The organism is Pseudomonas sp. EU05-FHT14B02 (assembly GCF_058791055.1).
Map to the genome: position 1 here is coordinate 1 of NZ_JBYTDD010000020.1, position 55,828 is coordinate 55,828.

Sequence of the window (55,828 nt, forward strand, 5' to 3'; positions counted from 1 at the left end):
ATGTGTTTGCTCGCACGAACATCATCAAACAAATCGGCGTTCTTGTTTCTGTGTTTCCCAGGATTCCGTGAAGAACCCAAAAAAAGCCCCGCCCGGTATTGCACCGGGCGGGGCTTTTACATTTTCAAGACGGGTTCACCCCCGTAATCCCGCCTTGAACGTCCCTCTTTGCAGCAACTCAAGGCCTTCTCGAACCTTGGGGGCGATGTTCGGCCGGTTGTGCGGGGTACGTCCAGTGAATAGATATTTAATATTTCTTTATGATCTAAATAAATCGATATTTATTCTTTTTAATAGATAAAAAACACAGGCACAGTTGAACCCATCAAGCACTCACAAGGAGCAGCACCATGGGTCTCAGACTTGGCGATATCGCCCCCGATTTCGAACAGAACTCCAGCGCCGGCACCATCCGTTTCCATCAGTGGCTGGGCGATAGTTGGGGCGTGCTGTTTTCCCATCCGGCGGATTTCACGCCAGTGTGCACCACCGAACTGGGTTTCACCGCCAGGCTCAAGGATGAATTCGCGGCGCGCGGCGTCAAGGCTATCGCGCTGTCCGTAGACCCCGTCGAGTCGCACCACAGGTGGATCGAGGACATCAATGAGACCCAGGACACCGTGGTCAATTTTCCGATCCTCGATGACGCCGACCGCAAGGTCTCGGACCTCTACGACCTGATCCATCCCAACGCCAACGACACCCTGACCGTGCGTTCTCTGTTCGTGATCGACCCGAACAAAAAGGTCCGGCTGACGATTACCTACCCGGCGAGCACCGGCCGCAACTTCAATGAAATCCTGCGGGTGATCGACTCGCTGCAACTCACCGACAACTTCAAGGTGGCCACACCGGCCAACTGGCAAGACGGTGATGAGGTGGTGATCGTGCCGTCGCTTAAAGATGAGGATGAAATCAAACAGCGCTTTCCCAAGGGCTATCGAGTGGTTAAGCCTTACTTGCGCCTGACGCCGCAGCCTAATCGATGAGTCATCAATATTTACGGGCTTGCTCGCGAAGGCGTCGGGTCAGACACCACAGGTTTCACAGTTAACAGCATCCACAAAGCAGGGGATTTCAGGCCGTTTCGACGGCCTGTTTTTTTGCCCGGAAGAAGTGAACTCCTATATCTCTCAAATGCATAACCAAATGAATAAATATGATTTATGGATATATAAAACAGCTGTTAAGGTCACTCCATCGAAGCGAGATCGCAAACCGCGAATCGCCAACACCGTGCAAGGAATCGTCTGAATGTTGGTTGTCTCACTCGGTGGCAGTCCCAGTCAGCGCTCTCGATCCGGGGTGCTGCTGGATCGCTCCCAGCGTTGGTTACAGGGGCAGGGCGTGGAAGTGGTGAGTTATCAGGTACGGGACTTCCCGGCCGAGGACTTGCTGCACGCACGCTTCGACAGCCCCAAGGTGATCGACTTGTTGCAACAAATTGAAAACGCCGATGGCCTGCTGATCGCCACACCGGTTTACAAGGCATCGTTTTCCGGAGCACTGAAGGTCGTGCTGGATTTGCTGCCTGAACGCGCCTTGAGCCACAAGGTGGTTCTGCCGATGGCCACTGGCGGAAGCATCGCCCACATGCTGGCGGTGGATTACGCGCTCAAGCCAGTGCTGTCGGCATTGAAGGCCCAGGAAATGCTGCAAGGCATTTTCGCCGTCGACAGCCAGATCGCCTACGGCGAAGGCAGCGCCCAGGCGCAGTTGGCGCCGGAGCTGGAACAACGACTGAATGAATCGCTTGAGCTGTTTTTCAGCGCCATGGCGCGACGGCCCAAGCCGCTCGATCCGAACCTGTTGAATGATCGTTTGTTGAGTGCTCGCTGGAGCATTTAAGCCTCACCGAAAAATTGAAGTACTGGCCTTACTCGCCCGCCAACGGGCAAGCAGGTGCAGCCAAAACCCAACTGCAAAAAGGAGAGCGCCATGCGCCCTGTCATTTTGCGTCGTGGTCTGGTCGCTCTGTTTGCTGCGGCTGTCACCTTCGGCGCCATTACTCAAGCTCAGGCCGAGACTTTACGAATCGGCTATCAGAAATACGGCACCCTGGTGCTGCTCAAAGCCAAAGGCACCCTGGAAAAACGCCTCGCCGCCCAAGGCGTGGACGTGCAATGGACGGAATTCCCCGGTGGCCCGCAACTGCTTGAAGGCTTGAACGTCGGCTCCATCGACTTCGGCGTCACCGGTGAGACGCCGCCCGTGTTCGCTCAAGCGGCCGGCGCCGATTTGCTCTATGTCGCCTATGAACCGCCAGCGCCGCACAGTGAGGCGATCCTGGTGCCGAAGGACTCGGCAATCAAATCGGTGGCAGAGCTCAAGGGCAAGAAAGTCGTCCTCAACAAAGGCTCCAACGTGCATTACCTGCTGGTGCGTGCGCTGGAAGACGCCGGCCTCAAATACACCGACATCCAGACCGTATTCCTGCCGCCGGCCGATGCCCGCGCCGCGTTCGAGCGTGGCAGTGTCGATGCCTGGGTGATCTGGGACCCCTACCAGGCCGCCGCCGAACAACAGTTGCAAGCGCGCACCCTGCGCGATGGCCAGGGCATCGTCGACAACCATCAGTTCTACCTGGCGACCAAACCTTATGCGCAGAAAAATCCCGAGGTGATCAAGACCCTGGTGGAAGAAGTGCGCGCGGTGGGCGAGTGGTCCAAGGCTAACCCGCAAGAGGTGACCCAACAGGTTTCACCGCTGCTCGGCCTGCCAGCCGACATCACCCTGACCTCGGTGAAACGCCAGGGCTATGGCGCGTTGTTCCTGACTCCGGAAGTGGTCGCGGCGCAGCAGAAAATTGCCGACAGCTTCTACCAGCTCAAGCTGATTCCCAAGCCGCTGAGCATCAAAGACGTGATCTGGACGCCGTCGGCCGCCGTTGCCAAAGCCCAATAAATCGATTCCCCAAGGAGACCACTCCATGAGCCTCAATATTTTCTGGTTCCTGCCTACCCACGGCGACGGCCATTACCTTGGCACCGCCGAAGGCGCCCGCGCCGTTGATCACGGTTACCTGCAACAAGTCGCGCAAGCCGCTGACCGCCTGGGTTTTGGCGGGGTACTGATTCCGACCGGACGCTCCTGCGAAGACTCTTGGTTGGTGGCGGCATCGCTGATTCCTGTGACCCAGCGTTTGAAGTTCCTTGTCGCCCTGCGCCCTGGGATCATTTCCCCGACGGTAGCGGCGCGTCAGGCCGCGACCCTTGATCGACTGTCTGGCGGGCGGGCGTTGTTCAACCTGGTGACGGGCGGTGATCCGGAAGAGTTGGCGGGCGATGGTCTGTTCCTTAGCCACGAAGAGCGCTACCAGGCCTCTGTGGAGTTCACCCGCATCTGGCGCCGCGTGCTGGAAGGCGAAACCGTCGATTACGACGGCCAGCATATCAGCGTGAAGGGCGCGAAGTTGCTCTATCCGCCGATCCAGCAGCCGCGTCCGCCGCTGTATTTCGGCGGCTCCTCGGAAGCCGCGCAAGACCTGGCCGCCGAGCAGGTGGAAATGGTTCTGACCTGGGGCGAGCCACCGGCCGCCGTCGCGGAAAAAATCGAACAGGTCCGAGCCAAGGCCGCCAAGCTCGGACGCACCGTGCGCTTCGGCATTCGTCTGCATGTAATCGTGCGCGAAACCAACGATGAAGCCTGGAAAGCCGCGGATCGGCTGATCTCCCATCTCGACAACGAGACCATCGCTCGTGCCCAGGCTTCGCTGGCGCGTTTCGATTCGGTCGGTCAGCAACGCATGGCCGCATTGCACGGCGGCAATCGCGACAACCTGGAGGTCAGCCCTAACCTGTGGGCCGGCGTTGGTCTGGTGCGCGGCGGTGCCGGTACGGCGCTGGTGGGCGATGGTCCGACCGTGGCCGCCCGCGTGAAGGAGTACGCGGACTTGGGCATCGATACCTTCATCTTCTCCGGTTATCCACACCTGGAAGAGTCGTACCGGGTGGCCGAGTTGCTGTTCCCGCACCTCGATGTCGAGCGTCCTGAACTGCCGAAGAGCGCCGGTTACGTCAGCCCGTTTGGCGAGATGGTCGCCAACGACATTCTTCCCAAAGCCGCGTCCCAGAGCTGAGGCGCGGTCATGAAGAAAATCATCCACAGCCTGGCGCCCTGGGCGTTGCCGGTGTTGCTGCTGGCGGTATGGCAGTTGAGTGTATCGGCGGGTTGGTTGTCGACACGGATCCTGCCGGCACCCATCGCCGTCATCGAGGCCGGTGTAAGTCTGGTGCGCAGTGGCGAAATCTGGACACACCTGGCGATCAGTGGCTGGCGTGCCGCGCTGGGCTTCACCATCGGTGGTGGTATCGGCCTGACGCTCGGCTTCATCACCGGCCTGTCGAAGTGGGGCGAACGCCTGCTCGACAGTTCGGTGCAGATGATCCGCAATGTGCCGCACCTGGCGCTGATTCCACTGGTGATCCTGTGGTTCGGCATCGACGAGTCGGCGAAGATTTTCCTGGTGGCGCTGGGCACGTTGTTCCCGATCTACCTCAACACCTATCACGGCATCCGCAACGTCGACCCGGCGTTGGTGGAGATGGCGCGTAGCTATGGCCTGAGCGGTTTCAGCCTGTTCTGGCAGGTGATTCTGCCGGGGGCGCTGCCTTCGATTCTGGTTGGCGTGCGCTTCGCCCTGGGTTTCATGTGGCTGACGTTGATTGTGGCGGAAACCATTTCCGCGAGCTCCGGCATCGGCTATCTGGCCATGAACGCCCGGGAGTTCTTGCAGACCGACGTGGTGGTGCTGGCGATTTTGCTGTACGCGGTGCTCGGCAAACTGGCCGACCTCGCGGCCCGTGGACTGGAACGTGTCTGGCTGCGTTGGCACCCGGCCTATCAGGTTGCCAAGGGAGGTGCGGCATGATTGCGGAGCAACCTCCACGCCTGCTGCGCGGCATTCCGCTGGCGGTGCGCAAGCTGCAAAAAACCTTCGGCACGCGGCAGGTGCTGCGCGAGATCGACCTGCACATTCCGGCGGGCCAGTTTGTTGCCGTGGTCGGTCGCAGTGGCTGCGGCAAAAGTACCTTGCTGCGCTTGCTCGCCGGTCTTGATCAACCAACCGGCGGTGAGTTGCTCGCCGGTGCCGCGCCATTGAGCGACGCGCGGGAGGACACGCGGCTGATGTTCCAGGAAGCGCGCTTGCTGCCCTGGAAAAAGATCATCGACAACGTCGGTCTGGGCCTCAAGGGCAACTGGCGGCCGCAAGCGCTTGCAGCTTTGGAAGCGGTGGGCCTGGCCGATCGCGCCCACGAGTGGCCGGCAGCGCTGTCCGGTGGACAGAAACAACGCGTGGCGTTGGCCCGTGCGTTGATTCATCAGCCGCGCCTGCTGCTGCTCGACGAGCCCTTGGGTGCGCTGGATGCCCTGACCCGAATTGAAATGCAGCAACTGATCGAACGGCTCTGGCAGCAGCACGGTTTCACGGTATTGCTGGTGACCCATGACGTCAGTGAAGCCGTGGCGATTGCCGATCGGGTGATCCTGATCGAAGACGGCGAAGTCGGCCTCGACCTGCATGTGGAACTGCCGCGCCCTCGGGTTCGTGGCTCCCATCGGCTGGCGGCACTGGAAACCGAAGTCCTCAATCGCGTGCTGGCGCTGCCCGGCCAACCGCCGGAACCGGAACCTGTTTCACCCTTGCCTACGCAATTGCGCTGGGCTCAATAACTCAAGTCTTACCCAACGACAGGAATCAACATCATGACTATCAAGGCCATCAACGTTCGCAACCAGTTCAAAGGCTCCATCAAGGAAATCGTCCTCGGCGACGTGCTTTCGGAAATCGACGTGCAGACCGCGTCCGGCATTGTCACTTCGGTGATCACCACACGTTCGGTGAAAGAGCTGGAACTGGCGGTCGGCAGTGAAGTGATCGCGTTTGTGAAATCCACCGAGGTGTCGATCGCCAAGTTGTAAGCCACATGCGTAAACAACAACCCCGAAGGGTTTGAGCCCTTCGGGGTTTTTCATGTGTGTTTGTCTTGAGCTGAGCGGTGCGGCCATCGCGAGCAAGCTCGCTCCCACAGGATTATTTGTCGTTCACAGAATCTGAATTCACTGAAGATCCTTGTGGGAGCGAGCTTGCTCGCGATGAGGTCAGTGAGCGCACTAGAGGTTCCGCTTGGGCAGATACGGTGGCAAATACAACCCCACATAAGCATCAAACACCCGCATCCCTTCCTCGGCCATGCGCGGCGTAATCTGCCCGTGCTGCTGCACCGAGCGCGCATACACCCGGTCGCCCAGCTCCATGGCCAGGGCGAACACATCGACATCACTCGGCAAGGTCGGCAGCTCGAAGTGATGGTCGAACAGCTTGTGCATCAGGTCGCCCAGTTCGATGTCGTGCTGGCGGTCGGCCTGGGTGACTTCGGTCAGGCCGTGCTGGGCCAGAATGAGTTGGCGGGCGGCGGCGTCCTCTGCATAGATGTCGAGCATGCGTTGTTCCACCAGTCGCGATAGATCGCGCCAGCCATTCAAGGCGTGGTGGTCAATAGGGGCTTGCAGGCAGGCGCGGAAGGCCGCATGGACGTCTGCGGTCAAGGCTTCGAGCAGCGCCGGCACGCTGGCGAAGAAGTGGTAGACCGAGGAGGGCGGTATCTCCGCGCGCTCGGCGACGCTGTAGATCGACAGGCTGGCCACGCCCTCGGCAGCCAGCAGCGTGCGAGCCGCATCGAGTATCGAGTCGATCCGGGCCTGGCTGCGTGCGCGGGGTTTGCGGGGGGTGGCTACGCGTGTCATTGGAGTCTCCTGCGGGGCTGCGGGCATTGTACGAGCAGGCAACTCGGTCCGGCTGAATAAAACACATAAAAAACGCCGCCGGCCTTATCAGCCGGCGGCGTTCCTTTTTTACTGCAACCGCTTACACGGTATGCAGGTACCAGTTGTACTCGAGGTCGGAGATGGAGTGTTCGAACTCCTCCAGCTCGCTCTCTTTACAGGCCACGAAGATATCGATGTATTTCGGATCGATGTACTTGGCCATGACTTCGCTGTCGTCCAGCTCGCGCAGTGCATCGCGCAGGTTGTTCGGCAGGCTCTGCTCGTTCTGCTCGTAGCTGTTGCCTTCGACCGGGGCGCCAGGCTCGATTTTGTTGGTCAGGCCGTGGTGCACGCCTGCCAGGACCGAAGCCATCAGCAGGTACGGGTTGGCATCGGCGCCGGCTACACGATGTTCGATGCGCACGGCGTCGGCGGAGCCGGTCGGTACGCGAATCGCCACGGTGCGGTTATCCAGACCCCAGCACGGTGAGTTCGGCACGTAGAACTGTGCGCCGAAACGACGGTAGGAGTTAACGTTCGGGCAGAGGAAAGCCATCTGCGCCGGTAGGGTCTCGAGCACACCGCCGATCGCGTGACGCAGTGCGGCGTTCTGCTCGGGATCCTCACTGGCAAAAATGTTCTTGCCGTCTTTGTCGAGAATCGAGATGTGGACGTGCAAACCATTACCCGCCTGGCCTGGATAAGGCTTGGCCATGAAGGTGGTGTCCATTTCATGGTCGTAGGCGATGTTCTTGATCAGGCGCTTGAGCAGGACCGCGTAGTCGCAGGCCTTGATCGGGTCGGCCACGTGGTGCAGGTTGACTTCGAACTGCGCCGGGGCACTTTCCTTGACGATGGCGTCGGCCGGAATGCCTTGCTCTTTGGCACCTTCCAGAATGTCCTGGAGGCAGTCGACGTATTCGTCGAGGTCGTCGATCAGGTAGACCTGAGTCGAGTGCGGACGTTTGCCGGAAACCGGCGAGCGCGGCGGTTGCGGACGACCGTTCACGTTCTCCTGGTCGATCAGGTAGAACTCCAGTTCGAACGCGGCGCAGATGGTCAGGCCCATTTCGTCGAACTTGCGCACCACATTGGCCAGCACTTCACGCGGGTCGGCGAAGAATGGTTCGCCTTCGAGTTCGTGCATGGTCATCAACAGTTGCGCGGTCGGGCGCTTCTGCCATGGCTCGTTGCATAGGGTATCGGGGATTGGATAGCAGATTCGGTCAGCATCGCCGATGTCCAGGCCCAAGCCGGTGCTTTCCACCGTCGAGCCATTGATATCCAGAGCAAATAGAGAGGCCGGCAGGTTGATGCCTTTCTCGTAAACCTTGTGGAGGCTGGTGCGTTCGATGCGCTTGCCGCGCACCACACCATTCATATCCGCAATCAGAAGGTCAACGTACAGAACCTCAGGATGTTCCTTAAGGAACGCGTTCGCTTCGTTAAGCTGAACGGCACGCGGGGGTACCGACATGATGCAACACCTTTGTTGTTAAAAATATCAATCATTGATCTTTTCAGATTCCAGTCAACCCGAACGGCATGCCGAAGTCAAGCGAGGCCTTTTTTGCCCTAAAAAAGCGCCCGTGTGGCTTTTTTGAGGCGCTTTGGGGCGTTTTTATGCCCTTGGCCTCTATGGCGCCCGCAGGCTTGAGCGGGCCGTGTTGTATTTTTTACGGGGGTGTTGTGTAAAAAAATGAACAAGGCTAAGCTCGAATCAAACCCATAACAGCAATAATACCGGGGTGCTTCATGTCTCGCCTGCCGATAATCGGCGTCACCGACTGCTCAAGACAGGTCGGTCGGCATGCTTATCACATCAGTGATGACATGTCCGTCCGTTCCGTGGCCCCGGCGGTTCTGGTGATCCTCCCATCCGTGACGGTTCAACCGTCCCCGTCCGATATTCTGGACGGTCGCGATGGCACCCCCATTACGGTTACTCCATTCAATATAGAACCGATTCACAATAGCGGCCTGACCATTGTTCAGGGCACCGCTCGCGATTCTGCACGCCCGGCCTCTGCAGCCGTGTTGCCAGGCACGATAATCTGCCGCGCAAACGCTCTACAACGCGACGCCGATGCGTCAAACAACGCCTGACCTCAAAAGGGTCAGACAACTCAAGCCTAGAGGCATTTATGAGTAACAACCTCGACCAGCTCACCGATTGGTTGAAAAACCACAAGATCACAGAAGTCGAATGCATGATCGCCGACTTGACCGGTATTACCCGGGGCAAGATTTCGCCGACCAACAAATTCATCGCCGAAAAAGGCATGCGCCTGCCAGAAAGCGTTCTGTTGCAGACAGTGACCGGCGATTACGTCGAAGACGACATCTATTACGAACTGCTCGACCCGGCGGACATCGACATGATCTGCCGCCCCGACCAGAGCGCGGTGTACCTGGTGCCGTGGGCCATTGAGCCGACCGCCATCGTCATCCACGATACCTACGACAAGCAAGGCAACCCGATCGAACTGTCGCCGCGCAACGTGCTCAAGAAAGTCCTGAAACTCTATACCGACAAAGGCTGGCAGCCGATCGTGGCGCCGGAAATGGAGTTTTACCTGACCAAGCGCAGTGACGACCCGGACTACCCGCTGCAACCGCCAATCGGCCGCTCCGGCCGCCCGGAAACCGGTCGCCAGTCGTTCTCCATTGAAGCAGCGAACGAATTCGATCCGTTGTTCGAAGACGTCTACGACTGGTGCGAATTGCAGGACCTGGACCTCGATACGCTGATCCACGAGGACGGCACGGCGCAGATGGAAATCAACTTCCGTCACGGCGATGCCCTGTCCCTGGCCGACCAGATCCTGGTGTTCAAGCGCACCATGCGCGAAGCCGCGCTCAAGCACGATGTGGCCGCGACCTTCATGGCCAAGCCGATGACCGGCGAGCCGGGCAGTGCAATGCACTTGCACCAGAGCGTCATCGACATCGAGACCGGCAAGAACATCTTCTCCAATGAAGACGGGACCATGAGCCAGTTGTTCCTGCACCACATCGGTGGTCTGCAGAAACTCATTCCCGAACTCTTGCCGCTGTTCGCACCCAACGTCAACTCGTTCCGTCGCTTCCTGCCGGATACCTCGGCGCCGGTGAACGTGGAGTGGGGCGAAGAGAACCGCACCGTGGGCCTGCGGGTGCCGGATGCGGGGCCGCAAAACCGTCGGGTGGAAAACCGTCTGCCGGGCGCCGATGCCAACCCGTACCTGGCGATTGCCGCGAGCTTGCTCTGCGGTTACATCGGCATGGTCGAAGGCCTGAACCCGAGTGCGCCGGTAGTGGGGCGCGGCTATGAACGCCGCAACCTGCGTCTGCCGCTGACCATCGAAGACGCGCTGGAACGCATGGAAAACAGCGCGACCATCGAGCGTTACCTGGGCAAAAATTTCATCACTGGCTACGTTGCAGTCAAGCGGGCCGAGCATGAAAACTTCAAGCGCGTGATCAGTTCGTGGGAAAGGGAATTCCTGCTCTTTGCCGTCTGATACGCCGGGCGCCGCCGCTGTCTGGCGGCTCCTTCACGTGATTTTTTTAGGAGATTCGTATGACCAGCAACAATCCGCAAACCCGTGAATGGCAAACCCTGAGCAATGATCACCACCTGGCTCCGTTCAGCGATTTCAAGCAGCTGAAAGAGAAAGGCCCGCGGATCATCACCAACGCCAAGGGCGTTTACCTCTGGGACAGCGAAGGTAACAAGATCCTCGATGGCATGGCCGGCCTGTGGTGTGTCGCAATTGGTTATGGTCGCGATGAACTGGCCGATGCCGCCAGTAAACAGATGCGCGAACTGCCTTACTACAACCTGTTCTTCCAGACTGCGCATCCGCCGGTACTGGAACTGGCCAAGGCTATCGCCGACATTGCGCCTGAAGGCATGAACCACGTGTTCTTCACCGGTTCCGGCTCCGAAGGCAACGACACCATGCTGCGTATGGTTCGTCACTACTGGGCGATCAAGGGTCAGCCGAACAAGAAAGTCATCATCAGCCGCAAGAACGGCTATCACGGTTCCACCGTGGCCGGCGCGAGCCTGGGCGGTATGACGTACATGCACGAACAGGGCGACTTGCCGATCCCGGGCATCGTTCACATTGCCCAGCCGTACTGGTTCGCCGAAGGCGGCGAAATGACTCCGGAAGAGTTCGGTGTGTGGGCGGCCAATCAGCTGGAAGAAAAGATTCTGGAAGTCGGCGTCGACAACGTCGGTGCCTTTATTGCCGAGCCGATCCAGGGTGCCGGTGGCGTGATCATTCCGCCAGAGACCTACTGGCCGCGCATCAAGGAAATCCTCGCCAAGTACGACATTCTGTTCGTGGCTGACGAAGTGATTTGCGGTTTCGGTCGTACCGGCGAGTGGTTCGGCAGCGATTTCTACGACCTCAAGCCAGACATGATGACCATCGCCAAGGGTCTGACCTCGGGCTACATCCCGATGGGTGGTCTGATTGTGCGTGACGAAGTGGTGGACGTGCTCAATGAGGGCGGCGACTTCAACCACGGTTTCACCTATTCCGGGCACCCGGTGGCGGCGGCTGTGGGGCTGGAAAACATCCGCATCCTGCGCGACGAAAAAATTGTCGAGCGCGTGAAGTCCGAAACGGCACCGTATTTGCAAAAGCGTCTGCGGGAACTGAACGATCACCCGTTGGTGGGTGAAGTTCGTGGGGTGGGTCTGTTGGGGGCCATCGAACTGGTCCAGGACAAGGCCACACGCAAGCGTTTCGAAGGCAAGGGCGTCGGCATGATCTGCCGTCAGTTCTGCTTCGATAACGGCCTGATCATGCGCGCCGTCGGCGACACCATGATCATCGCTCCGCCACTGGTGATTACACCGGCGGAAATCGATGAATTGGTGACCAAGGCTCGCAAGTGTCTTGACCTGACCCTGAGTGCATTGCAGGGCTAAGTGCTAGGCTCTGAGCGGAGGTCCAAAGTTCTACATATGAAGTAGGAACTTTCGCTCAGAACTGTCAGAAAGCGTGGCCGTTTCCTTGAAAGACCGATGTGGATCTTGCCAGACTAGCCGCGGTTCCAGTTGCCCGGGTTCGGTCGCTGAACAAGTGGTTCAAAAAAGAAAAATTTGGAGCATTACGCATGAAGGCACTAGGTAAAAAGCTCGCTGGCAAGACTCTGCTTGCCATGTCTGTAATGGGTTTGATGGCCGGCGCGGTTCACGCCGATGACAAAGTACTGCACGTGTACAACTGGTCCGACTACATCGCACCTGACACCGTCAAGAAGTTTGAAGACGAGTCGGGCATCAAGGTTGTCTATGACGTCTTCGACAGCAACGAAACCCTTGAAGCCAAGTTGCTGGCAGGCAAGTCCGGTTACGACATCGTTGTACCGTCGAACAACTTCCTGGCCAAGCAGATCAAGGCTGGCGTCTACCAGAAGCTGGACAAGTCCAAACTGCCTAACTGGAAGAACCTGAATACCGACCTGCTCAAGGCCGTTTCCGTGAGCGACCCGGGTAACGAGCACGCCTTCCCGTACATGTGGGGTTCGATCGGTATCGGCTTCAACCCCGAGAAGGTCAAGGCTGCACTGGGTGCCGACGCGCCGACCAACTCCTGGGACCTGCTGTTCAAACCTGAAAACGCCGCGAAGTTGAAGTCGTGCGGTATCAGTTTCCTCGATTCGCCAACCGAGATGATTCCGGTGGCGTTGCACTACCTGGGCTATCCAACCGACAGCCAGGACAAGAAACAACTGGCCGAAGCCGAAGCGCTGTTCCTGAAAATTCGTCCTTCGGTAGGTTACTTCCACTCGTCCAAGTACATCTCCGACCTGGCCAACGGCAACATCTGCGTGGCCGTGGGTTACTCGGGTGACATTTACCAGGCCAAGTCCCGCGCGGAAGAAGCCGGTGGCAAGGTGAAAGTCAGCTACAACATTCCCAAAGAAGGTGCCGGCAGCTTCTACGACATGGTCGCTATCCCTAAAGATGCCGAAAACGTCGAAGGCGCCTACAAGTTCATGACCTTCCTGCAGAAGCCGGAAATCATGGCTGAAATCACCAACGCCGTGCGTTTCCCGAACGGTAACGCGGCTGCAACTGCGTTGGTCGATAAAGACATCACCAGTGACCCGGGCGTTTACCCGCCAGCGGACGTGCTGGCCAAGCTGTACGCGATTGCCGACTTGCCGGCCGCGACCCAGCGAATCATGACCCGCAGCTGGACCAAGATCAAATCCGGTAAATAAGCCGGTTTGATGCGACAACCTGTTGTCGTCACCCGCGCGGTGGCGGCAGCAGGTGTAATTAAATGACAGAAAGTTTTGCTGGAACGGTTTTTCGAGGGTAAGTTGCGCGCCGGTTTTGTTGCCGGGCAACCACGGTTGTCATGTAGCGCGGGGCAACTTGGGCCCAACTAATTTCAGAGGACCTCCACTTGCCTATTTTTTCTATGTTGCGCAATGCCATGCTGGTGGGTGCCGGGTTGACAGTTGCTGTCAGTGTCCAGGCCGCCGGTACCGTGCATATTTATAACTGGTCCGACTATATCGGCGAGACCACCCTGGCCGATTTCCAGAAAGAGACCGGTATCAAGCCGGTTTATGACGTCTTCGATTCCAACGAAACCCTGGAAGGTAAATTGCTGGCCGGGCGTACCGGCTACGACGTGGTCGTGCCGTCGAACCACTTCCTGGGCAAGCAGATCAAGGCCGGGGCATTCCAGAAGCTCGACAAGTCGCAGCTGCCGAACTATTCGAACCTCGATCCGGTGCTGCTCAAGCGCCTGGAACAGAACGATCCGGGCAACCTGTACGCCGTGCCGTACCTGTGGGGCACCAACGGCATCGGTTACAACGTCGACAAGGTCAAGGCTGTGCTGGGCATCGATACGATTGATTCGTGGGGCGTGCTGTTCGAGCCGCAGAACATCAAGAAACTGCAAAGCTGTGGCGTCGCATTCCTTGACTCCGCCGATGAAATGATGCCGACAGTGCTCAATTACATGGGCCTGAACGCTAACAGCACTGATCCCAAGGACTACGAAAAGGCCACCGCCAAGTTGCTTGCAGTGCGGCCTTACGTAACCTACTTCCATTCCTCCAAGTACATCGCGGATCTGGCCAACGGCGATATCTGCGTGGCGATCGGTTTCTCCGGCGACATCTTCCAGGCCAAGAACCGCGCCGAAGAAGCCAAGAAAGGCGTGAACATCGCCTACTCGATTCCGAAAGAGGGTGGTGCGCTCTGGTTCGACATGCTGGCGATTCCGAAGGACTCGGCCAACGTCAAGCAGGCCCACGTCTTCATCAACTATTTGCTCAAGCCTGAGGTGATTGCCCAGGTCAGCGATTACGTCGGCTATGCCAACCCTAACCCGGGGTCGGACAAACTGATGGAACAGTCCATTCGCACTGACGAAGCGGTTTATCCACCGCAAGAGGTGCTCGACAAGACCTACGTGTCGGTCGAGTTACCGCCGAATATTCAACGTTTGATGACCCGCAGCTGGACCAAGGTCAAGTCGGGTAAATAGTTTCAAGGCTCAAACTATCCAAGGTTGGCTCACCTTGAGCGAACTGCACTCTTTTTTTCGGGAGTTTCGTAAATGGCAGTTGCCTCCGGCGCCTATAAGAAAGCCCTCGAGGGCGACCAGTCACCTAAACAGGTGCTGGTCAAAATCGACCGGGTCACGAAGAAGTTCGACGAGACGATTGCCGTGGACGATGTGTCCCTGGAAATCAAGAAAGGCGAGATTTTCGCCCTGCTCGGCGGTTCGGGATCGGGCAAATCCACTTTGCTGCGCATGCTCGCAGGTTTTGAACGGCCCACGGAGGGGCGCATTTTCCTCGATGGCGTAGACATCACTGATATGCCGCCATACGAGCGGCCGATCAACATGATGTTCCAGTCCTACGCCTTGTTCCCGCACATGACCGTGGCGCAGAACATCGCCTTTGGCCTCAAGCAGGACAAACTGCCGGCGTCAGAGATCGACGCCCGTGTGGCCGACATGCTCAAGCTGGTACAGATGAGCCAGTACGCCAAGCGCAAACCGCATCAGTTGTCCGGTGGTCAGCGTCAGCGTGTAGCCCTGGCCCGTTCCCTGGCCAAGCGTCCGAAGCTGCTGCTGCTCGACGAACCGATGGGCGCACTGGATAAAAAACTGCGTTCGCAAATGCAGTTGGAGCTGGTGGAGATCATCGAGCGCGTCGGCGTAACCTGCGTGATGGTGACCCACGATCAGGAAGAGGCCATGACCATGGCTGAGCGTATCGCGATCATGCACTTGGGCTGGATCGCCCAGATTGGCAGCCCGATCGACATCTACGAAACCCCGACCAGTCGCCTGGTCTGCGAATTTATCGGTAACGTGAACATCTTCGAAGGCGAAGTGATCGACGACGCCGAAGGTCACGCGATCATTACCTGCAAAGACCTGGATCGTCAGATCTACGTGGGCCACGGCATCAGCACTTCGGTGCAGGACAAGTCGGTCACCTACGCGATCCGTCCGGAAAAACTGCTGGTCACCGCCGACATGCCGACCTGCCAGTACAACTGGTCCAGCGGCAAGGTGCACGATATCGCCTACCTGGGTGGGCATTCGGTGTTCTACGTCGAATTGCCAAGCGGCAAGCTGGTGCAGTCATTCGTGGCCAACGCCGAGCGTCGCGGGCAGCGTCCGACCTGGGGTGATCAGGTCTACGTGTACTGGGAAGACGACAGCGGCGTGGTGTTGCGCTCATGAACATGCGCAAATTCAAGCGTCGACTCAATCGAATAATTCCCGGTGGCCGTCAGATGGTCATCGGGGTTCCCTTCATCTGGCTGTTCCTGTTCTTCATGCTGCCGTTCTTCATCGTACTGAAGATCAGCTTCGCCGAAGCGGACGTGGCCATTCCGCCATACACCGAGATCTACAGCTACGCCGAGCAGAAGTTGCAGTTGCTGCTTAACCTGGGCAACTACGCGATGCTGGCCGGTGACGAGCTGTACATCGCCGCTTACCTCGGCTCGTTGAAGATGGCGTTTTTCAGCACCATCCTCTGCCTGCTGATCGGCTACCCGATGGCCTACGGCATCTCCGTTGCCCGCAAGGAAGTGCAAACGGTGCTGGTGCTGCTGATCATGATGCCGACCTGGACCGCGATCCTGATCCGCGTTTACGCGTGGATGGGCATCCTCAGCAATAACGGCCTGCTCAACGGGTTCCTGATGAGCATGGGCTGGATCGACGAGCCGCTGCAGATCCTCAACACCAACCTGGCGGTCTACATCGGCGTGGTTTATTCCTACCTGCCGTTCATGATCCTGCCGCTGTACGCCAACCTGGTGAAGCACGACCAGAGCCTGCTGGAAGCTGCGTCGGACCTGGGTTCGAGCACGTTCAACAGCTTCTGGAAAATCACCGTGCCGCTGTCGAAAAACGGCATCATCGCCGGCTGCATGCTGGTGTTCATCCCGGTGGTGGGTGAGTTCGTGATCCCGGAACTGCTCGGTGGTCCGGAAACCCTGATGATCGGTAAAGTGCTCTGGCAAGAGTTCTTCAACAACCGTGACTGGCCGGTGGCGTCTGCCCTGGCGGTAGTGATGCTGGCGATCCTGATTGTGCCGATCATTCTGTTCAACCGCAGTCAGGCCAAGGAAATGGAGGGTAAAGAATGAAGCGCTTCCGTTTCTCCAGCCTGATGCTGGTACTGGGTCTGTTGTTCATCTACCTGCCGATGCTGATCCTGGTGATCTACTCGTTCAACGCCTCGAAACTGGTGACGGTGTGGGGTGGCTGGTCGATCAAGTGGTACGTTGGCCTGCTCGACAACAGCCAACTGATGGGCTCGGTGGTGCGCTCGCTGGAAATTGCCTGCTACACGGCAGTGGCGGCGGTGGCTCTGGGTACATTGGCGGCGTTCGTCCTGACGCGCATTACGCGCTTCAAGGGCCGTACCCTGTTCGGTGGCCTGGTGACTGCACCGCTGGTAATGCCTGAGGTGATCACCGGCCTGTCGCTGTTGCTGCTGTTCGTGGCCATGGCGCAGATGATCGGCTGGCCGCAGGAACGCGGCATCGTCACCATCTGGATCGCCCACACCACGTTCTGCGCGGCTTATGTGGCGGTGGTGGTCTCGGCACGCTTGCGTGAGCTGGACCTGTCCATCGAAGAAGCGGCCATGGACCTCGGTGCACGGCCGTGGAAGGTGTTCTTCCTGATCACCATCCCGATGATCGCACCATCGCTGGCAGCGGGCGGCATGATGTCGTTCGCCCTGTCGCTGGATGACCTGGTGCTGGCGAGTTTCGTGTCCGGCCCGGGCTCCACGACCCTGCCGATGGAAGTGTTCTCGGCGGTACGTCTGGGGGTCAAACCCGAGATCAACGCCGTGGCCAGCCTGATCCTGCTGGCGGTGTCGATCGTGACCTTCATGGTCTGGTTCTTCAGCCGTCGTGCCGAAGAGAGCCGCAAGCGTGCGATCCAGCAAGCGATCGAGGAAGCGGCAGCCGATTCGTGGAAGCAACCGGACGTGCGTCGCACACAGGCACCGGAAGCGGCTTGATCCCGAATTGGGTAGACCACATTTGAGTGGTCTACCCAATTCCAATGTGGGAGCGAGCTTGCTCGCGATAGCGGACTGACATTCAACATCGATGTTGACTGTGATGCCCTCATCGCGAGCAAGCTCGCTCCCACAGGTTCTTCTGCGGTCAGGAAATCCAAGGGGATTTGCGGATGGCCTCGACGAAGTTCATCGGCTTGAACCCCGGCTCCTGATCCACCAGCACATCAGTCTTCACATTGCCGAACGTGGTCTGCGGACGATGGCGCAAGCCGTCGGCAAACGCGCAGATGATGCACTCCTTGAATCCCTCGCCCCGTGGATGCGCATGCACCACCGCTTCGCGCTGCACGCTGGAAAACGCCGCGTAGTCCATGCCCAGTACGTCCATCTCGACGCCAGCGGTTACCAGCGCCACAGTTGGCCGCAAGTGTTGCGGTACGCCCGGTGTGGTGTGCAGCGCAATCGACAGCCAGACCTGTTCGATATCGTCATCACTCAACCCGAAAGGCTTGAGGAATGCCGCTGCGGCGTTGGCCCCATCGACTTCGAAGCGCTCGTTGTCACTGCGATGACCTTCAACCAGTCCCAGGTCATGGAACATTGCCCCGATGTACAGCAACTCCGGGTTGTAGGCCAGTTGCTTGCGCTCACCGCTCAGTGCGCCGAACAGGAATACCCGGCGCGAGTGGTGGTAGAGCAAGTCCGATTCGATGTCGCGGATGTATTCGGTGGTGGCCCTGGCCAATGCACTGTCGGGGATCTTGATGCCGGCGATGGCGGTGCTCATGGAGTTTTCCTCGTCGTGAACGCCTTGGCGGCGCTGAGAGTTTCAGTCTGTTCCGGCCCCGGAAACCGGACAATCGATCCATGGCTGCGATCCCGGCCAATGAGCGTGCATATCGTGCCAACCTCGCTTGTTGGGCGTGGATTGGCTAGGTTGCATGCAGACCCTGTAGGAGCGAGCTTGCTCGCGATGCACGTGAGGGCACCGCGTACATCCAGCCAGCTCCCGTCATCGTTGACGTCCATCGCGAGCAGGCTCGCTCCTACAGGTGAGCGTTGCAATCGGTGCCATGAGAGGCTCTTCGAACCATGAGTAAAACCGTAGCCATCGTGGTGTTCGCCGGCGTTCAGTCGCTGGATGTCACCGGCCCCATGGATGTGTTTTCCGAGGCCAATCGTTTCCTCGCGCCCGAGGATCACTATCGGCTGGAGGTAGTTGGCGTGGAACGCGGGGTGATGGTTTGTTCCAACGGTCTGGCGCTGAACGCCCATCGGCATTTCAGCGAAGCGTTACAGGTCTATGACCTGTTGCTGGTGGCGGGCGGGCCGCAGTTGCCGTTCATGGATTTCGGCATGGCATTCGACGGCTGGTTGCGTGATGCCTGCGTGCGGGCCAAGCGCTTCGGCTCGATCTGCAACGGCGCGTTCATGCTCGCCCGGGCCGGATTGCTGGAGGGGCGCACGGTCACTACGCATTGGCAGGACGCATCGGATCTGGCTGCGCTGTGTCCCTCCTCCCGGGTGGAAGCGGATCGACTGTATGTTGAGGACGGCGAGCTGTTCACCTCGGCCGGGGTCACAGCGGGGATCGATCTGTCGTTGTATCTATTGGGTCGGGATCACGGGCCGGAAGTTGCACTGAGCGTCGCCAAGCGGCTGGTGGTGTTCACCCAGCGTTCGGGCGGGCAGTCGCAATTCAGCCCGTTCCTCACACCTCACGCCGAAGCGGATTCGGCGGTAGCGATGGTGCAGCATTACGTGCTGGCCAACCTGACGGGCGACCTGGCCATCGCCGACCTGGCCAATGCCGCCAACATGAGTGCGCGCAACTTCTCCCGGGTGTTTGCCAGGGAAGCGAAAATCACCCCGGCCGAGTTCGTCGAGCGAGCGAGGGTCGATGCGGCGCGCACGCTGCTGGAAAGCACCCGCGCGCCGCTCAAGACCGTGGCCTATCAATGCGGTTTTCGCGATGCCCAGCACATGCGCAGTGTGTTCAATCGCAGGTTGGGGGTGACGCCGCAGCAGTTCCGGCTGAACTTTGCGGCGATGGTTTGAGCTGAATTTTCAGGCGCCGATCAGGGCCCCATCGCGAGCAAGCTCGCTCCCACAGGTTTCTCTGGTGTTCACATAATTTGTATTCGACACAGATCCTTGTGGGAGCGAGCTTGCTCGCGATGAGGCCATCCCGGCCAGCAAAAATCTATGGTACAGCCCGCGCCGGCAACAGCTTCAACGTACTGCGGGTATTGGCCGTGACCTCTTCATCATTGAGATGCGCCTGGAAGTACATCCCCTCGACGTAGGCCTCGGCCTGATCATCATAGTGGCTGTCGAACAAGACTCCGCTCTGGCCGACCGGGTTGATGGTCAGGCTGTGGGCCGGGTCGGAGAAGTCGATCAGGCGCCGGGTCGAAGGGCCGTAGGTGACGGGCCAGGGTGCCGGTCCGATTTTCGCCGAGAGGTTGTTCGGCACTTCATGACTGCCAGGTGCGGCGAAGGGGCCGACATTGAAGAACAGGTCCAGCGGCTTCTGCTGCCCGAGCGGATGGCCATGGGTCAATGTGTGCGCGCTGCCCCACTGCCATTGCGAGGCGTCTGCGCCGAGGGTGCTCTTGAGGTGCGCGAGGCTGGCTTGCCAGGCGGCCTTCACCGTGTCGGCACGGGTTTCCTTGTCGAGGGTGCTGCGGTTGTCCCACCACGGCGAATCGGCACTGGCGGCCAGGCGGGGGAGCGCGGCGTCGATCACCCGGGTCGAGAGCAGCGTTTCGAAGAAGTCGTTACCCAGTTCATCGCGCATCGTCGCGTCAGTCAGGTTGAACAGGAACTGGTTGAACAGCGTGGCACTGGTCGAGTCGATCGGGTAATCGCCTTTCCACTGGGCCAGTTGCTCCACCAGTTTGAGTTCGGCGGGATCGTTCACCACTTCGCGCAACACCGGCAACAGCGGTGCCAACAGGCGCGGGCCGTAGGCGGTAGTGGTGCCCAGTTGCAGTTTCTGGCTGTTTTCCAGGTCCCATTTGATCGCTTTGTCGCTCAGTTGGCGATTGAGTTGTTGGCCGCGATCGGCAAGGTTGTAGTAGCCGGGAATCTCCATGCCGCTTGGCGACACCGGCTGGAAGTTGGCCGAGACGATGTAACCCCGAGCCGGGTTTTCTTCCTGAGGGTTGGCGCTGAACGGGTAGAAGCCATCCTTGTCCGCCTCGGCGGTGCTGCCATCGAGGATGAACCACGGGCGCACACCTGCCGGACGTTTAGGCAATTGCGCCGCCGCCCACCAGCCGATATCTCCCTTGGCATTGGCCCAGACAACGTTCAGGCCCGGGGCCTGGATTTTTGCCGCGGCACCACGGGCCTTGGCCAGGGTGTCGGCGCGATTGAGCTGGTAGAAACCCTCCAGGATCGGGTTCTGGCTTTCGAGAAATGCCCACCACATGGCAATCGGGGTTTTACCGACGCTGCTGCCCAAGGCATCGTTGACGATCGGGCCGTGGGGCGACTGACGCAACACCAGGGTGACTGGCGCCTGGCCCTTGACTGCGATCTGCTGCTCGCTGGTCGTCATGTCCACCCACTTGCCGCGATACCAGACCTGATTGGGGTTGTCCGGGTTGACCTTCTCGGCGATCAGGTCGAGGTCGTCATTCTGGAACATGGTGATGCTCCAGCCGAAGTCGTGGTTCATGCCCAGCGACGCAAACGGCATCAAGGCCTGATAGTGGCCGTAGAGTTCGAAGCCGGGCGCCGAGAGCTGCGCTTCGTACCACACTGACGGCGCGGAAAAACGGATATGCGGATCACCCGCCAGCAGCGGCTTGCCGCTTTGGGTCCGGCTGCCCGCGACGACCCAGGCGTTGCTGCCCTCGAACTGTGGCAGGCCGTTGTCAGCCAGGGCTTGTTCGCTCAAGCGGGCGAGGGCGTTGAGGTCTTTCCAGTCGGCGCTGCCCAAGGTGGTGTCGGTCCCGTTGAGCACGCCCTTGGGCTGCCAGTCGAGATCGAAGATGTTCAGGTATTGGGGCCCCAGTTGATCGCGCACGAATGTCAGCAAGGGTTCGGTACGAAATGCCGCAGCAAAACTGTAGGCCATGTAGCCGGCGATGCTGATGGTGTCCTGGGCCGTGAACGGGCGTTTTGGAATGCCCAACACATCGAACTCGACGGGTTTGGCATGGCTGTCCTGATACTGGTTGATGCCGTCCAGGTAGGCTTGCATGGCGATGAAGGAGGGCGACTGCTTGTCGAGGTTCGCCAGGTAAGTTTCGGCTCGTTCGCGAATGCGCAGGCTGCGCATCAGTTTGTCGGTGTCGAGCAGCTTCGGCCCGAGCACTTCAGCCAGCTCGCCACGGGCCAGGCGGCGCAGGACTTCCATCTGGAACAGGCGGTCCTGGGCATGCACGTAGCCGAGTGCGCGGTATAGGTCGGTTTCGTTGTCGGCGCGGATGTGCGGGATGCCACGCTCGTCGTAGCGCACGGTGACGGAGCCTTGCAGGTGTTGCAGTTCCACCATGCCCTGGCGTGACGGCTGCTTGCTGTAGAGGTACCAGCCGGCTCCGGAGGCCAGCACGACGATCAACAGAGCGAGAGCGGTCAGGCTGCGTTTCATAAGAGTCCTTGTTGTTATTGTGATTCCTGATGTCACTGTGTAACACGGGGTGCCGATTTGGCGCATCGCCCGTAGGAGGGATTCGTATTACCTCGTCTTTCCCTATTTAGTTGGATCGACAGGCCACGGGCAGTAACACCCCACCGCCAGTGTGTGTGTGGCACTCACCGCACGGCCTTCATCCAGCGCTTGCAGGATCGGCTCGATAAAGCTGTTGCTCGAGTTGCAGGTCAGGCCTTCGCTGTAGGGGCCGAAGTACGCCAGTTTGCCGCTGCGATCCCAGATCGCCACGGCCGGGCTGGCGGGGATCTGTTCGGAGCCGGGCAGGATGTCGATGGTTTTGAGGCTGCTCAAGGTGCTCGGCAATTGGCCGTGGCTACCGGGTTTTTGCACGGCATAGAATTCCACGCCATGGGGTAGGTAGCGCTCGACCAGCTCGGTCAGGTGTTGTTGATTGCCGACATTGCACGGGCAGGCTGGGTCCCAGAAATGCACAAGGCGGATGGCGCCAGGGCCGGCGAGGGATTCGGGAAGGCGTAGCGGATCACCGGAAAACATCGCGGTGTGCTCGCTGAACGCCCGCAGGTAACGCCCCTGAAACCAGTCGTAGGCCGCCCACAATACGCCAGCACACACCACGGCGAGCAGGCTGGCAAACAGGGGGGCGCGAAGGGGCGAGCGCATCGGTTCAATCCTCGAAGGGTGGCTAGCTTGCCATGCTTGCCGCGACAGATGAATATCGCAGGCCTATAAAGTCCGTTTCACGTTCTGGAATCGTCCATGCCGGCTACTTTCGACCCTGATCTTCTACGTGCAAGCCTGCTGCCATTGGCTGCCGGGCAGGCGTTGTCGGCGCAGGCGCAGGCTTACCAGCAATTCTACGGGCTGGATTTTGCCTCGCGTCAGGTGCGCAGCGGCCTTGGGCGATTCGAGGTCGACGGTTATGAGCTGGTCAGCCAGTTCTGGTGGCCCGAGCGAGCCAAAGCGACGCTGTTTGTCATCCACGGTTTCTACGACCACACCGGGCTCTATCGGCATGTGATCGAGTGGGCGCTGGACCAGGGCTTTGCGGTGATTGCCTGCGACTTGCCGGGGCATGGCCTGTCCAGTGGCGAACGGGCGAGCATCAAGGATTTCGCCGAGTATCAGGACGCATTGCAAGGGTTGTTCCGCGAAGCGCAATCCCTCGACTTGCCGCAGCCCTGGCACTTGTGCGGACAGAGCACCGGCGGGGCGATCGTGGTCGATCATGTTTTGAATGCGGGGGCGAGCAGCCCGGCCCAGGGCCAGGTGATTTTGCTGTCGCCGTTGGTGCGGCCACGAGCGTGGGGTTGGTCGCAATTGAGTTACTACCTGCTCAAGCCTTTCGTCAAAGCCATCGCCCGGCGTTTCAGCGAGAACTCCAACGATCCGGCCTTTCTGCCATTTTTGCAGGCCGATCCGTTACAGCCATTGCGCCTGCCGACAGCCTGGGTGGGTGCGTTAGCGCGCTGGATCAAACGCATCGAGGCCGCCCCCATCAGTCCCCGACGGCCGCTGATCGTGCAGGGGCAGGCCGACATGACGGTGGATTGGGAGCACAACCTGGAAGTGTTGCGCGGCAAGTTTGATCGGCCGCAGGTGCTGATGCTGCCCGAGGCACGGCATCATCTGGCGAATGAGACGCTGGTGATGCGGCAGGAGTATTTCGGGTTTTTGACCAGGCGGATCAAGGGTCGCAATCCCTAGTGCCTGTTCCGGCCCCATCGCGAGCTTGCTCGCGATAGCAATCTGTCAGGCGCCGAAAATCACTGGGTCAGGTTCGAATTGCTCTGCCCCACCGCCAACCCCGCCCGAATCGCCGCCAGCGCCGCTTGATAATAAGCCTGGCCTTCCGCCGATTCGGCAAAGGTCGCGAACTCTTCCAGTTCGTTGTCCGACAGGTCGCGATAGACATACAGCAGTGTGTTGTTAAGGTCGCTACCGATCTGCTCCATCAGGCGCTGGCGCTGGCCGTTGAGCATGCCCTGGGCCTGACCGGCACCGAGCAATCCCGGGATCATCGAGCTCAGGCTGTCGGCGGCAACCCCGGCAATCGCCAGGCTGACTTCCGCGCCGGCCTCGCGTGCGGGCAGGGCTTGTGCCAAATGGCCGATGATCAACATGCGGCTGTCGCTGGCCTGCATCTTCGGCAGACCCTTGGCGTTTTTTGCCAGTTGGTCGCGACGGGTCGCCAGCAACTCAGCGGCGACGATTTTCCTGCCCAGGGGCGATTGGAAAAACGTCAGCGCGGGTTTGGGGTCGGCGAGGTTCTTGCGCAATTGCGCTTCGGCGCGCTGGTCCACGGCCTTGGCGGAAAATCGCTGATTGCTGTTGCTGACCAGTGCCTGAAACACCGCCGGAGGCAGGCTGCCCTGGTAGCGTTGCTGAGCAGCCGAGAGGGCATCGCTGAAATGCGCGCGTTGTTCCGGCCAGCCGGCGACCTTGTACAACTGATCGTGGCCGTCTGCCCAGGCGGGCAAAACGCAGAACATCAGCAGGGATAAAAGCAAACGGCGCATAGGGACTCCAGTCAGCAGGCGACTATTCTCCGTGTGGCACCCCTGCTTGTCGAGAATTCGTATCAACCCGCTGCGCGGCTCTGTCGGATTTCCGGGCACAGGAATACTATGCGCGCCATGCAAATATCCTCTGATCACCCGCTGCTGCTACGAATCGTCGACGACCTGGCCGAGCACGGCTGGTCGCAGCAGAATATTTTCCTGCCTCAGGACTTGACCCGAGAGCTGGCGGCCGAGTGTCGCAAACGTGCTGCCGAGGGTCAGCTGGCCCCGGCCGCCGTGGGCCGTGGGCCGTCATCGGAGATCCGCGAAGGGATTCGTGGCGACCATATCCAGTGGATCGACCCCGGCCAGGCCGAGGCGTGCGACAGCTATCTGAGTTTGATGGGCAGCCTGCGCGAGGCGATCAATCGCGGTCTGTTTCTCGGCCTGGAGGATTTTGAAAGCCATTTTGCGATGTACCCGCCCGGCGCCTTCTACCTGAAGCACGTCGACCGCTTTCGCGATGACGACCGGCGCATGGTTTCGGCGGTGGTTTACCTCAATGACGCCTGGCTTCCCGAACACGGCGGCCAGTTGCGCATGTACCTCGACAATGATCGCGTCCACGACGTGCAGCCTACCGGCGGCTGCCTGGTGGTGTTTCTCTCCGGCGAGGTTCCCCACGAAGTCCTGCCCGCGACTCGGGATCGCCTGTCGTTGACCGGCTGGTTCCGTCGGCGCGGCAACGAGCCGTTCTGATCATGCAGAAAATTCTCGTCAGCCGATGCCTGTTGGGCCACCGCGTCCGTTACGACGGCGGGGCCAGCGGGCCGTTCGATCAGCTTCAGCAGTGGCTTGATGAGGGTCGGGTCGTGCCGCTGTGCCCGGAGGTGGCAGGTGGATTGCCAACACCTCGGGCGGCGGCGGAAATTCCAGGCGGGCAGGGCACGCAAGTCCTCGATGGTCAGGCGTTGGTGATCACTACTGAAGGCGAGGACGTCAGTGCGGCGTTTTTGTCGGGGGCGTATCAGGCGCTGGAGCTGGTGCAAAAGCATGGCATCCGCATCGCCGTCCTCAAGGCCAACAGCCCGTCCTGCGGCAATTTGCTGACCTATGACGGGACGTTCAGCGGCCTGAAAGTCAGCGGCGAGGGTGTGACGGCGGCGCTACTCCAGCGTCACGGGGTGCAGGTGTTCAGCGAGCTGGAGTTGCCGCAGGCGGCGCAGGCATTGGCAATGCTCAATTAACGAGCGACACAAGACCCTGTGGGAGATTCTATGGTTGAGGGGAAGCCCCCAACCACTTCTGCTCCAGCACTTGCAGGCGCCCATCATCCTTGATCCGCCGCAATGCGTTTTCCAGGCTGGCATGGAACGCCGGATTACCCTTCTGAAACGGAATCGCCAGGCTCACGGCCGGGTTGGCTTTGGGTTTCTCTTCCGTCAGCGACTGCACCAGCAGAATCGAGCGCGGCTCTTCTTTCTGCGCGATCAATTGCGCATTGGTTTGAATGTAAGGTTCGCTGAAGTCGAAACGATCCTTGAGATCCGGGGTCACTGCTATGTGGTTGATAGCGATGTCGTATTTGCCGCTTTCGACGCCGGTCAGCAGATCGCTGCCGTCGGTGACGACGAAGTCGGCCCGGACATCGAGTTCACCTGCGAGCAGTTGGCCCAACTCGATTTCGAAGCCGGTGAGCTTGTCGTCATCCTTGAAATTAAAAGGGGGGGTGTTGGCTTCAACGGCAATGCGCAATTCGCCCCGGTCGTTGATGTCATCAATCAGTTCGGCATGAGCCAAAGGGCTCAGAAGGGGTAGCAGGCAGATCAGGCCAGGCAGAAAGCGCATGGTCACTCCTTTGAATTTATTATCGCGACCCTCTGATTCAGGCTCGCTTTGCTATGGTTGTCGAGTGCCTTCGACAACGAATGGCCATGAAGTTGTCATGGTCACGCGAATTTTACGGAAAAACTGGAGAAGAGAATGAAAACCTTTATGTCACGTGCTGCTTTGGCTGGCCTGTTGATGGGTGTTTCGGTGCTGGCCAGTGCTGCAACGCCGGCTCCGAAAGGCGCCGAAGTATCCATCGTGTCTCCCAAGGATGGCGCGACGATTCCACAGACGGTCATCGTCAAGTTCGCTGTCGAGAACGTTGCCCTGGCACCGGCGGGCAATACCACCAAGAACACCGGTCATCACCACTTGCTGATCGACGTCGATGAACTGCCAGCCGCCGGTGCGCCGATTCCCAAAGATGCCAACCACCAGCATTTCGGCAACGCGCAGACCCAGGCTGAAGTAACGCTCACGCCGGGCAAACACACCTTGCAGCTTGAACTGGGCGATAGCAACCACATGCCGTTCGATCCACCGATCGTTTCCGAGAAGATCACCGTCAATGTGAAATAAAAAAGGGAGCCCCTTCGGAGGGGCTCCCTTTTTTACAGTTGCAAGCAAGCTTCAAGCTATAAGCTTCAAGTCAAAGCAAGAGCGAACTCAACTTGCCGCTTGAAGCTTGCCGCTTGTAGCTGCTTTTAGAACAACACACGGCTACGGATGGTGCCCTTGACGTGTTGCAGCTTCTCTTGCGCCAGGTCCGAGTACTCTGCGTCGACGTCGATCACCACGTAGCCAACCTTCTCGTTGGTCTGCAGGAACTGACCGGAGATGTTGATGCCGTTTTCGGCGAAGACTTTGTTGATCTCGCTGAGCACGCCCGGAATGTTTTCGTGGATGTGCAGCAAGCGGTGCTTGCCAGGGTGAGCCGGCAGGGCCACTTCCGGGAAGTTCACGGACGATACCGAAGTACCGTTGTCGCTGTACTTGACCAGTTTTTCCGCCACTTCCAGGCCGATGTTGGCTTGGGCTTCAGCGGTGGAACCACCGATGTGCGGGGTCAGGATCACGTTGTCCAGGCCACGCAGCGGGCTTTCGAACTCTTCATCGTTGGAGCGTGGCTCTACCGGGAATACGTCGATGGCCGCGCCGATCAGGTGCTTGTCCTTGATGGCAGCCGCCAGGTGGTCCAGTTCGACCACGGTGCCGCGGGCGGCGTTGATCAGGATGCCGCCTTTCTTGATGGCGCGGATTTCCTTCTCGCCCATCATCCACTGGGTGGCGGCGGTTTCCGGTACGTGCAGCGAAACGATGTCGGACATCGCCAGCAGCTCGTGCAGGTTGCCTACCTGAGTGGCGTTACCCAGTGGCAGCTTGGTGATGGTGTCGTAGAAGTACACCTGCATGCCCAAGCCTTCCGCCAGGACCGACAGTTGAGTACCGATCGAGCCGTAACCGACGATACCCAGCTTCTTGCCGCGGATCTCGAAAGAGTTGGCTGCGCTCTTGATCCAGCCGCCACGGTGGCAGGAAGCGTTCTTCTCAGGGATGCCGCGCAGCAGCAGGATCGCTTCGGCCAGCACCAGCTCCGCTACGGAACGGGTGTTGGAGTACGGTGCGTTGAACACCGCGATGCCGCGTTCGCGGGCCGCGTCCAGGTCGACCTGGTTGGTGCCGATGCAGAAACACCCTACAGCCACGAGCTTCTTCGCGTGATCGAAGATCTCTTCGGTCAGTTGAGTGCGGGAGCGAATGCCGATGAAGTGAGCATCGGCGATCTTTTCCTTGAGCTGGGCTTCCGGCAGAGAACCAGTGAGGTACTCGATGCTGGTGTAGCCCGCCGCCTTGAGGACGTCGACAGCCGATTGGTGGACGCCTTCGAGAAGAAGGAACTTGATCTTGCTCTTATCGAGAGAAGTCTTGCTCATCTGCGTAAACCTGTATCCCGGAGAAAAATGGCAGGAAATGGTCAACAGATGCTGACCCGGACGGCAACTAAACCGTCACCGCAGAACAGCCCTTGGGCACTATCCTGCGGGGTCGTTATGCTAGCATATGCACCCCGCTAAACACTCATTCCTGCGACGTGAAGCGTTCTCAGGATGACCATGAATTGTTCGAGAGTTCTGTCGATGACCAATCCTGCCCTGATTGAAGAGCTGAAGACCCTGGTTGAGCCTGGCAAGGTGCTGACCGATGCCGACTCCCTGAATGCTTACGGAAAGGATTGGACCAAGCATTTCGCCCCGGCCCCGACCGCCATCGTGTTCCCAAAGACCACCGAGCAGGTCCAGGCCATTGTCCTGTGGGCCAACAAACACAAGGTGGCGCTGGTGCCATCCGGCGGTCGTACCGGGCTGTCCGCCGCTGCCGTGGCGGCCAACGGCGAAGTGGTCGTGTCGTTCGACTACATGAACCAGATCCTCGACGTGAACCTCACTGACCGCACGGCCGTTTGCCAGCCGGGCGTGGTCACCGAGCACCTGCAGAACGTGGCCGAAGAAAACGGCCTGTACTACCCGGTGGACTTCGCTTCGGCAGGTTCGAGCCAGATTGGCGGCAATATCGGCACCAATGCCGGCGGGATCAAGGTGATCCGCTACGGCATGACCCGTAACTGGGTTGCCGGCATGAAAGTCGTCACCGGCAAGGGCGACGTGCTGGAACTGAACCGCGACCTGATCAAGAACGCCACCGGCTACGACATGCGTCAGCTGTTCATCGGCGCCGAAGGCACCCTCGGGTTCGTGGTCGAAGCGACCATGCGCCTGGACCGCGCGCCGAAAAACCTCACTGCGATGGTCCTCGGCACCGCCGATTTCGACTCGATCATGCCGGTGCTGCACGCGTTCCAGAGCAAGCTCGACCTGACCGCCTTCGAATTCTTCTCCGACAAAGCCCTGGCCAAAGTCATGGCCCGTGGCGATGTGCCGGCGCCGTTCGAATCCGACTGCCCGTTCTATGCGCTGCTGGAATTCGAAGCGACCACCGAAGAAGTGGCCAACCACGCCCTGGAAACCTTCGAGCACTGCGTCGAGCAGGGCTGGGTACTGGACGGCGTGATGAGCCAGAGCGAAACACAGTTGCAGAACCTGTGGAAGCTGCGCGAATACATCTCCGAAACCATTTCCCACTGGACGCCGTACAAGAACGACATTTCGGTCACCGTATCGAAAGTTCCGGCATTCCTGAAGGAAATCGACGCGATCGTCGGTGAACACTACCCGGACTTCGAAATCGTCTGGTTCGGCCACATCGGCGACGGCAACCTGCACTTGAACATCCTCAAGCCGGATAACCTGAGCAAGGATGAGTTCTTCGCCAAGTGCGCCACCGTCAACAAGTGGGTGTTCGAAACCGTCGAGAAGTACAACGGTTCGATCTCCGCCGAGCACGGCGTGGGCATGACCAAGCGTGACTACCTGACCTACAGCCGCTCGCCGGTCGAGATCGAGTACATGAAAGCGGTCAAGGCGGTGTTCGACCCGAACGGCATCATGAACCCGGGCAAGATTTTCGCTGTTTGATTTTCGAACTTTAAGAGCCAACGAAGCAGGAGTCGGTAATGAGCTATCAGCACCAGTATGTCGACGGTACGCGCATTCACTTCCCGTTGGGGAAAGTGGTGTGCATCGGCCGTAACTACGCCGAACACGCCAAGGAACTGGACAATCCGGTGCCGACCGAGCCACTGTTGTTCATCAAACCCGGCAGTTGCGTTGTGCCGCTGGAAGGTGGTTTCAGCATTCCGACCGAACGCGGTTCGGTGCATTACGAAGCGGAAATCGCGGTATTGATCGGCAAGCCGTTGTCGACCAAGCCGAGCCGCGAAGAAGTGCTCGACGCCATCTCTGGTTTCGCTCCAGCCCTGGACCTGACCCTGCGCGACAAGCAGGCCGAGCTGAAATCCAAGGGCCTGCCTTGGGAAATCGCCAAGTCCTTCGACGGCGCGGCAGTGCTTGCTCCGTTCGTGTCCGGCAGCACGTTTGCCGACCTGACCGACATCGGTATCCGCCTGACCATCAACGGTGAAGTGCGCCAGGACGGCAACAGCAGCGCGATGCTCAACCCGATCGTGCCGATGATCCAACACATGGCCGGCTGCTTCTCGTTGCAGGCCGGGGACGTGATCCTCACCGGCACGCCAGTGGGCGTTGGCCCGCTGAATGTCGGTGACGAGATCGTTCTGGAATTGCCGGGCGCCAGCAGTTTCACCAGCAGCGTTCGCTAGTCCAGGCACCGCCAAACCCTGTGGGAGCGGGCTTGCTCGCGAAGAGGGCGTGACAGTCGACTAAGTGTTGCCTGGCACACCGCTTTCGCGAGCAAGCCCGCTCCCACATTGGTTTTGTGGTGGCCTATAAATGACTCGCCCTGTCATTTCCCGTTTTTTTCACATCCTGTCTGGATAATTTCAGGGCTTTCGGCCTCTGAGCCGGCCCCAAACTGTGCTATTACCCCTAGCCTGAATTTCTGGAACGCATTCCCCGATGGCCACTTCTCCGCTTTCCACGCTTGAACCTGTCCGCCGCTCGCGCTTCGCCCTGCGTTGGCACACCTGGCTGCTGCTGGTGGCTGTTGTCGCCTATGGCGTTGCATTCGCCATGCACTGGGATTCGCGGGGCGTGCTCTGGGTGAAGGAACAATTCAAGAGCCCGGCCGAGCGTCAAGCGAGCATCTGGCTGCCGGACTATCGTGCGGTGATCGATGCCAAGCCGTTGCCGGGCATGGAGAAGGATGAAGCATCGGACATGGTCTACGACCCTCAGACCAAGACTCTGTTTTCGGTCATGGGCAAGAACCCGTTCCTGGTCGAATTGAACCTGCAGGGCGATGTGCTGCGCAAAATGCCGCTGGTGGGCTGGAGCAACCCTGAGGGCGTCACCGTGCTGGGCGACGGCCGGCTGGCCATTGTCGATGAGCGCGAGCATCTGATCTCTATCGTCAAGGTCGATGCCGATACCCGCGAATTGAATATGGCCGATTTCCCGAAATACGACCTCGGGCCTTCCAGCGACCAGAACAAGGCGTTCGAGGGTGTCACCTGGGACCCGAGCAATCAGCAACTGCTGCTGGGCGAAGAGCGCCCGCCGGCATTGTTTGCCTGGAAAGGTGACGGTAAGGTCCTGACCGGCGACAAGCTGAAGCTGGCCAGCCATGCGCTGGACATGCGCAACCTGTCTGCCTTGGCCGTCGACCCGCGGACTGGCCACATGCTGGTGTTGTCCGCCGACTCGCACCTGTTGCTGGAGCTGGACAAGAAGGGTGAGCAGGTCAGTTTCATCACGCTGCTGCGTGGCTTCAATGGCCTGAAAAATACCATTCCCCGTGCCGAAGGCGTGACCATGGATGAAGCGGGCACGCTGTACATGGTGAGTGAGCCGAACCTGTTTTATCGCTTCGAAAAACAGAAGTAACAAACGCCTGCGCTGATTGCCTGTACGTAAAAGGCCAGCGGCCATTAAGCTTCAGTTCAGACGGGCGTGATATTTCATCCGCCTGTTTTGACCCCGAGCCCACCCGAATGCGTCGATTTGCCCGCCCCAAATCCCTGATCCTGATCCTGTCGGTGATCTTGCTGATCGCATTGATCGCGATCGCCCAGTACATGCGCCTGTTCGAGCGTACCTGGTTCAATCTGCATACGCTGTGGCAGCCGGTGAGTTCCCGGTCCATGGGCCTGGACCAATACCAGGTCGTGACCGAGGCGCAGGTGATCGATGGCCTGGCCGACAACGTTTCAGCGCTGACTTACGACCCGGTACGCAAAAGCCTGTTCACCGTCACCAACAAACGAAGCGAGCTGATCGAGTTGTCCCTCGACGGCAGGATCTTGCGTCGTGTGGCGCTGGTCGGTTTCGGCGATCCGGAGGCGGTGGAGTTCATCAGCGAAGACATCTACGTGGTCACTGACGAAAGTCAGCAGCGGCTGATCAAGATTCGTCTGGAGCAGGACACCACCTTCGTTGATGCGGCAGATGCCGAGCAGATGACCATTGGCGTTCACATGGGCGGCAACAAGGGCTTCGAGGGCCTGGCTTACGATTCAGTGGGCAAGCGCCTGTTCGTCGCCAAGGAGCGCAACCCGATGCTGATCTACGAGGTGCACGGTTTTCCGCGCTTCAATCCTGAAGAATCCTACTCGGTGCACGTGATAAACGACCCCAAGCGTGATGCCGGGATGTTCGTGCGGGATCTGTCGAGCCTGCAATACGATGAGCGCAGCGGGCATTTGCTGGCGCTGTCGGATGAGTCGCGATTGATTCTGGAGCTGGATGTGGATGGGCGGCCGCTGAGCACTATGTCATTGAGCAAGGGACGCCATGGCCTGCAAAAAACCGTGCCGCAAGCGGAGGGGATCGCCGTGGACGACGACGGTACGCTGTATATCGTCAGCGAGCCGAACCTGTTCTACGTGTTCAAGAAACCCACGCAACTCTAATCAAAACCACAAAACACTGTGGGAGCGAGCTTGCTTGCTCCCACAGGTTTTTCATCTGCCCACAAAAATGTGGGCGGTCTTGGTTACTCAGCGCGCAGGGTCTTCACGCCTTCGCTGGTCCCCAGTAACAACAGATCCGCCGGACGTGCCGCGAACAAGCCGTTGGTGACCACGCCGACGATCGCATTGATCTGCGTCTCCAGTGCCACCGGATTGGTGATCTGCATGTTGAACACGTCGAGGATGATGTTGCCGTTGTCGGTCAGCACGCCTTCGCGGTAAACCGGGTCGCCGCCGAGCTTCACCAGCTCGCGGGCCACGTGGCTGCGGGCCATCGGGATCACTTCCACCGGCAGCGGGAAAGTACCGAGGACCGGCACCAGTTTGCTGGCGTCGGCGATGCAGATGAAGGTCTTGGCCACGGCCGCGACAATCTTCTCGCGGGTCAGGGCAGCGCCGCCGCCCTTGATCAGGTTCAGGTGCTCGTCGCTTTCATCGGCGCCGTCGACGTAGAACTCCAGATCGCTGACGGTGTTCAGTTCGTACACCGGAATCCCGTGGCCCTTGAGGCGCGCGGCGGTGGCTTCAGAACTGGCGACGGCGCCGTCGAATGCGCCCTTGTGCTTGGCCAGTGCGTCGATGAAGCAGTTGGCGGTGGAGCCGGTGCCGACCCCGACGATGCTCTTGTCGTCGAGTTTCGGAAGGATGAAGTCGACGGCGGCCTGAGCCACTGCCTGTTTGAGTTGATCCTGGTTCATGCGGGCTCCGGGGTGCCTGGGAGGGGACGAAAGGCCGGCATTATAGGCTTCGGGGCGGGGAAGGTCATTGCCCGATTGGCAGATCAGGTGCGTTCCCGATTCCTGTAGGAGCGAGCTCGCTCGCGATGGACGTGAATGATAACGCGTAAAACCAGGTACCCCGCGGCGCCTTTGGGTTTCTCGCGAGCAAGCTCACTCCTACAACAGGTGGTCGTACGGACAAAAGCCGGGTTAGACTCCGTGGTCCTGCCCAACCCGCTCAGTGATGCTTTCCGATGCTTGAACAGTACGTCAAAAAGATCCTCACCTCGCGCGTTTATGACGTTGCCGTAGAAACTCCGTTGCAGTCTGCCCGCCAGCTCTCCGAGCGGCTGGGCAACAGCATTTGGCTCAAGCGCGAAGACTTGCAGCCGGTGTTCTCGTTCAAGATTCGCGGCGCCTACAACAAGCTGACCCAGTTGAGCGACGAAGAGCGCGCTCGCGGCGTGGTCACCGCGTCGGCGGGTAACCATGCCCAGGGTCTGGCCCTGGCGGCGAAAGTGTTGGGCGTGAAAGCGACCATCGTCATGCCCAAGACCACCCCGGAGATCAAGGTCGAAGGCGTGCGCTCCCGTGGCGGCAAAGTGGTGCTGCACGGCGACTCGTTCCCGGAAGCCCTGGCCTACTCGCTGAAACTGGTCGACGAAAAAGGCTACGTCTACATTCACCCGTACGACGATCCTCACACCATTGCCGGGCAGGGCACCGTGGCGATGGAGATTCTGCGCCAGCACCCGCAGCCATTGGATGCGATTTTCGTCCCGGTGGGCGGCGGCGGCCTGATCGCCGGCATCGCGGCGTACGTGAAGTACCTGCGCCCGGATATCAAGATCATCGGCGTCGAGCCGGATGACTCCAATTGCCTGCAAGCGGCCATGGCGGCCGGTGAGCGCGTGGTACTGCCGACCGTAGGCCTCTTCGCCGACGGTGTTGCGGTGGCCCAGATCGGTCAGCACACCTTTGACATCTGCAAAGACCATGTCGACGAAGTGATCACCGTCAGCACCGATGAAATTTGCGCCGCCATCAAGGATATCTACGACGATACCCGCTCGATCACCGAACCTGCCGGCGCCTTGGGCGTGGCCGGGATCAAGAAGTATGTCGAGCAACGCGGCGTCAGCGGCCAGACCTTCGTGGCCATCGACTCCGGGGCCAACGTCAACTTCGATCGCCTGCGCCACGTCGCCGAGCGTGCGGAGCTGGGCGAGGGCCGCGAAGCGATCATCGCCGTGACCATTCCCGAGAAACCGGGCAGCTTCAAGGCGTTCTGCGAGGCCATAGGCAAGCGCCAGATCACCGAATTCAACTACCGCTACAACACCGGCAGCGAAGCGCACATCTTTGTCGGCGTGCAGACCCACCCGGAAAACGACCCGCGCAGCGCGCTGATCGCCAGCCTGAGCGAGCAGGGTTTCCCGGTGCTGGATCTGACCGACAACGAACTGGCCAAGCTGCACATCCGCCACATGGTCGGCGGGCGTGCGGCGCATGTGGTCGACGAAGTGATTCTGCGTTTCGAATTCCCGGAGCGTCCGGGTGCGCTGTTCAACTTCCTCAACAAGCTGGGCGGGCGTTGGAACATCTCAATGTTCCACTACCGCAACCATGGCGCGGCGGATGGCCGGGTCGTCGCAGGACTGCAGGTGCCCCACGACGAGCGCCACCTGGTGCCGGCGGCGCTGGAAGAAATCGGTTACCCGTACTGGGACGAAAGTGACAACCCGGCCTATCAGCTGTTTCTTGGCTGAACGGCTACGCTGACGGGCAAGGCAATAAGGAAATCTGACAATGGAAACGTTAACTGCTCTGAAAGCGGCGCACATGGTGGCGACAGTTGTACTGCTGGCTTGTGCGCTGGGGCTGGGAGTCTGGGTTTTGCTGGCGCGGCGCAAGGGTGACGCGACGGCGAGTAGTCGCACCTTGCAGCGGCCAAGGGTGTTTGTCTGGCTGCTGATGGGCCTGGCGCTGCTGAGCATGCCGTTTACGGGCTGGTGGATGGTGCATCTGGTGGGCTGGCCGTTGGGGCAGGTCTGGTTGCTGGCCTCCAGCGTGTTGTACACCGTGGCGGCACTGGCGTGGTTCTGGCTGCTGGTGCGGCTCAACAAACTGCGCAAGACACCGGGTGGCGTGGGGAAATTCACCTTTGCCTTGGCGTTGTTCAGTTTTGTCTGCTTTGTCGCCATTGCCGGGTTGATGGGTGCCAAGCCTGTGTAGGAGCAGCCGGTCGACGCTCGATTGCTCGCGGAAAACTCAAGATCGCCGCGGGGCATCAGGTGCCCCGCGTTATCGTTAACGACCATCGCGAGCAAGCTCGCTCCTACAGTAAGGGGGCATCAGCCACGCAGGCTGATCACCGGCCAGCCACGCTTCTCGGCCTCGGCCCGCAGGTTCGGATCCGGATCAACCGCTACCGGATGGGTCACCTGCTCCAGCAACGGAAAATCATTCATCGAGTCGCTATAGAAGTAGCTGCCTTCCAGCGTAAACCCGGTTTCCTCCAGCCAGCGATTGAGCCTTGTCACCTTGCCTTCACGGAAGCACGGCACATCGGTGCTGCGTCCGGTGTAGCGGCCATCGAGCATTTCGCACTCGGTAGCGATCAGGGTTTCGACGCCCAGACGCTCGGCAATGGGACCTGTGACGAAGCGGTTGGTCGCCGTGATGATCACCAGTTTGTCGCCGGCATCGCGGTGCGTCTTCAGCAGTTCAAGTCCCTTGGGCAGCACGATCGGTTCGATGCAGTCGCGCATGTAATCGCTGTGCCACTGATCCAGCGTGGCCATTTCGGTGCGACCAAGTACTTCCAGACAGAAGTTCAGGTAAGCCGCGTTATCCAGTTTGCCGGCCAGGTAATCCTGGTAGAACGCATCGTTGCGAGTCTTGTAGGCGACGGCGTCGAGAAAGCCACGCTCGCACAGGTAATCGCCCCAAGCGTGATCGCTGTCACCGCCCAGAAGGGTGTTGTCCAAATCGAATAAAGCCAGGCGCATTGCAGTTACCCGCTGAAAAGTCAGTAAAAAGGCGACAAGAATACGGTCTTTTCACAAGAGTGCACATAAGGTAGGAACCTTCGTTGCCGCCTTCACAACCTTTGTGGAACAATGCGGCGACATGCGTTTGCGAGGTTGTTGCCGTGATCGACCCCGATGGTTTTCGCCCCAATGTCGGGATCATTCTGACGAATGACGCCGGCCAGGTGCTATGGGCTCGCCGAATCAATCAAGATGCCTGGCAGTTTCCGCAGGGGGGAATCAACCCCGAAGAGACGCCAGAAGACGCCTTGTACCGCGAGCTGAACGAAGAAGTGGGCCTTGAGCGCGAAGATGTTGAAATTCTCGCCTGCACCCGGGGCTGGTTGCGCTATCGTTTGCCGCAACGTCTGGTACGTACCCACAGCCAACCGCTGTGCATCGGCCAGAAACAGAAATGGTTTCTCCTGCGCCTGATCTCCAACGAGCAGCGGGTGCGGATGGATTTGACCGGTAAACCGGAATTCGATGGCTGGCGCTGGGTCAGCTATTGGTATCCGTTGGGCCAGGTGGTGACATTCAAGCGCGAGGTGTATCGACGCGCTCTCAAAGAGCTTGCCCCGCGCCTTTTAGCGCGCGACTGACGACGGAGTTCGACCCCGAGCCATGCTCAATACGCTGCGCAAGATCGTCCAGGAAGTTAACTCCGCCAAGGATCTCAAGGCGGCGTTGGGGATTATTGTGTTGCGCGTCAAAGAGGCCATGGGCAGCCAGGTCTGCTCGGTCTACCTGCTTGATCCGGAGACCAACCGGTTCGTACTGATGGCCACCGAGGGCTTGAACAAGCGCTCGATCGGCAAGGTCAGCATGGCCCCCAACGAAGGTCTGGTGGGTCTGGTCGGCACGCGTGAAGAACCCCTGAACCTCGAAAACGCCGCGGACCACCCGCGCTATCGCTACTTCGCCGAAACCGGTGAAGAGCGTTTCGCTTCGTTCCTCGGGGCGCCGATCATCCACCACCGTCGCGTCGTCGGCGTGTTGGTCATCCAGCAAAAAGAGCGTCGCCAGTTCGATGAAGGGGAAGAAGCCTTCCTCGTGACCATGAGCGCACAGTTGGCCGGCGTTATCGCCCATGCCGAGGCCACAGGTTCCATCCGTGGCCTGGGTCGTCAGGGCAAGGGCATCCAGGAAGCCAAGTTCGTCGGCGTACCGGGCTCGCCGGGTGCTGCGGTCGGTACTGCGGTGGTCATGCTGCCGCCCGCTGACCTGGATGTGGTGCCGGACAAGACCATCACCGACATCGACGCTGAGCTGGGGCTTTTCAAGACCGCCATCGAGGGCGTGCGCGCCGACATGCGCACCTTGTCCGCCAAGCTTGCCACGCAGTTGCGCCCTGAAGAGCGGGCCTTGTTCGACGTCTACCTGATGATGCTCGACGATGCTGCGCTGGGCAGCGAAGTGACCACCGTGATCAAGACCGGCCAGTGGGCTCAGGGCGCGTTGCGCCAGGTGGTCACCGATCACGTCAACCGTTTCGAATTGATGGACGACGCTTACCTGCGCGAGCGTGCATCCGACGTCAAGGATCTCGGCCGTCGCTTGCTGGCTTATTTGCAGGAAGAGCGTCAGCAAACCCTGGTCTACCCCGACAACACCATTTTGGTCAGCGAAGAACTGACTCCAGCGATGCTCGGTGAGGTGCCGGAAGGCAAGCTGGCCGGCCTGGTGTCGGTACTCGGTTCCGGTAACTCCCACGTCGCGATCCTGGCCCGCGCCATGGGCATCCCGACCGTGATGGGCCTGGTCGACCTGCCGTACTCCAAGGTCGACGGCATCCAGATGATCGTCGACGGCTACCACGGCGAGGTCTACACCAACCCGAGTGAAGTGCTGCGCAAGCAGTTCGCCGAGGTGGTCGAGGAAGAGAAACAACTGGCCCTGGGGCTGGATGCGCTGCGCGATCTGCCGTGCGTGACGGTCGATGGCCACCGCATGCCGCTGTGGGTCAACACCGGCCTGCTGGCGGATGTGGCGCGTGCGCAGAAGCGTGGTGCCGAAGGCGTGGGCCTGTACCGCACTGAAGTGCCGTTCATGATCAACCAGCGTTTCCCGAGCGAAAAGGAACAACTGGCGATCTACCGCGAGCAACTGTCTGCGTTCCACCCGCAACCCGTCACCATGCGCACCCTGGACATCGGCGGCGACAAGTCACTGTCGTACTTCCCGATCAAGGAAGATAACCCGTTCCTCGGCTGGCGCGGCATTCGCGTCACCCTCGACCACCCGGAAATCTTCCTGGTGCAGACCCGTGCCATGCTCAAGGCCAGCGAAGGCCTGAACAACCTGCGGATTCTGCTGCCGATGATCTCCGGCACCCATGAACTGGAAGAAGCGCTGCACCTGATCCACCGCGCCTGGGGCGAAGTACGCGACGAAGGCTGCGACGTGCCGATGCCGCCGATTGGCGTGATGATCGAGATTCCGGCGGCGGTGTACCAGACCAAAGAACTGGCGCGGCAAGTGGATTTCCTGTCGGTCGGTTCCAACGACCTGACCCAGTACCTGCTGGCCGTGGACCGCAACAACCCGCGGGTGGCCGACCTTTACGATTACCTGCACCCAGCAGTGCTTCAGGCGCTGCAGAACGTGGTGCGTGATGCCCACGCCGAAGGCAAGCCAGTGAGTATCTGCGGTGAAATGGCCGGTGATCCGGCGGCGGCGGTGCTGTTGATGGCGATGGGGTTCGACAGCCTGTCGATGAACGCCACCAACTTGCCGAAAGTGAAGTGGATGCTGCGCCAGATCAACCTGAGCAAGGCCAGGGAATTGCTGGCTGAGCTAATGACCATCGATAACCCGCAAGTGATTCACAGCTCGTTGCAGCTGGCGCTGAAGAACCTCGGCTTGGCGCGGATGATCAATCCGGCAGCAATCAAGCCCCTCTAAAACGCTGATGGCCCCATCGCGAGCAAGCTCGCTCCCACACTGGATCTGTGAACGCCGCAAATCCCCTTTGGGAGCGAGCTTGCTCGCGATGAGGCCTGTGCTGGCAACACAAGACTAAAGCTTGATCTCCACTTCCCCAAGATGCCCGCCATACGGCCCGAAACTCCTTTCGACCATATGCATTGCCCCATCCGCCTGCACAATCAACGCCGTACTCGCCCGCGTTCCATAACTCTGGCTGGCAATGAACACGCTCGACAACAACGTTTCGGTGACCAGCCCCACTCCGGTATCCGGCAACTCGACAAACGGCGCGGTCTGCGCATCGCTCAGTAACGCCAACAGCGCCTGAGGTTGCGGGTCATCCAGCGCCTCGCTCAATGCAGCCTTGGCCTTGAGCAGCTTCGGCCACGGCGTATCCAGCCCGGCGTTCGACACGCCGTAGACTCCCGGTTGCAGCATTACGGCCTCCGTCTCCCGGGCGTTGAAGTGCCAGAGCTCGTTCCTGTTGGCAACCAGTAGATTGAAACCGCCATATTCAGGCGAACGTCTGACAACGTCGGCCAAATAGTCATCAATCGAGCAATCGCCCTCGAGGAATCGCGCGACCAGCTCCCCACGAGACTTGCGTCCCGGCGGTCGATGGGGATCGCGGATGTTGGTCAGCGCCGCAAATCGTCCGTTGGCACCGACACCGAGCCAGGTGCCACCGGCCTCGAGGTCGCGCCCGGCATGCACATGAGGCGCTTCGGGCCACGGCGCCAGGGGCAGGCTGGGGCGGGCGTAGAACTCATCGCGGTTGGCCGCCACGACCAGCGGCTGGGCATGACCCGGTCGCCAGGCAAAAACAATCAGGCACATCAGGCTGTCCTTGTGTGTTTTTTGCTCACTCTACGCAGACATCGCTCATCGATCCATCGCCTTGCGCAGTGGAGCTTGAGGCCATGCATCCGTTACCATGCCGCTCCGGTTTTGGGGATGCGGGCGGGACGACTATGGAATTTCTGCTCTATCTGGCGCTCGGCGCCTGTGCAGGTGTACTCGCCGGGCTGTTTGGCGTGGGCGGCGGGATCATCATCGTCCCGGTGCTGGTGTTCAGCTTCAAGGCCCAAGGGTTCGATCCGTCGATCCTCACGCATCTGGCGGTGGGTACCTCCCTGGCGACGATCATCTTTACCTCGGTCAACGCGGTACGCGAGCATCATCGCCGTGGCGCCGTGCGTTGGCCGATCTTCATGTGGATGACCGTCGGCATTCTGGTCGGTGCCGGGTTTGGCGCGCTGACGGCCGAAGCGATTTCCGGCCCCAACCTGCAGAAGCTCATTGGTGTTTTCGCCCTGGTGATCGCCGCTCAGCTGGCGCTGGAGGTTAAACCAAAGGCCACCCGAACCGTGCCGGGCAAACTCGGTCTGACCGTGGCCGGCAGCGTGATTGGCTGGGCTTCGGCGATTTTCGGCATTGGCGGTGGTTCGTTGACCGTGCCATTCCTGACCTGGCGCAGTGTGCCGATGCAGCACGCCGTGGCCACTTCATCGGCCTGCGGTCTGCCAATTGCCCTGGCCAGTGCATTAAGTTTCATGATTCTGGGCTGGCACGATCCGTTGCTCCCGGCCCATAGTCTCGGTTTTATTTATTTGCCGGCGTTGCTGGGCATTGCCCTGACCAGCATGGTGTTCGCCCGCTTGGGCGCGCGATTGGCCCACAGGTTGTCGCCGAAGTTGCTGAAACGGCTGTTTGCCGCTTTGCTGTTCTGCGTTGGCCTGAACTTTCTAGTCTGAAGCATCTGCTCTGACGGGCAGCGCAATCCTGGCTTAATCCTGAGGTGGCAGCGTCGCCCGGGAATTTTTAAGATTTGAACTCTAATGAGGAGTCGCAATGCTGCCTTACCCGCAGATCGACCCGGTGGCCCTGGCCATCGGTCCGCTGAAAATCCACTGGTACGGTCTGATGTACCTGATCGGCATCGGCGGCGCCTGGCTGCTGGCCTCCCGTCGGTTGAACCGCTTCGACCCGACCTGGACCAAGGAAAAACTCTCCGACATGGTGTTCTGGATGTCGATGGGGGTGATTGTCGGCGGGCGGCTGGGTTATGTGCTGTTCTACGATCTGGGTGCCTATCTGGCCAACCCGACGCTGATCTTCGAAGTGTGGAAGGGCGGTATGTCGTTCCACGGCGGTTTCATCGGCGTGATGCTGGCGGCATTGTGGTTCGGCAAGAAGAACAACAAGTCGTTCTTCCAACTGATGGACTTCGTCGCACCGATGGTGCCGATCGGCCTGGGTGCCGGGCGCATCGGCAACTTCATCAACGCCGAGTTGTGGGGCAAAGCAACCGACGTGCCGTGGGCGATGGTCTTTCCGACCGATCCGGCGCAACAGGCGCGTCATCCGTCGCAGCTGTACCAGTTCGCCCTCGAAGGCGTGGCACTGTTCCTGATCCTTTGGCTGTTCTCGCGCAAGCCGCGGCCGACTATGGCGGTATCGGGGATGTTCGCGCTGTTCTATGGCATCTTCCGATTCATCGTCGAGTTCGTCCGCGTACCGGACGCCCAGTTGGGCTATCTGGCCTGGAACTGGCTGACCATGGGTCAGGTGTTGTGCGTACCGATGATCGTCGGCGGGCTGTTCCTGATCTGGCTGGCGTATCACCGCGCCCCTGCGACTCCAGCGGCAGCCGTATAAAATTCGAACCCCGCAGCGATGGTTGCAGGTTCAAGGACACAGGTAATTCATGAAGCAATATCTCGAACTGGTCGCCCACGTCATCAAGAACGGCACCAAACAGGCTAACCGTACCGGCGTGAACACCATCAGTTTTCCCGGTGCGATGCTGCGTTATGACCTGCAGGAAGGTTTCCCGGCGATTACCACGCGCAAAATGGCGTTCAAATCGGCCATCGGCGAAATGTGCGGATTCTTGCGTGGCGTAAATAACGCTGCCGAATTCCGCGCCCTGGGCTGCAAGGTCTGGGACCAGAACGCCAACGAAAACGCCCAGTGGCTGGCCAACCCGTTCCGTCAGGGCGAAGATGACCTCGGCGAAATCTACGGCGTGCAATGGCGCAAATGGCCGGCGTACAAGCAGATTCCGATCAGCAACCCGGCTGCCATCGAGCAGACCCTGAAGCAGGGCTATCGCCAGATTGCCGAAGGCGAGGAAGACGGTCAGGCCTACGTGGTGCTGTACAAGGCCATCGACCAGGTTCGCCAGTGCGTCGATACCATCATCAAGGACCCGGGCAGCCGCCGCATTCTGTTCCACGGCTGGAACTGCGCCCAGCTCGATGAAATGGCTCTGCCGCCGTGCCACTTGCTGTACCAGTTCCATCCGAATGTCGAGACCAAAGAGATCTCTTTGACCCTCTACATCCGTTCCAACGACCTGGGCCTGGGCACGCCGTTCAACCTCACCGAAGGCGCTGCGCTGCTGAGCCTGATCGGTCGTCTGACGGGCTATACGCCACGTTGGTTCACTTATTTCATCGGTGATGCCCACGTCTACGAAAACCACTTGGACATGCTCAACGAACAGCTCAAGCGCGAGCCGTTCCCGATGCCGAAACTGGTGATTTCCGACCGTGTGCCGGAGTTTGCCAAGACGGGTGTTTATCAGCCGGAATGGCTGGAGCTGGTGGAGCCGGGCGATTTTTCACTGGAAGGCTACGAACACCACGCGCCGATGACCGCGCCGATGGCGGTCTGACGCTTCACGCCATCCCTCTGTAGGAGCGAGCTTGCTCGCGATGAACTCAAGGACGACGCACTTTTTCAGACAATACGCGTCATCGTTCACGACCATCGCGAGCAAGCTCGCTCCTACAGGGGGTAGGTGTTGTTTCTAGTGGCCGTGACTGCGGCCTACATGGGAATGCTCAACCTCCGTCGCCACCACCCCGCCGCTCACTTCCAGCCGCTGCAATATCCCGCATTGATCGATACTTGGCCCTTCACTGCAGCGTTGGCGCAGGTTGAGCAGTTGCGTCTGCAAGGCCAACAAGCCGTCGATCCGCGCCTTTACATGGTGGATGTGTTCGTCAATCAGCGCGTTGACGCTTTCGCACTGATCCTGCGGACTGTCGCGAAACGCCAGCAGGCTGCGGATTTCTTCGAGCGTCATGTCGAGGGTGCGACAGTTGCGGATGAAGGTCAGGCGCTCGGCGTGGGCCTGGGTATAGACGCGATAATTGCCGTCACTGCGGGCCGGTTCCGGCAGAAGGTTCTCGCGCTCGTAGTAGCGGATCGTCTCCACGGCGCAGTCCGTGAGTTTCGCCAACTCTCCAATTTTCATGACGCCAATCTCCAAAACTCCAGAAAGGGTGCTTGACCCTATAGTGGCTACAGGGTCTTTACTTGGCAACAGGCACTCTTATGGACGCAACCAATGAGCGATTCCCTGCACTCCCACAAACCCGGGGCTGAGCACGAGCACAGCCACAAGCTCAAGCCCGTGCAAAAACATGGCCACGGCGGTCACGGCGACGCCTGCTGCTCATCTAAAGCGGCAGCGCCTGCGCTGGTAAAACTGAGCGAATCGCCGACGCCCGGAGCCCGACTGAGCAGTTTCCGCATCGAGGCAATGGACTGTCCAACTGAACAGACGCTGATTCAGAACAAGCTAAGCAAACTGACCGGCGTGCAGCAGCTTGAGTTCAATCTGATTAATCGAGTGCTCGGCGTAACCCACGATTTGCCCGGTATCGAGCCGATCGTCGAGGCCATCAAATCCTTGGGCATGCAGGCCGAGCCGATGGTCCAGGGTGATGAAACCCCGGCGCCCGCGCCCCGGAAAAAGCCGTGGTGGCCCCTGGCGCTGTCCGGTGTTGGTGCATTGCTGGCAGAAGTTATCCACTTCACCGGTTTCGCGCCGAACTGGGTGGTGGCGGTTATCGCGCTGGTCTCGATTCTCAGTGGTGGCCTCGGTACTTACAAAAAAGGCTGGATCGCCCTTAAAAACCGCAATCTGAACATCAACGCGCTGATGAGCATTGCCGTGACCGGCGCGGTGCTGATCGGTCAGTGGCCGGAAGCGGCGATGGTGATGTTCCTGTTCACCGTGGCCGAGTTGATCGAAGCCAGGTCCCTTGACCGCGCGCGCAATGCCATCAGCGGTTTGATGCAGATGACGCCGGACACGGCAACGGTGTTTCAGGCTGACGGGAGCTGGCTTGAGCAGGATGTCAAAAACATTGGGCTTGGCGCGCGGGTGCGGGTGCGCCCCGGCGAGCGTATCGGCCTGGACGGCGAAGTGCTGTCCGGTCGCTCGACCATCGATCAGGCACCAATCACTGGTGAAAGCCTGCCGGTGGAAAAAATCGTCGGCGACAAAGTCTTCGCCGGCACCATCAATCAGGCCGGGTCCCTGGAGTACGAGGTGACCGCCGCGGCGGATAACTCGACCCTGGCCCGCATCATCCACGCCGTCGAACAGGCTCAGGGCGTGCGGGCGCCGACCCAGCGTTTCGTCGACAGCTTCTCGAAAATCTACACCCCGGCGGTGTTTGTCCTGGCCCTGGCGGTGGCGGTGATCCCGCCATTGTTCATGGGCGAGTTGTGGTTCGATTGGATCTACCGGGCGCTGGTGCTGCTGGTGGTGGCCTGCCCGTGTGCGCTGGTGATCTCCACGCCGGTGACCGTCGTCAGCGGTCTCGCGGCGGCGGCGCGTAAAGGCATTCTGGTCAAGGGCGGCGTTTATCTGGAGGGCGGTTACAAGCTCGACTACCTGGCCCTGGACAAGACCGGCACCATCACCCATGGCAAACCGGTGCAGACCGATTACCTGTCGCTGGACCCGACCGTCGACGACTCGGCGCCCGCCATTGCCGCCGCGTTGGCCGGGCGCTCGGATCACCCGGTTTCCCTGGCCATCGCCAAGACGGCTGTGGATAACCAGACCGCTACGCTGATTGTGGATAACTTCGAAGCGCTGGGCGGGCGCGGGGTGCGCGGCGAGATCAACGGCCAGCTCTACCATCTGGGCAACCATCGTCTTGTGGAGGATCTGGGCCTGTGTTCGCCAGCGCTGGAAGAAAAGCTGTTTGCCCTGGAAAAGCAGGGCAAGTCTGTGGTGCTGCTGCTTGATTCGTCCGGCCCGTTGGCGCTGTTTGCCGTGGCGGACACGGTAAAAGAGTCCAGCCGCGAAGCTATCCGGCAACTGCATGACCTGGGCATCAAGACTCTGATGCTCACCGGCGATAACGTCCACACCGCGCAGGCTATCGCTGCACAAGTCGGCATCGACGAGGCCAAGGGCGACCTGTTGCCGGGTGACAAATTGCAAGCCATCGATGCCCTTTATGCCCAAGGGCATCGGGTCGGCATGGTCGGCGACGGCATCAACGACGCCCCGGCCCTGGCGCGCTCGGAGATCGGTTTCGCCATGGCCGCCGCCGGCACCGATACTGCGATCGAAACCGCCGATGTTGCCCTGATGGACGACGATCTGCGAAAGATCCCGGCATTCATCCGCCTGTCACGGCAGACATCGAGCATTCTCAAGCAAAACATCGCCCTGGCTTTGGTCATCAAGGCGATCTTTCTTGGGGTAACCTTCGCCGGGGTCGCTACCATGTGGATGGCCGTGTTCGCCGACATGGGTGTGAGTTTGCTGGTGGTGTTCAACGGATTGCGCCTGCTGCGCAAGTAAAGGATGAGGGACGGTTGTGCTGAGTGCCGAGCTGAAGGCGTTTTACATGGTGGCCCGCCTGGGCAGCATTACCCAGGCTGCAAAAAAGCTTGGTCTGAGCCAGCCGACGGTGACGACGCAGATCCGCAACCTCGAAAGTCAGTATTCGGTCGAGTTGTTCTACCGTGGCGGCCGGCGTCTGAGCGTCAGCGAAGAGGGCGCGCGACTGCTGCCGATGGTCAAGGTACTGCTGCAACAGGAAGCCGACATCGAGTTTTTCCTGCGTAACTGCGGCCAGATCCAGGGCACATTGCGTATCGCCGCCACGGCGCCGTATTACATCCTCGACCTGGTGAAGACCTTTCGCGAGCGATTGCCTCAGGTTGAGGTTTCGGTGGAAATCGGTAACTCCCAGCAAGTGCTCGAAGCATTGGAGGATTACCGTGTCGATGTCGCCGCCTCTTCGCTGTTACTGGAGGATGCGCGGTTGATTCGCCGGGTGCTCGGCAGCGATCCGCTGGTGCTGGCGGTGCATCGCAATCATCCGCTGGCGGTTCACGATCACGTGCCGCTCAGCGCGCTGGCCGGACATACCTTGCTGATGCGTGAGCCGGGCTCGACCACCCGTCGTTTGACCGAAGAGTTACTGGCCAGCGCTGGCGTGTGCTTCGGCCCGCTGCTGGAGATCGGCAGTCGTGAATCGATCCGCGAAGCGGTGTTGCGCAACATCGGTATCAGCATCATTGCCCGTCAGGAAGTGCCCCATGATCCGCAACTGCGGGTGCTGACCATCGAGAATGCGCCGCAGATTCCCGAATACTTGTACTGCCTCAAGGAGCGCAAAAACACGCGGCTGCCGGCGGCGTTTCTGGGGTTGGCGCAGGAAATGTCCCCGGCCTGAATTCTGTGGTGTCTGTACCGACCTCATCGCGAGCAAGCGCGCTCCCACAGGGATTTTGGGTGTTCACACAATCTGTGCTTCACCTCAAACCCACAGTGGGAGCGAGCTTGCTCGCGATGAGGCCAGTTCAGGCAACACAAGACTTGAACCAAAATCCTTGAATACCACTATCGGCAGTTTTTGCCTTACTGCCACATGACGGACTCATTACAACTCTAGGATGACCCCCATCTGCTCGATGAGGACCGTCCATGAACAACTCGATCGCAACTGCCCTGACCAATCCCGGCGCACCGATGAAAGTGCGTGGTGTACAGAAGCGTTTTGGCGCCTTCACCGCGCTGGACAACGTGTCCCTCGACGTGGCAGCCGGTGAGCTGGTGTGTCTATTGGGGCCGTCGGGCTGTGGCAAGACCACCTTGCTGCGCTGCATCGCCGGTCTGGAGAAGCAGGACCGCGGCGAGTTGTACCTGGGCGATCGCGACGTTTCCCACCTGGCGCCCCAGGCGCGGGACTACGGCATTCTGTTCCAGTCCTACGCGTTGTTTCCTAATCTCACCGTTGAAGCGAACATTGCCTACGGCCTCGCCGGCAGCGGTCGCGATGAAGTGCGCCGTCGTATCGGCCAGATGCTGGAACTGGTCGGCCTGGGCGGCAGCGAGAAAAAGTATCCCGGCCAGTTGTCCGGCGGCCAGCAGCAGCGGGTTGCACTGGCTCGCGCTCTGGCCCCGGCGCCTTCGCTGTTACTGCTCGACGAGCCGATGTCGGCCCTCGATGCCCGGGTACGCGAGCACCTGTGCACCGAACTGCGCCAGCTACAACGCAACCTCGGCATCACCACGCTGATGGTTACCCACAATCAGGACGAGGCCATGCTGATGGCCGACCGCATTGCCGTGATGAACAACGGCAAGGTCGAGCAGTACGCCACGCCGCAGGAAATCTACAACCGCCCGGCCACGCCATTCGTGGCGGAGTTCGTCGGCCAGGGCAACTGGTTGCCGTTCCAGCGCAGCAGCGACAGCCATGCCCAGGTCGGCGGAATGAGCATGCGTCTGGCCGATGGCGGCGCCAAGAGCGCGTCGGGCCGTTTGTTCTGCCGACCGGAAGCAATCAACGTCAACCCACTGGTGCACGAGGAAAACCTGTTCCCGGCCAAGGTTCGCGAAATCACCTTTCTCGGCAACCGCTGCCGCATGAGCTTCGAACTCGATCAGTTGCCGGGCCATGCGCTGTTGGCGGAACTGGCGCCGGAAGCCATGCCACGTCTTGGTGCGCAGCAGATCATGGTCGCCTTGCCGCCGCGTAGCCTGCAGGTGTTTGCCTGATGAGCGCAAACCTCGCGCTGCCGCTGCCGCAAAGGCAGGTTCGGCAGACCTCCCGCGCCGAGATCGGTGACCGGATGTTCGTGGTCGGTGGCAAAGTCCTCCTGCTGGTGTTGCTCGGCGTTGCCGTGTTGATGCCGTTGCTGGCGATCTTCTGGCGTGGTTTCAGCGCCGAAGCCGGGCAGGGCGGTGGCTGGGTCGCAGCGAAAGAGCTGGTGACCAGCGAGAACTTCCACTGGTTGCTCGGTAACAGCCTGAAGGTTTCCCTCAGTGTCGCGGCCATTGTCGTACCGCTGGCCTACCTGTTTGCCTACGCGCTGCAACGAACCTTGATTCCCGCCAAAGGCATTTGGCGTGGCATTTCCCTGCTGCCATTGATGGCGCCGTCGATGTTGCCCGGCATCGCGCTGGTTTATCTGTTCGGCAACCAGGGCATGCTGCGTGGCCTGCTTTCGGACAACATCTACGGCTTCTGGGGCATTGTGCTTGGTGAAGTCATCTACACCTTTCCGCACGCCTTGATGATTCTTCTGTCGGCTCTGTCCCTGGCCGATGCACGACTGTTCGATGCCGCCTCCAGCATGGGCGCGAGTCCTGCAAAAGCCTTCCGCAGCATCACCTGGCCGGCGACCCGTCAGGCCGTGTTCGCTGCGTTCTGCCTGGTGTTCACCCTGACCATCACCGATTTCGGTGTGCCCGTGGTGGTCGGTGGCGACTATCAAGTGTTGGCGCTGGAGGCCTACAAGGCGGTGGTGGGTCAGCAGCAGTTCGGCCGTGGTGCCTTGATCGGCATGGTGTTGCTGCTGCCGGCGCTGTTCAGCTTCGGGGTCGATGCCTGGTTGCGTCGGCGCCACGGCGACTCCATGAGCGGTCGTGCCCAGGTGTTCAAGCCTGTGCCATCGAAGCGGCGCGACGGATGCTACCTGGCCATCGTGTTGCTGATCAGCGTCGCATTGCTGCTGGTGTTCGGCATGGCGGTGTTCTCGTCGCTGGTGAAGTTTTGGCCGTACAACCTGTCGCTGTCGCTCAACCATTATCAGTTCAACGAAACCGCCGGCGGTGGCTGGCTGGCCTACGGCAACAGCCTGAAGATGGCCTTGGGTACGGCGTTGATCGGCAGCCTGCTGATTTTCACCGGCGCCTACCTGATGGAAAAAACCAAGGGTCAGCGCGGTCTGAACCTGACCCTGCGCATGCTCAGTTTCGTGCCAATGGCGGTGCCGGGCCTGGTGCTGGGGTTGGGCTACGTCTTCTTCTTCAACCTCACAGGCAACCCGCTGCATGTGCTCTACGGGACCATGACACTGTTGATTGTCTGCACCATTGCTCACTATTTGACCACCGCACAAATGACCGCCACCACCGCGCTGCGTCAACTCGATGCCGAGTTTGAAGCCGCCGCGCTGTCGCTCAAGGCGCCGCTGTACCGCCACTACCTGCGCGTCACCGTGCCGATCTGCCTGCCGGCGCTACTGGACATCGTGCGCTACCTGTTCGTCTCGGCCATGACCACCGTTTCGGCGGCGATCTTCCTCTACAGTCCCGACACCATCCTTGCAGCAGTGGCGGTGCTGAACATGGATGACGCCGGCAACGTCGGCGGTGCGGCAGCGATGTCGACCCTGATCCTGATTACCTCGGCGGGCGTGTCCCTGCTGCTGGCCTGGGCCTCGCGCGGTTTGCTGCGCCGCTCCCAGGCCTGGCGGCAGACCACACCCGGTCATTGAATCTGCACAACCCCTCAACTCAAAAACAGGAAAAGATCATGTTCAAGCCTATGGCCCTGGCCGCTGCTGTCCTCACCGCTTTCAGCCTGAACGCCTTTGCGGCGAAAACCGAGTTGACGGTGTACACCGCTCTTGAAGCCGAACAACTGAAGACCTACAAGCAAGCGTTCGAAAAGGCCAACCCGGACGTCGAAATCAAATGGGTGCGTGATTCCACCGGCATCATCACCGCCAAACTGCTCGCCGAAAAAGCCCGTCCGCAGGCTGACGCCGTGTGGGGCCTGGCGGCTTCCAGCCTGGCGATTCTCGATCAGCAAGGCATGCTGCAAAGCTACGCACCGAAAGACCTGGGCAAGATCGGCGCCAACTACCGCGACGCCGCCAACCCACCAGCCTGGGTCGGCATGGACGTGTGGGCCGCGACCATTTGCTTCAACACCGTCGAAGCCGAGAAGCAGGGCTTGACCAAGCCCGTGAGCTGGCAGGACCTGACCAAGCCTGAGTACAAAGGCAAGATCGTCATGCCAAACCCGGCATCGTCCGGCACCGGTTTCCTCGACGTCAGCGCCTGGTTGCAGACCTTCGGCGAGAAGCAGGGCTGGGCCTACATGGACGACCTGCACCAGAACATTGGCCAGTACGTTCACTCCGGCTCCAAGCCTTGCAAACTGGCGGCTGCTGGCGAATTCCCGATTGGTATTTCCTTTGAGTACCCGGCTGTTCAACTGAAACGCCAGGGCGCACCGCTGGATATCATCCTGCCGAAGGAAGGCTTGGGCTGGGAGATAGAAGCGACTGCTGTGATCAAGGGCACTGCCCACGAAGAGGCGGCGAAGAAACTGGCTGACTTCTCGGCCAGCCCTGAGGCGATGGAGCTCTACAAGGAAAACTTCGCCGTGCTCGCCCAGCCGGGCATCGCCAAGCCACAGACCGAACTGCCGGCCGACTACGAACAGCGCCTGATCAAGAACGACTTCGCCTGGGCCTCGAAGAACCGCGACGAGATCCTCACCGAATGGCGCAAGCGCTATGACGGCAAGTCCGAGAAAGTGGCGGCCAAGTAAGATTTTTATCGGCTGAAAGGGCCTCATCGCGAGCAAGCTCGCTCCCACAGGAGTACGCATTCCAATGTGGGGGCGGGCTTGCTCGCGAAAGCGGTTTCAAATTCAGGACAAGACCCCATGACACAACACAACGACATGCTGATCGTCGGCGCCGGCATCCTGGGTTTGTCCCACGCGTATGCCGCCGCCAAGCGCGGTCTCAAGGTCAGGGTTTTCGAGCGCAACGCAACACCCGTCGGCGCTTCGGTGCGCAACTTCGGCCAGGCACTGGTCACTGGCCAACCGCCGGGGCCAATGCTGGAACTGGCCCGCGCCAGTCGCGGAATCTGGGGTGATTGGGCCCAGCTCGCCGGCCTGCAACTCAAGCGCAATGGCTCGTACCTGTTCGCCCGCACCGAGGCGGAAGAACAGCTGCTGCAAGCCTTTTGCGACGGCCGCGCGGTGGAGCACGGTTACCGTGTCGAGCTGTTGCGCGGTGCCGCATTGCGCGATTTGTATGGCGGTCAGTTCCGCCATCATCGCGCGGCGTTGCATGGCATGGACGACCAGCAGTTGTATTCGCGCGAAGCGATTCCGGCGCTGATCGACTTCCTGCGCCGCGACCTGGGCGTCGAGTTTCACTTCTCCACCCTGGTCCGCGATATCGAACCGGGCCGCTTGTACAGCACCGCCGGCAGCTTCAGTGCCGAGCAGATCATTGTCTGCTCCGGCCACGATTATCAGACGTTACTGGCCGAACAGATCGCTGAGCTCGAGCCGCAAATTTGCCGCCTGCAAATGCTCCGCGCCCGACCGCAAATCCACCTCAACCTGCAACACGCGTTGCTCACCGGTTTGAGCTGCGTGCACTACGGCGCCTTCGCCGACTTGCCGGAGGCCGCGGCAGTACAGGCAGAAATCCTGCAGTACGCGCCGCACCTGCACGAAAACGGTATCCACTTGCTGATCAGCCCGACACCCTATGGCGAATTGATCATTGGTGATTCGCACCATTACGGCAGCGATCCGTCACCCTTCAATGCCGAGCAGGTCGACGACTGGATGATCGAGCTGGCTGAGCAGACCCTGGGCTGCAAGGTGCAAGTGGTCGAACGCTGGCAGGGGGTCTATGGTTCACGGGGGCCGGGACCGTTTTCGTTCCTGCGCCCGGCAAAAGGCCTGAGCGTGGCGTTGATGCACACCGGTGTCGGCATGAGCGTCGGGCCGGCGATGGCTGAACGAAACATCGCAGCTGTATTGGGGGAAATCTGATGGGGCGCAATGAACAAGTGGTCGCCGAAGTATTCAGTCTGTACGAGCGTTTTGGCGACAGCGATTACATCGGTGAGCCGGTTTCGCAGATCGAGCACATGTCTCAGGCGGCGGAACTGGCCATGGCCGAAGGTTACGACGATGAGGTGGTGCTGGCAGCGTTCTTTCATGACATCGGGCATATCTGCGCTGAAAGCGCGGAGAACATGGGCGGCTTCGGGGTGGTCAGCCATGAGCGGCTCGGTGCCGACTACCTGCGTCGCGCTGGTTTTGGCGAGCGTATGGCTCGGCTGGTCGAGTACCACGTGCAGGCCAAGCGTTACCTGACGCTCAAGGAGGCGGGATACTACGAGCGCTTGAGTGAAGCCAGTCGCCGAACCCTGGAATATCAGGGCGGGGTGATGACGACTGAAGAGGCTGAGGCGTTCGAGAAGGACCCATTGTGTGCCGTGAGCTTGCGCATGCGCCAGTGGGATGAGCTGGCGAAAGAGATGCATGTGCCGGTGATTGATCTGGCGGTGTTGAAGGGCAAGGCGGTGCGGCTGTTGGCTGCATAAAGCCTTTGAACCGAGGCGCGGCCATCGTCGGAACGCCGCCCGGAGCAAGCTCGCCCCCACATTGGATCTGTGTCTGGACACAGATTGATGTCCCAGCACAAAACCCTGTGGGAGCGAGCTTGCTCGCGATGGCGTCAGTCCAGGCAAAGCAAGTGTTCCTGCCTCTACAGCTGTTGTGCCAGAACCTCGATCTGCTCCTGCCGCTCCGCCTGATTCAATTTTGAATGAGGATTGAGCGACGACCACTGCGGATGCGCCCGCGCCTTGTTCAGGGTCTCGGGCAGTTTGCCTTCGCGCCAGGTTTTATCCTGTGGCGTGGCCACCTGAATGCTGTCCATCGCCGCGTGCCCACGGGCATTGAGCGCTTGCAGCAATTGCCGCTGGCGCAACGCCAACAGGCGCAACACGTTGTCATCCACCGTCAGTTCGCGCTGGCCCTTGATCTTGCCGAGCAAGCGACTGCCATAACTGCGGGCGGTTTGCAGCGCGCCGCCGGCAATCGCTCCGGCCAATGCCGCCGCGCCTAGCGTGATGCCGCCCACCAGCAAATCGACCCCGGCCCCGGCAGCGGCACCCGCTGCGATACCACCACCGACCCGAACGCCCAGTTGTTTCAGGGTTTCCGGGTTGAACAAATCGTCGCCCCAACGACCGTCGAGCAGCGGCAAATCACTGGCCGCGGCATCCTGTGGACGGAAGGCATAGAGCTTGAGCAGGGCCTCGACGCAACGCTGCTCACGCTGGCGTACGGCTTTGCGCAGTTCGCTGATCGCCTGTTGTTCCTGCTCGGCTTCACTGACCACGCTGCGCCGGCAGGCCGCGCAATCGATCAGCAATTCGGCAATCAATCGCTCGGCGCTTTGTTGGCGAGCCAGACGCTGGGTCTGCTGGTCGGCGATCAGGCGTTCGAGTTGTGGTCGGGCCGTTTCCAGCAGCAGGGCGAGACTTTCATAGAGGCGACGCTCGCCATCCTCCGGCGGTGCGACGCTGTCGAAGCGCACCAAGGCATGCAAGCCCAGCCTCGCCAGCGCTTCACGCCATGCCGGCTCGCGGTGGTTGGTGCTGCTGACGAAGTTCAGCACCGGCAGCAAGGGTTTGCCGCAACTGGCCAGCACTTCCAGCTCGTCGCGATACTTGGCGAGCACCGGCTCACGGGCGTCGATCACGTAGAGCCCGGCGTCCGACGCCAGCAACTGGCGCAGCACTTTGGCCTCCTGTTCGAAGCGTTGCCGGGCTTCGCTGCCATCCAGGAAACGCGCCAGCCGCGCCGGACCGTCGAGGCGTTCGCCAGGCCGCTCCAGGCGTTCGAGGTAGTCGAGCAGGGCGATGGCGTCTTCCAGGCCCGGGGTGTCGTAGAGATCGAGCAAGGGCTCGCCGTCCACCGACAACCGTGCGCCCTCGACATGCCGCGTGGTGCTGGGACGATGGGACACTTCACCGAAGCCGACGTCGCGGGTCAGGGTGCGCAGCAGTGAGGTTTTACCGACGTTGGTGTGGCCGACCACGGCGAGTTTCAGGGGATTAGTCATGACCCGTCTCCAGCCAGTTCATCGGTGCACAATCGGCAAACGGCAGCTCAAGCTGTTGTAGCGCCACATGCCAGTCGCCCAGGCGCTCGGCGTCCAGCGCTTCACCGGGGGGCGCCTGCAACAACCACACTCGGGTGGCGCTGGCGCTGCGGGCCAGTTCGGCAATCAGGGCCAGGCTACCGCGATCCGGCGAGCGCCGTGGATCGCACGCAATGGCCAAGCGTGCCGGGGGAAAGCGGGTCAATTGTTCGAGGAGTTTGTGTCGAGATTCGCGGCTGTCGAGGATGCCAGCGTTGCTCACGTTTTTCGGTAATTGCGGTGGCCACGGGCGGTCGTCGTCCAGCTCGATGGCGACCAATAGAGCACCATCACTTTGTTGTTCGCTGACGCCGCTTTCCACGCGATGCAGTTGCTCAGGCGCCGCATCGCTGATGCCGAGACGCTCGCTGGTGGGCATCAAACGTTCGCGAAGCTGTGCGTAGCCGGGCAGGTTCAAATCCAGTCGGAGCGCCGTTTGCCCGGATTTCCAGCGCCACAGGCAAAACAGTGCGAGCAGCAGGCGCGGCAAAATCCCATAGACCAGCAGAACGCCAACCAGCCATGCTGCCCAGGCCTGGCGGGCGCTTTCGATACTCAGAGCCGCGTCGCCGCTGGCACGGATCATCTGCTCGGTGGGAACACTGAAACCGAGCAGGGCCGGCAGGGCGCCAAGCGCCTGGGTTACGGCAATAAAGGTGTCGGCACTGAGGATGGTGGTTTCCCAGACGAAGCCGTAGCGCCGGGTTGCCATCAGTGTCAGCAGAATGACCAAGGCGCTGATCATCGCCAGCAACCACAGGCCGTTGACCACTACGCCGATGGCCCAGCGATTGAGCTTCTGCCGTTGCAACAACAGGAGCAGGGCGGGGGCCAGTTGCGTGGCCTTGGCGTCCCGGGCGAGTTTTTCACTTAGCCACAGCCATAGTCGCCCGAGGCTGGCGTCGTGTTCTCCGGCAAACGCCAGGCCCAGGGCCCAACTCAGCAGCAGGATCAGGTTGAGCCCGAGCAGGCTGCCCAAGGCCCAGAACACATTCACCGGGTGCAGGCCATCGCCCATTGCGGCAAAGGCCAGGCCGGCGCCGCTGATCACCGCCAGCACCGCCATTACGATCAGCGCCAGTCGTGCGCCCTGCAGCCAGTGTTGGAGGGCTGCGGTCAGGCCATCGCGTTCAGCCAGCCACAGGGCCCGGCGTTGAATGCGCGACGGCAAATCACCGCCGACGCTACGGGCCAGCCGGTTGGCTTCAAGGTCTTCCAAGGGGCCTGCGTGTTCTTCGCGCAGTCGGATGGTTTCTGTCAGCCAGAGGGTATTGAGTTCAGTCACGCGGCATCCCGTCGCTTAATTGAGCTGTGAGCATAACCGCTGTGGCGCTTATCGGCGAAAGCGAGGCTCT

At 60.2% G+C, this 55,828-nt stretch carries 52 protein-coding genes; 38 read left to right on the top strand and 14 right to left on the bottom strand.

The features are described 5' to 3' along the window. The first annotated feature begins 350 nt into the window (after positions 1-350). The 7 genes from AC3WTM_RS18480 to AC3WTM_RS18510 all read left to right on the top strand — a co-directional run bounded on the left by AC3WTM_RS18480 (position 351) and on the right by AC3WTM_RS18510 (position 5,922). Entirely contained in the window at positions 351-989 is a 639-nt protein-coding gene (locus AC3WTM_RS18480) for a peroxiredoxin (RefSeq protein WP_102670563.1), read from the top strand. A 265-nt stretch (positions 990-1,254) separates the two neighbouring features. Next, positions 1,255-1,848 carry an NADPH-dependent FMN reductase gene (gene ssuE, locus AC3WTM_RS18485; protein ID WP_056726415.1) on the top strand — a complete coding sequence of 198 codons (594 nt, stop codon included), beginning with the start codon at positions 1,255-1,257 and terminating at the stop codon, positions 1,846-1,848. Positions 1,849-1,938: 90 nt separating this feature from the next. Beyond that, the gene (locus AC3WTM_RS18490; protein WP_102670564.1) at positions 1,939-2,904 is read left to right on the top strand and encodes a sulfonate ABC transporter substrate-binding protein; all 966 of its coding nucleotides are present in this window, start codon (positions 1,939-1,941) and stop codon (positions 2,902-2,904) included. A gap of 25 nt (positions 2,905-2,929) precedes the next feature. Next, positions 2,930-4,078: an FMNH2-dependent alkanesulfonate monooxygenase gene (gene ssuD, locus AC3WTM_RS18495; RefSeq protein ID WP_057712845.1), complete on the top strand. Its 1,149-nt coding sequence runs from the start codon at positions 2,930-2,932 to the stop codon at positions 4,076-4,078. A gap of 9 nt (positions 4,079-4,087) precedes the next feature. Continuing rightward, positions 4,088-4,870, top strand: a complete 783-nt coding sequence (gene ssuC, locus AC3WTM_RS18500) for an aliphatic sulfonate ABC transporter permease SsuC (protein ID WP_057712846.1) — start codon at positions 4,088-4,090, stop codon at positions 4,868-4,870. Beyond that, entirely contained in the window at positions 4,867-5,673 is an 807-nt protein-coding gene (ssuB, locus tag AC3WTM_RS18505) for an aliphatic sulfonates ABC transporter ATP-binding protein (RefSeq protein WP_102670565.1), read from the top strand. Before ssuC ends, ssuB begins: the two co-directional genes overlap by 4 nt. A gap of 33 nt (positions 5,674-5,706) precedes the next feature. Next, positions 5,707-5,922 carry a TOBE domain-containing protein gene (locus AC3WTM_RS18510; RefSeq protein ID WP_007967989.1) on the top strand — a complete coding sequence of 72 codons (216 nt, stop codon included), beginning with the start codon at positions 5,707-5,709 and terminating at the stop codon, positions 5,920-5,922. A 192-nt stretch (positions 5,923-6,114) separates the two neighbouring features. On the opposite strand, the gene AC3WTM_RS18515 is transcribed toward AC3WTM_RS18510, so the two are convergent. After that, complete coding sequence (locus tag AC3WTM_RS18515; RefSeq protein WP_057712848.1) at positions 6,115-6,747, bottom strand: TetR/AcrR family transcriptional regulator; 633 nt, start codon at positions 6,745-6,747, stop codon at positions 6,115-6,117. 121 nt (positions 6,748-6,868) lie between these two features. After that, positions 6,869-8,245 (bottom strand): glutamine synthetase family protein, encoded by a 1,377-nt coding sequence (locus AC3WTM_RS18520; RefSeq protein ID WP_053163627.1) that lies wholly within the window; start codon positions 8,243-8,245, stop codon positions 6,869-6,871. A gap of 278 nt (positions 8,246-8,523) precedes the next feature. Between AC3WTM_RS18520 and AC3WTM_RS18525 the strand changes: the two genes are divergently transcribed. The 8 genes from AC3WTM_RS18525 (at position 8,524) to AC3WTM_RS18560 (ending at position 17,301) form a co-directional block, all read left to right on the top strand. Further along, complete coding sequence (locus AC3WTM_RS18525) at positions 8,524-8,874, top strand: hypothetical protein (protein WP_102670566.1); 351 nt, start codon at positions 8,524-8,526, stop codon at positions 8,872-8,874. 38 nt (positions 8,875-8,912) lie between these two features. Beyond that, complete coding sequence (locus AC3WTM_RS18530) at positions 8,913-10,271, top strand: glutamine synthetase family protein (RefSeq protein WP_102670567.1); 1,359 nt, start codon at positions 8,913-8,915, stop codon at positions 10,269-10,271. A gap of 59 nt (positions 10,272-10,330) precedes the next feature. Beyond that, positions 10,331-11,695: an aspartate aminotransferase family protein gene (locus AC3WTM_RS18535; protein ID WP_102670568.1), complete on the top strand. Its 1,365-nt coding sequence runs from the start codon at positions 10,331-10,333 to the stop codon at positions 11,693-11,695. Positions 11,696-11,883: 188 nt separating this feature from the next. Beyond that, on the top strand, positions 11,884-12,996 hold the full coding sequence (locus AC3WTM_RS18540) for a polyamine ABC transporter substrate-binding protein (protein WP_102670569.1): 1,113 nt from the start codon (positions 11,884-11,886) through the stop codon (positions 12,994-12,996). A gap of 188 nt (positions 12,997-13,184) precedes the next feature. After that, positions 13,185-14,282 (top strand): polyamine ABC transporter substrate-binding protein, encoded by a 1,098-nt coding sequence (locus AC3WTM_RS18545; protein ID WP_102670570.1) that lies wholly within the window; start codon positions 13,185-13,187, stop codon positions 14,280-14,282. Positions 14,283-14,354: 72 nt separating this feature from the next. After that, complete coding sequence (locus tag AC3WTM_RS18550) at positions 14,355-15,497, top strand: ABC transporter ATP-binding protein (protein WP_090452027.1); 1,143 nt, start codon at positions 14,355-14,357, stop codon at positions 15,495-15,497. Further along, positions 15,494-16,414, top strand: coding sequence for an ABC transporter permease subunit (locus AC3WTM_RS18555; RefSeq protein WP_102670571.1), 921 nt, complete (start codon positions 15,494-15,496; stop codon positions 16,412-16,414). The genes AC3WTM_RS18550 and AC3WTM_RS18555 overlap by 4 nt, the downstream gene beginning before the upstream one ends. Further along, complete coding sequence (locus tag AC3WTM_RS18560) at positions 16,411-17,301, top strand: ABC transporter permease subunit (RefSeq protein WP_102670572.1); 891 nt, start codon at positions 16,411-16,413, stop codon at positions 17,299-17,301. The genes AC3WTM_RS18555 and AC3WTM_RS18560 overlap by 4 nt, the downstream gene beginning before the upstream one ends. A 148-nt stretch (positions 17,302-17,449) precedes the next feature. Here AC3WTM_RS18560 and AC3WTM_RS18565 read toward each other — a convergent pair whose 3' ends face one another. Continuing rightward, positions 17,450-18,091 carry an HD domain-containing protein gene (locus tag AC3WTM_RS18565; RefSeq protein ID WP_102670573.1) on the bottom strand — a complete coding sequence of 214 codons (642 nt, stop codon included), beginning with the start codon at positions 18,089-18,091 and terminating at the stop codon, positions 17,450-17,452. Between the two features lie 305 nt (positions 18,092-18,396). Here AC3WTM_RS18565 and AC3WTM_RS18570 point away from each other — a divergent pair, with 305 nt between their 5' ends. Continuing rightward, positions 18,397-19,362, top strand: a complete 966-nt coding sequence (locus tag AC3WTM_RS18570; protein ID WP_102670575.1) for a GlxA family transcriptional regulator — start codon at positions 18,397-18,399, stop codon at positions 19,360-19,362. A 145-nt stretch (positions 19,363-19,507) separates the two neighbouring features. Here the strand turns inward: AC3WTM_RS18570 and AC3WTM_RS18575 are convergent, their stop codons facing one another. After that, positions 19,508-21,907 carry a penicillin acylase family protein gene (locus AC3WTM_RS18575; RefSeq protein ID WP_102670576.1) on the bottom strand — a complete coding sequence of 800 codons (2,400 nt, stop codon included), beginning with the start codon at positions 21,905-21,907 and terminating at the stop codon, positions 19,508-19,510. Positions 21,908-22,009: 102 nt separating this feature from the next. After that, positions 22,010-22,591, bottom strand: coding sequence for a DUF6436 domain-containing protein (locus AC3WTM_RS18580; protein ID WP_057712858.1), 582 nt, complete (start codon positions 22,589-22,591; stop codon positions 22,010-22,012). 96 nt (positions 22,592-22,687) lie between these two features. Here AC3WTM_RS18580 and bipL point away from each other — a divergent pair, with 96 nt between their 5' ends. Next, positions 22,688-23,635 (top strand): phospholipase BipL, encoded by a 948-nt coding sequence (gene bipL, locus AC3WTM_RS18585; RefSeq protein WP_102670577.1) that lies wholly within the window; start codon positions 22,688-22,690, stop codon positions 23,633-23,635. Positions 23,636-23,694: 59 nt separating this feature from the next. Here the strand turns inward: bipL and AC3WTM_RS18590 are convergent, their stop codons facing one another. Further along, the gene (locus tag AC3WTM_RS18590) at positions 23,695-24,447 is read right to left on the bottom strand and encodes a DUF2059 domain-containing protein (RefSeq protein WP_102670578.1); all 753 of its coding nucleotides are present in this window, start codon (positions 24,445-24,447) and stop codon (positions 23,695-23,697) included. Between the two features lie 108 nt (positions 24,448-24,555). Between AC3WTM_RS18590 and AC3WTM_RS18595 the strand changes: the two genes are divergently transcribed. Further along, positions 24,556-25,188, top strand: coding sequence for a 2OG-Fe(II) oxygenase (locus tag AC3WTM_RS18595; protein WP_102670579.1), 633 nt, complete (start codon positions 24,556-24,558; stop codon positions 25,186-25,188). A 2-nt stretch (positions 25,189-25,190) separates the two neighbouring features. Next, positions 25,191-25,676, top strand: coding sequence for a 2-thiouracil desulfurase family protein (locus AC3WTM_RS18600; RefSeq protein WP_102670580.1), 486 nt, complete (start codon positions 25,191-25,193; stop codon positions 25,674-25,676). A gap of 28 nt (positions 25,677-25,704) precedes the next feature. Here AC3WTM_RS18600 and AC3WTM_RS18605 read toward each other — a convergent pair whose 3' ends face one another. Further along, positions 25,705-26,277 (bottom strand): transporter substrate-binding domain-containing protein, encoded by a 573-nt coding sequence (locus AC3WTM_RS18605; RefSeq protein WP_102670581.1) that lies wholly within the window; start codon positions 26,275-26,277, stop codon positions 25,705-25,707. 135 nt (positions 26,278-26,412) lie between these two features. Between AC3WTM_RS18605 and AC3WTM_RS18610 the strand changes: the two genes are divergently transcribed. Continuing rightward, positions 26,413-26,838, top strand: a complete 426-nt coding sequence (locus tag AC3WTM_RS18610; protein ID WP_102670582.1) for a DUF4399 domain-containing protein — start codon at positions 26,413-26,415, stop codon at positions 26,836-26,838. A gap of 125 nt (positions 26,839-26,963) precedes the next feature. Here the strand turns inward: AC3WTM_RS18610 and serA are convergent, their stop codons facing one another. Next, positions 26,964-28,193, bottom strand: a complete 1,230-nt coding sequence (gene serA, locus AC3WTM_RS18615) for a phosphoglycerate dehydrogenase (RefSeq protein ID WP_007976393.1) — start codon at positions 28,191-28,193, stop codon at positions 26,964-26,966. A gap of 204 nt (positions 28,194-28,397) precedes the next feature. Here serA and AC3WTM_RS18620 point away from each other — a divergent pair, with 204 nt between their 5' ends. The 4 genes from AC3WTM_RS18620 (at position 28,398) to AC3WTM_RS18635 (ending at position 32,704) form a co-directional block, all read left to right on the top strand. Further along, positions 28,398-29,792, top strand: coding sequence for an FAD-binding oxidoreductase (locus AC3WTM_RS18620; protein WP_032829505.1), 1,395 nt, complete (start codon positions 28,398-28,400; stop codon positions 29,790-29,792). A gap of 38 nt (positions 29,793-29,830) precedes the next feature. Then, entirely contained in the window at positions 29,831-30,496 is a 666-nt protein-coding gene (locus tag AC3WTM_RS18625) for a fumarylacetoacetate hydrolase family protein (RefSeq protein ID WP_056726437.1), read from the top strand. A 256-nt stretch (positions 30,497-30,752) separates the two neighbouring features. Further along, entirely contained in the window at positions 30,753-31,679 is a 927-nt protein-coding gene (locus AC3WTM_RS18630; protein ID WP_090452005.1) for an SdiA-regulated domain-containing protein, read from the top strand. 107 nt (positions 31,680-31,786) lie between these two features. Further along, positions 31,787-32,704 carry an SdiA-regulated domain-containing protein gene (locus AC3WTM_RS18635; protein WP_057712866.1) on the top strand — a complete coding sequence of 306 codons (918 nt, stop codon included), beginning with the start codon at positions 31,787-31,789 and terminating at the stop codon, positions 32,702-32,704. 83 nt (positions 32,705-32,787) lie between these two features. On the opposite strand, the gene rpiA is transcribed toward AC3WTM_RS18635, so the two are convergent. Then, on the bottom strand, positions 32,788-33,462 hold the full coding sequence (gene rpiA / locus AC3WTM_RS18640) for a ribose-5-phosphate isomerase RpiA (protein ID WP_102670583.1): 675 nt from the start codon (positions 33,460-33,462) through the stop codon (positions 32,788-32,790). 275 nt (positions 33,463-33,737) lie between these two features. Between rpiA and ilvA the strand changes: the two genes are divergently transcribed. Together ilvA and AC3WTM_RS18650 are read left to right on the top strand one after the other, a co-directional pair. After that, positions 33,738-35,252 (top strand): threonine ammonia-lyase, biosynthetic, encoded by a 1,515-nt coding sequence (gene ilvA / locus AC3WTM_RS18645; RefSeq protein ID WP_057712867.1) that lies wholly within the window; start codon positions 33,738-33,740, stop codon positions 35,250-35,252. Positions 35,253-35,292: 40 nt separating this feature from the next. Next, positions 35,293-35,718 (top strand): DUF2269 domain-containing protein, encoded by a 426-nt coding sequence (locus AC3WTM_RS18650; RefSeq protein ID WP_102670584.1) that lies wholly within the window; start codon positions 35,293-35,295, stop codon positions 35,716-35,718. Between the two features lie 119 nt (positions 35,719-35,837). On the opposite strand, the gene AC3WTM_RS18655 is transcribed toward AC3WTM_RS18650, so the two are convergent. Then, entirely contained in the window at positions 35,838-36,494 is a 657-nt protein-coding gene (locus AC3WTM_RS18655; RefSeq protein WP_102670585.1) for a histidinol-phosphatase, read from the bottom strand. 143 nt (positions 36,495-36,637) lie between these two features. Here AC3WTM_RS18655 and AC3WTM_RS18660 point away from each other — a divergent pair, with 143 nt between their 5' ends. Next, positions 36,638-37,117 (top strand): RNA pyrophosphohydrolase, encoded by a 480-nt coding sequence (locus AC3WTM_RS18660; protein WP_003229203.1) that lies wholly within the window; start codon positions 36,638-36,640, stop codon positions 37,115-37,117. 22 nt (positions 37,118-37,139) lie between these two features. Next, positions 37,140-39,419 (top strand): phosphoenolpyruvate--protein phosphotransferase, encoded by a 2,280-nt coding sequence (ptsP, locus tag AC3WTM_RS18665; RefSeq protein WP_057712870.1) that lies wholly within the window; start codon positions 37,140-37,142, stop codon positions 39,417-39,419. A gap of 114 nt (positions 39,420-39,533) precedes the next feature. Here the strand turns inward: ptsP and AC3WTM_RS18670 are convergent, their stop codons facing one another. Then, complete coding sequence (locus tag AC3WTM_RS18670) at positions 39,534-40,280, bottom strand: NRDE family protein (protein ID WP_102670586.1); 747 nt, start codon at positions 40,278-40,280, stop codon at positions 39,534-39,536. A gap of 134 nt (positions 40,281-40,414) precedes the next feature. On the opposite strand from AC3WTM_RS18670, the gene AC3WTM_RS18675 reads away from it, so the two are divergent. From AC3WTM_RS18675 to AC3WTM_RS18685, 3 genes are all read left to right on the top strand, one after another. Then, positions 40,415-41,197 (top strand): sulfite exporter TauE/SafE family protein, encoded by a 783-nt coding sequence (locus AC3WTM_RS18675; protein ID WP_102670587.1) that lies wholly within the window; start codon positions 40,415-40,417, stop codon positions 41,195-41,197. Positions 41,198-41,294: 97 nt separating this feature from the next. Beyond that, on the top strand, positions 41,295-42,101 hold the full coding sequence (lgt, locus tag AC3WTM_RS18680; RefSeq protein WP_102670588.1) for a prolipoprotein diacylglyceryl transferase: 807 nt from the start codon (positions 41,295-41,297) through the stop codon (positions 42,099-42,101). 49 nt (positions 42,102-42,150) lie between these two features. After that, a complete protein-coding gene (locus AC3WTM_RS18685) occupies positions 42,151-43,122 on the top strand; it encodes a thymidylate synthase (protein WP_102670589.1) in 972 nt (323 codons plus the stop codon). Between the two features lie 135 nt (positions 43,123-43,257). Here AC3WTM_RS18685 and cadR read toward each other — a convergent pair whose 3' ends face one another. Then, positions 43,258-43,707: a Cd(II)/Pb(II)-responsive transcriptional regulator gene (gene cadR, locus AC3WTM_RS18690; RefSeq protein WP_102670590.1), complete on the bottom strand. Its 450-nt coding sequence runs from the start codon at positions 43,705-43,707 to the stop codon at positions 43,258-43,260. Positions 43,708-43,800: 93 nt separating this feature from the next. On the opposite strand from cadR, the gene AC3WTM_RS18695 reads away from it, so the two are divergent. From AC3WTM_RS18695 to AC3WTM_RS18725, 7 genes are all read left to right on the top strand, one after another. Further along, entirely contained in the window at positions 43,801-46,062 is a 2,262-nt protein-coding gene (locus AC3WTM_RS18695; RefSeq protein WP_102670591.1) for a heavy metal translocating P-type ATPase, read from the top strand. A 16-nt stretch (positions 46,063-46,078) separates the two neighbouring features. Continuing rightward, positions 46,079-46,942, top strand: coding sequence for a LysR family transcriptional regulator (locus AC3WTM_RS18700; RefSeq protein WP_102670592.1), 864 nt, complete (start codon positions 46,079-46,081; stop codon positions 46,940-46,942). Positions 46,943-47,193: 251 nt separating this feature from the next. Beyond that, complete coding sequence (locus AC3WTM_RS18705) at positions 47,194-48,270, top strand: putative 2-aminoethylphosphonate ABC transporter ATP-binding protein (RefSeq protein ID WP_102670593.1); 1,077 nt, start codon at positions 47,194-47,196, stop codon at positions 48,268-48,270. Beyond that, positions 48,270-49,994, top strand: coding sequence for a putative 2-aminoethylphosphonate ABC transporter permease subunit (locus AC3WTM_RS18710; protein WP_102670594.1), 1,725 nt, complete (start codon positions 48,270-48,272; stop codon positions 49,992-49,994). The genes AC3WTM_RS18705 and AC3WTM_RS18710 overlap by 1 nt, the downstream gene beginning before the upstream one ends. Positions 49,995-50,032: 38 nt before the next feature. Continuing rightward, positions 50,033-51,058, top strand: a complete 1,026-nt coding sequence (locus AC3WTM_RS18715) for a putative 2-aminoethylphosphonate ABC transporter substrate-binding protein (RefSeq protein ID WP_102670595.1) — start codon at positions 50,033-50,035, stop codon at positions 51,056-51,058. 117 nt (positions 51,059-51,175) lie between these two features. Next, entirely contained in the window at positions 51,176-52,309 is a 1,134-nt protein-coding gene (locus tag AC3WTM_RS18720) for a TIGR03364 family FAD-dependent oxidoreductase (protein WP_102670596.1), read from the top strand. Beyond that, entirely contained in the window at positions 52,309-52,866 is a 558-nt protein-coding gene (locus AC3WTM_RS18725) for a phosphonate degradation HD-domain oxygenase (protein WP_102670597.1), read from the top strand. Before AC3WTM_RS18720 ends, AC3WTM_RS18725 begins: the two co-directional genes overlap by 1 nt. Before the next feature lie 164 nt (positions 52,867-53,030). Here AC3WTM_RS18725 and AC3WTM_RS18730 read toward each other — a convergent pair whose 3' ends face one another. Together AC3WTM_RS18730 and AC3WTM_RS18735 are read right to left on the bottom strand one after the other, a co-directional pair. Then, on the bottom strand, positions 53,031-54,395 hold the full coding sequence (locus AC3WTM_RS18730; protein ID WP_102670598.1) for a GTPase/DUF3482 domain-containing protein: 1,365 nt from the start codon (positions 54,393-54,395) through the stop codon (positions 53,031-53,033). After that, positions 54,388-55,758 (bottom strand): DUF2868 domain-containing protein, encoded by a 1,371-nt coding sequence (locus tag AC3WTM_RS18735; protein WP_102670599.1) that lies wholly within the window; start codon positions 55,756-55,758, stop codon positions 54,388-54,390. The genes AC3WTM_RS18730 and AC3WTM_RS18735 overlap by 8 nt, the downstream gene beginning before the upstream one ends. Positions 55,759-55,828 lie beyond the last annotated feature (70 nt).

Excerpts from the sequence above, each read along its gene's own strand:
- AC3WTM_RS18720 (WP_102670596.1), top strand. The coding sequence starts at position 51,176 with ATGACACAACACAACGACATGCTGATCGTCGGCGCCGGCATCCTGGGT.
- AC3WTM_RS18715 (WP_102670595.1), top strand. The coding sequence starts at position 50,033 with ATGTTCAAGCCTATGGCCCTGGCCGCTGCTGTCCTCACCGCTTTCAGC.
- ssuE (WP_056726415.1), top strand. The coding sequence starts at position 1,255 with ATGTTGGTTGTCTCACTCGGTGGCAGTCCCAGTCAGCGCTCTCGATCC.
- AC3WTM_RS18595 (WP_102670579.1), top strand. The coding sequence starts at position 24,556 with ATGCGCGCCATGCAAATATCCTCTGATCACCCGCTGCTGCTACGAATC.
- AC3WTM_RS18560 (WP_102670572.1), top strand. The coding sequence starts at position 16,411 with ATGAAGCGCTTCCGTTTCTCCAGCCTGATGCTGGTACTGGGTCTGTTG.
- AC3WTM_RS18590 (WP_102670578.1), bottom strand. The coding sequence starts at position 24,447 with ATGCGCCGTTTGCTTTTATCCCTGCTGATGTTCTGCGTTTTGCCCGCC.
- AC3WTM_RS18650 (WP_102670584.1), top strand. The coding sequence starts at position 35,293 with ATGGAAACGTTAACTGCTCTGAAAGCGGCGCACATGGTGGCGACAGTT.
- AC3WTM_RS18550 (WP_090452027.1), top strand. The coding sequence starts at position 14,355 with ATGGCAGTTGCCTCCGGCGCCTATAAGAAAGCCCTCGAGGGCGACCAG.
- AC3WTM_RS18670 (WP_102670586.1), bottom strand. The coding sequence starts at position 40,280 with ATGTGCCTGATTGTTTTTGCCTGGCGACCGGGTCATGCCCAGCCGCTG.
- AC3WTM_RS18515 (WP_057712848.1), bottom strand. The coding sequence starts at position 6,747 with ATGACACGCGTAGCCACCCCCCGCAAACCCCGCGCACGCAGCCAGGCC.
- ssuB (WP_102670565.1), top strand. The coding sequence starts at position 4,867 with ATGATTGCGGAGCAACCTCCACGCCTGCTGCGCGGCATTCCGCTGGCG.
- AC3WTM_RS18555 (WP_102670571.1), top strand. The coding sequence starts at position 15,494 with ATGAACATGCGCAAATTCAAGCGTCGACTCAATCGAATAATTCCCGGT.
- bipL (WP_102670577.1), top strand. The coding sequence starts at position 22,688 with ATGCCGGCTACTTTCGACCCTGATCTTCTACGTGCAAGCCTGCTGCCA.
- AC3WTM_RS18540 (WP_102670569.1), top strand. The coding sequence starts at position 11,884 with ATGAAGGCACTAGGTAAAAAGCTCGCTGGCAAGACTCTGCTTGCCATG.
- AC3WTM_RS18685 (WP_102670589.1), top strand. The coding sequence starts at position 42,151 with ATGAAGCAATATCTCGAACTGGTCGCCCACGTCATCAAGAACGGCACC.
- AC3WTM_RS18510 (WP_007967989.1), top strand. The coding sequence starts at position 5,707 with ATGACTATCAAGGCCATCAACGTTCGCAACCAGTTCAAAGGCTCCATC.
- ilvA (WP_057712867.1), top strand. The coding sequence starts at position 33,738 with ATGCTTGAACAGTACGTCAAAAAGATCCTCACCTCGCGCGTTTATGAC.
- AC3WTM_RS18675 (WP_102670587.1), top strand. The coding sequence starts at position 40,415 with ATGGAATTTCTGCTCTATCTGGCGCTCGGCGCCTGTGCAGGTGTACTC.
- AC3WTM_RS18520 (WP_053163627.1), bottom strand. The coding sequence starts at position 8,245 with ATGTCGGTACCCCCGCGTGCCGTTCAGCTTAACGAAGCGAACGCGTTC.
- ssuD (WP_057712845.1), top strand. The coding sequence starts at position 2,930 with ATGAGCCTCAATATTTTCTGGTTCCTGCCTACCCACGGCGACGGCCAT.
- AC3WTM_RS18600 (WP_102670580.1), top strand. The coding sequence starts at position 25,191 with ATGCAGAAAATTCTCGTCAGCCGATGCCTGTTGGGCCACCGCGTCCGT.
- AC3WTM_RS18530 (WP_102670567.1), top strand. The coding sequence starts at position 8,913 with ATGAGTAACAACCTCGACCAGCTCACCGATTGGTTGAAAAACCACAAG.
- AC3WTM_RS18625 (WP_056726437.1), top strand. The coding sequence starts at position 29,831 with ATGAGCTATCAGCACCAGTATGTCGACGGTACGCGCATTCACTTCCCG.
- ptsP (WP_057712870.1), top strand. The coding sequence starts at position 37,140 with ATGCTCAATACGCTGCGCAAGATCGTCCAGGAAGTTAACTCCGCCAAG.
- AC3WTM_RS18565 (WP_102670573.1), bottom strand. The coding sequence starts at position 18,091 with ATGAGCACCGCCATCGCCGGCATCAAGATCCCCGACAGTGCATTGGCC.
- AC3WTM_RS18695 (WP_102670591.1), top strand. The coding sequence starts at position 43,801 with ATGAGCGATTCCCTGCACTCCCACAAACCCGGGGCTGAGCACGAGCAC.
- cadR (WP_102670590.1), bottom strand. The coding sequence starts at position 43,707 with ATGAAAATTGGAGAGTTGGCGAAACTCACGGACTGCGCCGTGGAGACG.
- AC3WTM_RS18635 (WP_057712866.1), top strand. The coding sequence starts at position 31,787 with ATGCGTCGATTTGCCCGCCCCAAATCCCTGATCCTGATCCTGTCGGTG.
- AC3WTM_RS18480 (WP_102670563.1), top strand. The coding sequence starts at position 351 with ATGGGTCTCAGACTTGGCGATATCGCCCCCGATTTCGAACAGAACTCC.
- AC3WTM_RS18570 (WP_102670575.1), top strand. The coding sequence starts at position 18,397 with ATGAGTAAAACCGTAGCCATCGTGGTGTTCGCCGGCGTTCAGTCGCTG.
- AC3WTM_RS18605 (WP_102670581.1), bottom strand. The coding sequence starts at position 26,277 with ATGCGCTTTCTGCCTGGCCTGATCTGCCTGCTACCCCTTCTGAGCCCT.
- rpiA (WP_102670583.1), bottom strand. The coding sequence starts at position 33,462 with ATGAACCAGGATCAACTCAAACAGGCAGTGGCTCAGGCCGCCGTCGAC.
- AC3WTM_RS18575 (WP_102670576.1), bottom strand. The coding sequence starts at position 21,907 with ATGAAACGCAGCCTGACCGCTCTCGCTCTGTTGATCGTCGTGCTGGCC.
- AC3WTM_RS18725 (WP_102670597.1), top strand. The coding sequence starts at position 52,309 with ATGGGGCGCAATGAACAAGTGGTCGCCGAAGTATTCAGTCTGTACGAG.
- AC3WTM_RS18620 (WP_032829505.1), top strand. The coding sequence starts at position 28,398 with ATGACCAATCCTGCCCTGATTGAAGAGCTGAAGACCCTGGTTGAGCCT.
- AC3WTM_RS18730 (WP_102670598.1), bottom strand. The coding sequence starts at position 54,395 with ATGACTAATCCCCTGAAACTCGCCGTGGTCGGCCACACCAACGTCGGT.
- serA (WP_007976393.1), bottom strand. The coding sequence starts at position 28,193 with ATGAGCAAGACTTCTCTCGATAAGAGCAAGATCAAGTTCCTTCTTCTC.
- AC3WTM_RS18535 (WP_102670568.1), top strand. The coding sequence starts at position 10,331 with ATGACCAGCAACAATCCGCAAACCCGTGAATGGCAAACCCTGAGCAAT.
- AC3WTM_RS18490 (WP_102670564.1), top strand. The coding sequence starts at position 1,939 with ATGCGCCCTGTCATTTTGCGTCGTGGTCTGGTCGCTCTGTTTGCTGCG.
- AC3WTM_RS18630 (WP_090452005.1), top strand. The coding sequence starts at position 30,753 with ATGGCCACTTCTCCGCTTTCCACGCTTGAACCTGTCCGCCGCTCGCGC.
- AC3WTM_RS18710 (WP_102670594.1), top strand. The coding sequence starts at position 48,270 with ATGAGCGCAAACCTCGCGCTGCCGCTGCCGCAAAGGCAGGTTCGGCAG.
- ssuC (WP_057712846.1), top strand. The coding sequence starts at position 4,088 with ATGAAGAAAATCATCCACAGCCTGGCGCCCTGGGCGTTGCCGGTGTTG.
- AC3WTM_RS18705 (WP_102670593.1), top strand. The coding sequence starts at position 47,194 with ATGAACAACTCGATCGCAACTGCCCTGACCAATCCCGGCGCACCGATG.
- AC3WTM_RS18525 (WP_102670566.1), top strand. The coding sequence starts at position 8,524 with ATGTCTCGCCTGCCGATAATCGGCGTCACCGACTGCTCAAGACAGGTC.
- AC3WTM_RS18655 (WP_102670585.1), bottom strand. The coding sequence starts at position 36,494 with ATGCGCCTGGCTTTATTCGATTTGGACAACACCCTTCTGGGCGGTGAC.
- AC3WTM_RS18610 (WP_102670582.1), top strand. The coding sequence starts at position 26,413 with ATGAAAACCTTTATGTCACGTGCTGCTTTGGCTGGCCTGTTGATGGGT.
- AC3WTM_RS18580 (WP_057712858.1), bottom strand. The coding sequence starts at position 22,591 with ATGCGCTCGCCCCTTCGCGCCCCCCTGTTTGCCAGCCTGCTCGCCGTG.
- lgt (WP_102670588.1), top strand. The coding sequence starts at position 41,295 with ATGCTGCCTTACCCGCAGATCGACCCGGTGGCCCTGGCCATCGGTCCG.